The sequence below is a fragment of the Streptomyces sp. NPDC111516 genome (genome assembly GCF_055635345.1).
On record NZ_JBVKBV010000001.1, the window covers coordinates 1,023,708 to 1,079,389 of the forward strand.

The window sequence follows — 55,682 nt, forward strand, 5'->3', positions numbered from 1 at the left end:
TCGGGGCAGCGAGGAAGGGGCGGAAGCCGCCCGGTCGGAATCGCAGGCCCAGTACACGGCCGGTTCCGGAGATCTCTCGGGCGAAGGTGTCGCTGACGATGCCTGTGATCTGGGCCTCCCCGCCGGTGGTGAAGGTGAGGTGGATCACCGGGTGGGTGAGGACTTGCTGCCGGTGTGGTTCGGTCAGGTCCCAGTGGAGGATCCAGTAACCGTCGACGAATGGGGTCAGGTCCGGCGGGGCCGGTGCGTGGTCGAGCCGGAACCGCTCGGCCGCGGTGTGAGGGCTGAGGATGGCCCGCTGTCGCGTTTGTTCAATACTCGTCATTGTCGTCCTGTCTACCGTGTTCTGACGCGAGGCGGGGAAGAGACGACGACAAGGGATGACATGGAGCTGAGATCTCTGATGACCCGGGCCTCGGAGGCGGCCGTGGACATCGTGTGCGGAATCGGGCCGGACCAGCTCGATGGGCGGACACCGTGCCCGGAGCTGAAGGTCGGGGCGCTCGTGAATCACCTGATCTTCCTGACGGGTGTGCGGGGGCACGCCTCGGGACTCAAGCAGCCGCCGCAGGAGCGGCCGGATCAGGTGGCGGAAGGCCATGACTTCGTCGCGGAGCCGGGGTGGGCCGAGGCGTATGCCGCCCGGTCCGCGGCGACGGCCGCCGTCTGGAGCGATCCGCAGGCATGGGCCGGCGAGACGGCGATGACCGGGAGCAGCCGGATGCCAGCCCGCTTCATCGGTGGGATCGTGCTGGGGGAGTGGCTGCTGCACGGCTGGGACCTGGCGGTGGCCACCGGGCAGAAGCTGAACGTGGACGACGAACTCGCGGTGGCACTGTACGAGGACATCGCCGCCAAGGCCGATATGGCCAGGCAGTACGGGGTGTACGGCCCCGAAGTCACCGTGCCGCCGACCGCGCCGCTGTTTGATCGCGCTCTGGGACTGGCGGGCCGCGACCCGTCGTGGAAGCGCCGAGCCTGACCGCACGTGAACGGGTGTCGTGATCTTCGGCGGCAGCTGGCCAGGCACCATCGAACGAGCTCGGCATGTGATCAGCTCTTCCGGAAGTGATGCGCCGTGTCTCTCACGTGCGGCGGCCAACTGTTGCTCGCCCTGTGACCTGCGTGGATGGCGGAATCAGTTGTCAACGTCGGTTTGCATCGGACGGCCCAGAGGCGGCCCGACCAGGAGTACCCAGGGACGGATCAGGGCTCGTGGAGACACGGTGGGCAGGGCGTTGTCGGTTGTCTCGGCCAGAATGCGCGGCATGAGCATCGAGATGCAGCTGCGCGCCATGCCGGAGTCCGAGATCCGCGAGGACTGGGCTTGGCTGGAAGAGTTCATGGGGGACGCCGGGGACTTCGACCGCTTCCAGGCCGAACGCCAGGCCGGAATCGCCGAAGTCGTGGAGTACCACTTCCCCGCCCTCCATGAGGTCTACGAGGCGGCGTACACCCTGCAGGGCTCTCATGACCGGGAGCTCCCGGTCTTCGGGGGCAGCCCTGTGTACCACGCCACCTACGACCGGCCGCCGTTTCTGATCCTCCGCCCCGCCCAGGTTCGCGAGGTAGCGGACTTCCTGACCGCGGTCTCCTTCGACGATCTTTGGGAGGCGGCCCGGCCGAAGGTCCTGCCTCCCTTCTCTGCCTTCGACGAGACTGAGGTCAAGGGCTGGTTCCTCACCCACCACACCGACCTGCAGGCCTTCTACACCCGGACCGTCCCCACGAGGCACGCCGTCGTCAAGGCCTTCTGGTACTGAACCGCAGTCTTCTCCTCGGCTCGCGGTACCGAGCGGTCGGCGGAACGGCTTTGGGCCGGAGCTGCCTTGGCGCGAGTGATCGCTGCCCCTAAGAGGAGCTCACAAAATGGGCGTCCGGCTCGCGACGCCTGGCACGCACGCTCGCTGCGTTGCCGAAACGCCCTAGTAGCTCCGCTACAAGGACCTTCCAGCGCCTTGCGATCGCACGCACCAGACGCCGCGAGCTGATCGGACTCCCATTTTGTGAGCTCCTCTAAGTACGGGGAGGCGATGGTGCTGAGTGGTCGGCTCCGGAAGTTCTTCGGGGGTTGACACGACGGTTGGTTGCGCGGCCCGAGGCGCTCAGGTGTGCAGACCGCTGCAGGGATGCGATCACTACGGTCTCAGCGGGGTAGTCCCAGCTCACCCGCACGCAGCCCGGCCTGGTAGCGGGAGTTGGCCTCTAGCTTGACCATCAGTTCGGCCACGCGCCGGCGGTACGTACGTAGCGACAGGCCGAGCTGTTTGGCCGCCGATTCGTCGGTGAGTCCCGAACCGAGGGCTTTGAGGATCGCGCGGCTGTCAGCATCGAGGTGGGGGATGTTCTTCCGCAGATAGGTGTCGGGATCGACGGCGCTGTCCCAGATCGCCTGGAACAGCGAGTGGACACCGTCGACCAGGATCTGCGACGTCGTCACGGTGTATTCGCGGCCGTTTGGGGTCTCTGCGCCGGCGAGGATCACTACCCGCCGGTCGATGATGATGGTCTCGTGCGGCAGCCGCGAGCCGCTGATCCGGACGAGAGCCCCCTGGTTCTGCACCAGCCGCAGATGCGCGCGGGCCTCCTCGTCGGCGAGCGCGCCCGGGCTGAGCAGCTTGCGGGGAATGAAGTCCGGGGAGCGCGGAGCGCGCATCCGGTTGTGGATCGCGGCCCTGGCCCGTGGCTGCGAGAAGGTCTTGAGGTCTCGGGCGGCACACAGGAACTCGGTCTGCACGGACTCGAAGAGATGGCCGGCTCGCACGATCAACTCTGTGTCCCCTCGGACGGAGAACACCTGCTCGTTCCGCATACCTGAAGTCTGGCAGCAAGCTGCCACAAGCTCGCGGGGCGTCGTGGCGGGTGGACACCATGAGCCTTATGACGATCAAGACGTTCTCCCTCGGCGGAGACCTGACCATCAACCGGCTCGGCTTCGGCGCGATGCGCCTGGCGGCAGGCACCTTTGACGGCCCGCCGCGAGACCCTGAGAACGGCATCGCGGTGCTCCGGCGCTCCGTGGAAATGGGCGTGAACCACATCGACACGGCTGGCTTCTACCGCAGGGGTGCGGTGCGGGCCAACGAGCTGATCCGTAGGGCGCTGTCCCCGTACCGTGACGATCTGGTGATCGCGACGAAGGTCGGGCCGCTGCCCACGCCAGACGGTGTGCCGAGTGGGCAGGCGACGCCTGATCAGCTGCGTGGCCTGGTCGAGGCTGATCTACGTGCGCTTGGGCTAGACCAGCTCGACCTGGTCTATCTGCGCGTGGGCGGGATGACCGGGCCGGGTGGCGAGTCGATCGCCGAACGCTTCGCGGTGCTGGCCGAGCTCCGCGCGGAGGGGCTGATCCGGCACCTGGGCGTCAGTAACGTCGACGCCGTCCAGTTCACCGAGGCCCGGGAGATCGCGCCTGTCGCGGCGGTGCAGAACCGGTACACCGGTGACATGGGGCTGCTGGCGGAATGCGAGGCAGCGGGTATCGCGTACGTGCCGTACTTCCCGCTCGGCGGTGGCGTCAGTCCGCTGGACGACGAACGGCTCGGCAAGGTCGCAGCTCGCCTGGGCACGACCGTCACGCAGGTGCAGCTCGCCTCGCTACTGGCGACCTCGCCGTCGCTGCTGGCGATTCCGGGCACCGGTTCACTCGATCACCTGGAGGAGAACCTCGCGGCGAACGATCTCAGTCTCCGTGACGAGGACCTGTCCGACTTGCGAGGCTGACCGCGGTACGCCCCGTCCCGCCCGCGGCCACCGCAACCCACGTCCTCCGGCATGCGACGGCCCCGTTACGCGGATGCGTACCGGGGCCGTCATCAGGCAGGCGTGACCGTCTGCCTGTCGTTCGTCACTCCACGATCACCGGTGTGATCCTGGCGCTCTTCGCGACTACTGGGCGGAGGTCTGCGTCTTGCGCTTGCGGAGGAGGAAGACCGCGCCGCCGCCGACGACGACGAGAGCGATCGCGACGCCCGCGATGACCGGGGTGGCGCTGGAGCCACCGGTCTCGGCGAGGTCACCCGAGCTGCCGGTCGAGCCGCCCGCGGTGGCCGGGGCGGGCTGGCCCTTGGTCTGGGTGTCGAGGCCGCCGGTGGCGCTGCCGCTGGTCTTGCAGTCCAGGACGCCCTTGAACGTCTTCGTGAAGCCACCGGGGCCGGTGATGGTGAAGTCGTACGCCTGGTCCTCGGCGACCGGGACGGTCACCGTCTCGGACTTGCCCGCCTCGATGGTGTGCTTCGCACCGGCCAGCTCGAAGGTGAACGCCTCGTCGCCCTTGTTGCTCGCGGTGACGTCGACCCCTCCCTTGGCGCAGTTCTTCTTCGCCGAGACGGCCGGGATCGCGCCCTGCTTGGCCCAGGTGCCCGTGGCGGTCGCGGATACCGTGGACTCGCTGGAGCCGGCCAGGATCATGGTCTGGCTCTTGGTCACCCCGGCGAAGACCCGGCCGACCGGCACCGACGTGGTGGCCTGGACGGTCATCGAGGCGGAACCGTCGGCGGCGTCCGCCGGGACGTCGAAGTAGAGCTCGGCACCGTTGGCCGCGGTGGTCACGGGCTTGCCGCTCTTGTCGGTGACCTTGACGCCGCTGGCGGCGTCGGCGGGCGGGGTCACGGAGACCTGGCCCGCGTTGGTGCGGACGGTGACCGGGCCGAGCCGCTCACCGGACTTGCCGGAGACCGCAGCCGGGTCCAGAGCGAGGGACGCCTTGGGCTCGGCCTGGTCGACGGCGTTGTGCTCCAGCCAGTCGGCGAGCTTCTCCGCCTGGCCGTCGGTCGCGTCGACATCGGCGTTGTCCGAGTAGCGCCAGATGGCGACCTGGGTGCCGGCCGCCGCGGTCCTCTCGGTGAGCGGCCCCGTGCCGGCCTGCTTGGCGAGCGCCGCGAGGTCGTCGACCTGCGGGTAGGAGTGCTCCAGGATCCAGCGGATCTTGCCCGCGTTGTTGTTGCTGCCGAGCGAGGTCTGGTTCCAGGGGGTCTCCAGGTACTTCGCCTGGTTCTGGGTGGGGTTGTGGATGTCGATGCAGTACGTCTTCAGCTTGCCGCCGCCGTCGACGGTCATCTCGAAGAGTCCGGCGGGCAGCTCCTGATTCCTGCCGTCCGCGTGGAGCACGGCGCGGTCATAGGTCTTCAACCCGTCCAGGACCGCGGCCGCGCCACCCTGATGCTGCGGCGCCTCGTCGGCGACCGCACTGCCCGCGCCGACAAGGGCGCCTGCTATGACGAGACCGGATGCCACCACCGACGCGGCCAGCCGGGCCGCGCCCCGCCGCCGTGGAGAATCGGTCGCCCTCGTGGACGACGAAACGGTCGCTGAAGAAGCAGAAAACACAGAATTCCCCTCCGGGCGGGACCGTCCGCGCCTGCTGCGCGTGTGGGGATTGTCCCGCCAGTCGACTCAAGTGCCCCGTGAGTATTGGGGGATCCTAAGGATGAAGCGATGAAGAATCCCCCGTCATACCGTCGTACAAACCATTCCGACTCGGAATCGTTATCGCCGACACCGCATGTGCATGCCTCAAGGCGCCTCCGCGTACCTTCCTGACCGCTGTTCCGCTCCGGTCCGCCCGGTCCGCCCAGGCCCCGTCACGGCACCGACGCGAGCTCGTGGCCGCCCTTCTGACGCCCCGTCGGCCGCCTGCTCCGCTGCCGCCCGACCCGTTCACCCTGTTCGCCGTGATCGCCGTGATCGCCGCGTCCACCCTGTTCGCTCCGATCGCGCCGCTCGCCCTCTTCCCCGCGTTCACCCGGCTCGGCCGGTTCAGCCCGGTCGGTCCGTTCGTCTCGCCCGTCCGACAGCCCCGGCCCACTCAGCCGCGCCGGCCCGCCCGACCAGTCCGGCTCGCCGGGGAGTGTTGTCGTGCCGCCCACGTCAACCCCCCTGTCCACGCTCCCCGCACGTGCCGCCGGCCTCGGATCGCCCTTCGTCACGCGCCGGAACGCGGCCGTCCCCCGGGTCAGATCGTGTCCCACCGCGACCGCCTCGATGTCCACGAACGTCCTTCGCAGGCCTTCCCGTTCCTCCTCGCGCACCTTCAACCTGCCATGCACGACCAGCGGTTCTCCGATGGAGACGGAACCGGACAGATTCGACGCCAGAGTCCGCCAGGCCCACACGGTGTAGAAACTGGTGTGTCCGTCGGTCCAGAACTGTTTCCCGCGGTCCCATCGGCGCGGCGTCACCGCGAACCGGAATCGCGCCATTCCGCCGGTCGCCGTCTCCCTGAACTCCACGCCCGTCGCCGCGTTGCCCACCAGTGTCACCAAGGTGTCGTTCATGACTCCGCCTCCCCTTCGGCCTTCGGTTCCGGTGACCGCACCCGCGCAGTCACTGATCCCAGGTTGAAGGAGAGGCGGAAATCCCGCTGACGCCTGTGGACTACCGAACAGTTGTGGAAAACTCCGTCACCGCCACGTATCGCTCCCGGACTTCGCGGTACCGCACGAGCTCCGCCGCCACCGGATCGAGCACCCGCGCCCGGCCGCAGGCCGCTGCCGCCTCGCGCAACTGCCGCTCGGCCTCCTGCCCGTACCGTCGCGCCGGTCCCCGCGCCGCGGCCGCGCACGACCACTGAACCAGCGGCCCGCCGATGACCCCGGCCAGCATCACCAGGGCGGGCGTGAGGAATCCCGGTTCGAGTACGCCGACGATCTGGCCGAGCAGCCAGAGACCGCCGAAGATCTGTAGCAGCGTCATCGATGCCTGTGCCAGCACGGCGGCGGGCCACCACCTGGGCCGCGGTGGCTTCCCACCCACGCGACCGCCGTGCGCCACACCGGAGGCCCCGGCCACCCCCGTCGCCATGACCGTCGAACCCCCTGGACCGGCCCCGCCCCGCGCTGCATCGCCGCCCGTACCGCCCGCGCCGCCACCCGCGGAACAGCTCGCCGTCCGCCCTCGTCCGTCGTCCCTGCCGGGCTTCTCCACCAGTTCGTCGAGCGCCTCCGGCAGCCCTTCCGCACCGTTCACCGCAGCCTCCCGGACGGCCTGCGCCCAGGGGCCGGGCAGCCCGTCGGCGGCCTCGTCCGCCACGGTCCGTACCGCCTGTTCGACGCGTTGCCGGGCGGTGAGCTCCTCCTCGGCGGGCGCGGGCAGCGCGGGGCGCTCCAGGCTTCCCGGCCGCCGGGTGGACTCGTACCAGCGCCACAGCCGCAGCCATGGCGTACCGCACGCCCGTCCGGCGTTCCTGCGCCACTCGCGCTCGGCGGCCTGGCCCGACGCGGCCGCTCCGACGGCTTCTGCGAGCCGGTCGGCGAACTCCTCGCGAGCCCGTTCGCCGAGTCCGGGCCGCCCCTCGGCGACGTACACCGGACGGAGCCTGGCGGCTGCGGCGTCCACATCCGCGGAGAGCCGGCGCGCGGCTGCCGTGCGTTCCTGGACGAAGCGGCCGAGCACCTCGCGCAGTTCGCCCACGCCATCACCGGTGAGTGCGGACAGGGACATGACGGTGGCGCCCGGTTCGCCGTGCTCGCCGAGCGCCATGCCGTCCTCGTCGAGCAGCCGTCGCAGATCGTCGAGGACCTGGTCGGCGGCGTCGCCGGGGAGCCGGTCGACCTGGTTGAGGACGACGAAGGTGATCTCTGCATGCCCGGCGAGCGGCCGCAGGTAGCGCTCGTGCAGGGCCGCGTCCGCGTACTTCTCCGGGTCGACGACCCAGATCACCGCATCGACCAGCGCGAGCACCCGGTCGACCTGCTCATGGTGTCCGGACGCCGCCGAGTCGTGGTCGGGCAGGTCGACGAGGACGAGACCCTGGAGTGCCTCGTCGGCGTCCGTGCCGCCCTGCTGCGGCCTGCGCCTGAGCCGTCCGGGAATGGCGAGCCGGTCCAGGAGTCCGGCGGCCCCGTCGGTCCAGGAGCAGGCGATGGGGGCGGCGGTCGTCGGCCTGCGCAGCCCGGTGTCGGAGATCTGGACGCCCGCGAGGGAGTTGAAGAGGGTCGATTTGCCGCTGCCGGTCGCTCCGGCGATCGCGACGACGGTGTGCCGGGCGGAAAGCCGCCGACGGGCCGCCGCTTCGTCGAGCACACGTCCCGCTTCGGCGAGGGTGGCCCCGTCGAGCCTGGCCCTGGACAGCCCGACGAGTTCACGCAGCGCGTCGAGCCGCGGCCGGAGCGGGCCGCCGGACGGTACGTACGCCTCGACCTGGGGCGTACGTACGTCGTCGTCCGCGGTCCCGGGACCGCGGCCCATCTCCTTGGCGGCGGCGCGCCGGGCGATGAGCCCGTCGTTCCAATCCCTGCCCGCCTCCGGTACGCGTGCCGGCCTGTCGGGCGTCCGGCCCGGGTGGTCGCTGTCCTCGTGAGGTGCGGGACTCTCGCCCCGGCCGGTCCCTTCGTCAATGACGGCAGTCAACGCTGCCACCTCTCCTTCTGCAGTACGGACAGAGCGGCGATGAGATCGGCCTGCGGCTCCGGGGCGACGTCGAGTGCGTCGAGCGGTGCGAGCCGCCGGTCGCGCTCGCCGTCCAGCACCCGGTCGAGACAGTCGGTGAGCAGTTCGCCGCCCTTGTCGCGCAGCCGCAGCGCGCCCTGGGCGCCGATCCGTTCGGCGAGCTGTTCACCGGCGCCGCGGGTGCGGCGGCCGCCGAGCAGTGCGGCGGCCAGCAGCGCCGCCACGGTCTCGGTGTCGGGCGCGGCGTTGCGTTCGAGCCGGCGCACCTCTTCCTCGGCCAGTTCCTCCAGCACCCGCCACCACCGCCGTACGGCCATGGTGATCCGGCCCCGGATGTCCTCGGCGGGTCCCCATCCGCCGGCCTCCCGGCCGACGTCCTCGAAGCCGAACACCCCGGCCGCGGGCTCGCGCTGCCAGGTCGTGCGGATCTGTTCGTCGGCGGCGGCCACGGCGCATCGCAGGAGTGCGGCGAGACTCTCCACCAGCGCTTCGAGGAGTTCCTCGGAGGTGCTGTACAGCGGGTATCCGCGCCACCGGGTCCGGGCGTCCCCGGCGAGCACCCCGCCGTTCCGCAGCCGCCGCCGGACCCGGACGCCCTCCGCTCGGTACGCGTCCTCGACGACCCCGGTCAGCCGCACGGCCGCCGCGTACTGCGCCGCGACGGCCCCGGCCAGCGCGGGCATCCGTACGTTCAGCGAGTCGATGACCCCGGCCGCCGTACGCCCGACCGCCTGCTGGCGGGCCGCCGGGTCCTGGGCACGGTGGCTGAGCCAGGCCCGCAACGGGGCGACCGCGGTGGTGGGCAGCAGCCCGCTGCCGCCGCCGGCCGATTCGGGCAGCTCGGGAATGGTGAAGCGCGGCACCTCGCCGAGGCCCGACTTGGTGAGCAGCGCTCCGTACTGCTGCGACACCTCGGCGATCACCTGGTGCGGCACCCGGTCGAGGACGGTGACGAGCGAGGCGTCGTACTCCTTGGCGGTACGCAGCAGATGCCACGGCACCGCGTCGGCGTACCGGGACGCCGTGGTCACCATCACCCACACGTCCGCGGCGCAGATCAGCTCGGCGGCCAGCACGCGGTTCCGTACCACGAGCGAGTCGATGTCGGGCGCGTCGAGCAGCGCGAGCCCGCGCGGCAGACCGGTCGCGGTCTCGACGCGCAGCGCGGTCCCGTCCTCCTCCTCGCTCCCGTCGAGGTCGTCGCACTGGCCGGATTCCCCGGAGTCCTGGGGCGGCAGCCAGACCCTGGTGAGCTGCGGCAGGACGCGGCCCCCCGCGAACCAGTGGTGATCATCGGGGTGGCAGACGAGTACGGGCGTCCGCGTGGTCGGCCGCAGCACCCCGGCCTCGCTGACCGGCCGCCCCACCAGCGAATTGACGAGCGTCGACTTCCCGGCCCCGGTGGACCCGCCGATCACCACGAGCAGCGGTGCTTCAGGATCCCTGAGCCGGGGAAGCAGATAGTCGTCGAGCTGGGCGAGCAGTTCGCTCCGGGTCTGACGGGCCCGCGCGGCCCCCGGCAACGGAAGTGGAAGACGCACGGCAGCGACACGGTCGCGCAGGGCGGAAAGTGCGTCGATGAGCTGAGGCCGTACGTCCAAGGTCACCACATGCGAAGAATGCCCAATTTTGGCGCCATTTTGAAGCGTATAGCCACCTCTGCGCGCCGGTTCTCCCCTCGGAAGGGAGTCGGGACAGAGGGGACGAGTGGGGCGCAGGCATAACGAGTACACAACACCCGGGGCTCAAGGCGTCAAAAACGATGCATGATCCCCACCCACCTGCGATTATCGGTTCGCTTCACCGAACCTCCACATCGTGCCACGCAGGTGAAGCAACCAGGACAAGGCGATCGGAGCCCTATCCTTGTCCCGGCAGGTCACCGACCGGCCAGGCCCCAGGGCTCCAGGCCGCCGAGGCCACCACCCGGCCCCCGTAGCTCAGTGGATAGAGCAGGCGCCTTCTAAGCGCTTGGCCGCAGGTTCGAGTCCTGCCGGGGGCGCCTTTGAGAGCCCTCCCCGATGGGAGGGCTTTTTGCTGGTCAGAGCATGTTCCACCAGACACCGCGAAGCCCCGAGCACTCCCCCGACGATCAAGGGAAGGCTCCGGGGCTGTCCGGCTGTCACCGGGTTTTCGCGGGTGGCCGTGTCGAATACGTGTCGAAGTTTTCGGTCGGGACGTCAGCCGACGTCCGGCAGCTCGGGGAGGTCCCCCGCGGCTTCGAGCCGCCTCTTGAGATCAGGAAGCTGCCCCTCGACGCACCGGGCATAGGTGGCCAGCAGCACGGGGACGCTGCTACCGGTCCAGTCCGCCAACCGGGCGGGCGGAAACGCCACACTCACGTTTCACCGGGCTGCTCAGGCTGAAGAAGGCATTGCGGGGGGCGACGGCGGCTCAGTTGCGAATGAGCAGGACGAGGCCGGCGAGTGCCACAGCGGCGGCTCCGTATACCAGCCGGTGCGCGCGCAGCCCGGGCAGGAAACGGTCGGCGGCGATCCTGCCGGGCCCGGTGAGGGCGAGTCCGGCCGCACCGGCGGTCAGCAGAACCTCGTACTCGACGCCCTGCGGAGCGAAGAAGCCGCCGCCCCACTTGACGGCCAGGGCGTTGATCATCGTGCCGAGGACGGCGGCGCCGGCGAGCGGCGTCAGCAGGCCGGGTACCAGGCCGAGCCCGCCGAGGGTCTCGCTCAGTCCGGCGATCGCCGCCATCGTCTCGCCCGAGGGGTAGCCGCTCATCGTGAAGAACTGACCGGTGCCCTTAAAGCGGGTGTCGCAGGTTCGGATCCTGCCGGGGGCACAGAGAAAAGGGCCAGCTCAGGAGGGTATCCCTCCCAAGCCGGCCCTTCGCCGTTCCAGGCGCCGTGCCACACGCGTGCCACTACGCGCCCGCAGGGCCCTTCCTGGAGGAGTCGGAAGCCGCTCCCCCACCGCCCCGGTTCATGGCGCCAAGCCGGTCGGCGATGGCCCGGTCACGATGCGCTGGTCATGTGCTGATAGATCAACGCGGCTCGTGAGCTGCTGTGGCCCATCCGCGCCATCAGCTCCCGCGTGCTGGCCCCGCAGTCGAGGCCAGCGTGTTGCCCGTGTGCCGAAGATCGTGGAAGTGCAGCTCGGCCGTGACGCCCGCAGCCTTCCGGGCCTTGACCCAGTCGTCGCGGAAGTTGCTCCGCCGCAACTGCCCGCCCTGGGGCCCGACGAAGACGTGACCGTCACGACCGGGAGCGCCGAACTGCTCCAGGTGGCGCCTCACCTCGTCGAGCAGCTCGGCCGGGAAGGAGACGGCCCGTACCCCGACCGCTGACTTCGGCGCCTTGTCGAAGAGCCTGACCAACGCGGACGGTGAGGTGGTCGACCGTTTCGCAAAGCTTGAAACCCCTGGTCCGAGGCCTCGGGGCGCCTGGGCGTCCCGGGGACCTCGGACCGGAGTACCGCGGAGGTACTACTTGGTGACCTCGACGGTGGCCTGAGCGGTCGCGGCGGTGTGCCGGTCATCGCCCAAGTAGCGGACGGTGTAGGTGACCTGGCCGACCATGCGCGGCCGGTCGGTGAACTGGAAGCTCCCGTCCGCCGCGACGGCGGCGCTGCCGATGGACACGCCGCCCGGCGACTTGGCGTCGGTGCGCGTCACCTCGACGGTGGTACCGCTCGCGAACGGGTCGTTGGCACTGAGGGTGCCCGTGACGGTCAGCTCCTTGCCCTTGACGGCCGTCGACGGCGCCTGAAGGGTGAGGGAACTCTCCGCCTTGCCCGCGTCGACCAGCACATGCAGGGTCGGATGGGCGCCGAGGTAGTCGCCGGTCACAGAGAAGAGCCGGTTGTCGTCCGGTGCCCAGGCGAGGCCGGCGGGAAGCTGGCGGCCTGGGGAGTAGGTGCGCAGCGGGGTGCCAGCGCCGGAGCGGAAGACGTACAGCTGCGAACCGTCCCCACCTGCCGCAACCGTGCCGTCGGCGGCGATGGCCACCCCATTGGGGTAGGCGTCGGTGGGGTAGCTGCCCTTCACCGACAGGTCGGTGGCGCTGAGGACCTGGTGGCGGTAGGGGGAGCCGAACGCCGCGACGATGTCCTGGCCGTCGGGCGTCACGGCGAAATCATTCAGGTCGGACAGGACCGGGCTGTCGTAGAACGTGCGCTTCACCCGCTGCTGCAGACCGCTTGAACTCACCTCGTAGACCGCGAGGGTGGCCGGGCTGAGATTCTGCTGACCCGCCACCAGCACGTTCGGGTCGGCCGGCGAGGAAGCGAGCGTCGGCGCGTAGTACCAGCCGGTGGACTGGCCCAGCGTGACGACCGGGTCGGCTCCGGAGAGCTCGAGCGAGCCGATCCCCCCGCGGCCGTCAGCCGCATAGCCGAACCAGATCTTCCCGCCCGCCAGCGCCAGGTTCCGGGGCGATGTGCCCGCGCCCGTCTGGTAGCGGTCGGTCTCCGCCAGCGTGCTGGTGTCGATCTCGGATATGGCGTCGGCGGACGGGAGTGCGACGTACACCGTGCTGGAGTCCGCCGATACGGCGAGTCCTGCGGCTCCGTTCTCCGAGGTGATCTGCTTCACGACCTGGCCCGCGTAGTCGGTGACGACGACGCTGCTGCCGTCCGGGTCGCTGATGAAGACGTGGTCGTGAACGTCGTCGACCACGATGTCCCGGTACGAGGTACTGGGAAGTGCGATGCTGCTGTCCGCGGCGGCCGGGACGGCCGTACCGCCGATCAGCGCGGCGGAGCCGAACACGGCCGCCAGTGCTGTCTGCGCTATGAGGCTTCGAGTGCGCAAGTCTGCTGCCCTTTCGTGCAGATGGGAATGACCAGTGATAACCAGTCAACGCACGGACCGTACGACATGCCTCTGACAATGCCGTTTCAGAGGGCATCCACGGCTGGGGAGAACGCGACATCGCAGGAGGCCTCCTATGGCTCAGAGCAGATACATCAGGCCGTGGAGGCTGCCCCAGGGCGGGCCACGGACTGGGCCCCGCCTGTCCGGCTGTCCGGTTCAGGCGCTGACTTGCGAGAACTACCCGGACAGTCAAAACGGGAGCTGTCCGGGGTCTCCGGTTACAGACGGCTGCAACAGCCGAGGATGTTGCAGCCCGTCGGCGAAGCCGACCCTTGAAGGTCGCAGGCGCCGACGGCGACTGCCCTTGAGTTCTCTGCGCTCCGGCCGAGGGGCTGACTGCGCTACAGCGACGGCGTACTGACGCGAACAACCACGGACGTTCAGGGACCGTAAGGCCAGGTCAGCGGTGCCCCACCCAGGGCCCGGACGATCGCGTACGGGACGGCTCCTGCCGGGCCGGAATCACCTCGGCCGCACGGACTGCGTAGTCGTCGACGGACGGATCCGGCCAGGTGGTCGACGCGCCGCCCAGGTGGTTCGGAACGGAAGAAGCCCGGCTCCACGGTCGTCGTGGAGCCGGGCTTCTTCCGCCACCTGCCAGGGAGGACGGTCAGGCGCGCCGGGCCACCAGGGCGAGCACCTCGCGTTCTCCTGCACCACAGGTGGCGCCTGCCCTGCCCCGCTGCCCCCGGTATTCGGAACGGGTCAGCGGTTGAACGATGAACCCAGTTGTGCGTCCGTGCCCACCGTGCCCAGCGTTCCGTGGCCGAACGTGAACGAGCCCTTGGCCGTCGGACCGGAGGCCGTGGCCGGGAAGACCCACAGGGAGCCCGCGTCGGTGTTCTCGCCGGGGGCGCCGACGGCCAGTTCGGTGCGGCCGTCGCGGTTGGCGTCGAGCAGCCTGACGGCGGCGCCGAACCTGTCGTTCGCCTCGGCCACCCCGGGGACGTTCGCCGTGTCCTGGTTGAAGCCCACCGTGCCCGTCCCGGTCGGGCCGGACGCGGTGCCGGGGAGGACCAGGACCGATCCCGCGTTCTTCGTCGTGCCGAGGTCCTCGTAGGGCACGCCGACGGCGATGTCGCCGTAGCCGTCACCGTTCATGTCGCCGATCGACAGCGACGCGCCGAATCCGTCGTGCACTTCGGCGACACCGGGGACACCGGCGCTGTCCTGGTTGAAGACCTTGGCGCGGTCGCCCCGCGGGCCGGTGGCACTGCCCGGTACGTAGGTGATCATGCCGCCCAGGGCGAGCGGATAGTCCAGATCGCTGTCGTAGCCCTCGATCGTGCGGCCCACGACGAGGTCGGCGTACTTGTCACCGTTGATGTGGCCGGCCGTGATGGTCTCGCCGCCCTGGAGGCGGTAGCCGTCCGCCCGGTTGACAACGGTGTACTTCTCGCTGAGGCCGGTGGCACCGCCGTTACGGATGAGGATGCGCCGGGCGTCGAACTCGTCGCCGTCGTGGACGACGGCGGCCAGGTCGTCGCGGCCGTCGCCGTTGAAGTCGCCCGCAGCGAGGCCCAGGTATCGCAGATCGTCCATGTCGCGGATCACCCTGGCGGACGCCGCGCCGCCGTCGCGCTCGAACGGGCCGGACAGGATGTGCATGCCGTTCATTCCGAGGGTGACGACGTCCATGGCTCCGTCGCCGTCGAAGTCACCGACGGCGGCCTTGCCGCCGATCTCGTCGTACTGTTCGTTGCCCGTCAGGAGGGTCGCGCCACCGGACAGTCCGTGCGCGCCGCCCCAGATGACAGTGAGCGAACCGGCCGACTTGGAAGAGCCGATCTTCTCCTTTTCCGCGCCGACCACGAGGTCGCTGTACCCGTCCCGGTCCAGATCGGCGGAGACCATCGAGCTGCCGAAAGCGTCACCTGCCTCGGCGGTGTCCGGGATTCCGGGCGAGTCCTGGGTGAAGACCTGCTTGGTGGAAATCTGCAGACCGCTCTTGGAGCCGTACACCACACCCACGTACCCGGCCTTGGCCTTGCCCCCGACGGTGGCACCGGGCGCGGTGAACGCCACGTCCGGGTAGCCGTCCCCGTTGAAGTCGTCGCGTCGCGGGTTCGGAGCGGGCACGGCCCGCGTGGGGGTTGCGGAGGCTGTCGTGGGGGCGGACGCCGACGCCTGGGCGGCGGCGGGGAAGGTGATCGCGGCGGTGGCCACGGTGATGGCGAGTATCACGGTGATTCCTGGAGCGCGGATTGCCACGTGGGCTCCTTCGTTCGATCAGCGATGAGGGGGGTGGGTGCGGGGCCCGGTGGGTTTCCGGGGCGTACGGGAGTGCGCGCGGGGCCATGCGCCGCACCGGCAGTTCGCAGACTCAGACCAGTGGTCCCGCCCGAGGGTTGCGTTCCGCCCCGGACCGTCACAGCTCCTCCACCCCGATCCCGGCGGAGGCCTGATCCGGTCTGGAGGTGGGTCGTGATGACGTGACCTGGGCGCCCGGCCGGTTGCAAGTGGCAGGCCCTGGACGTGTCGGTCGAGCTGGGCGCGGCTGACGACACGCGGACGTGCCTGCGCCCGCCGGTACGGGACGGGGCCGGCCCGTTCGCCTACCCGGCTGCTACGGCCAGCAGGGCGAACGCGGCGAGGGACAGGGCCGTGCGGACCCGGTGGAGGGTGTTCCAGCGGGACTCGAACGCCTCGCGGGCCGCGCCGTCGTCACCGCCCTCGGCCGCCGCGAGCGCCTTGTTCAGCGGAATGTTCCCGGCGATCGTGACCAGGTGGCTGCCGACCGCGCAGACCAGCGCCGCCACGGCGAGCGCCCGGTCCGTGTCGTCGTCGGCTCCGGCGACCACGGCTGCCGGGAAGGCGATCACGCCGAGGAAGAGGACCAGGAAGACCGGTCCGGGCACCTTCTCGTTGAAGCGGCGCATCGCGGCCGTGAACCGCTCGTCCGGCAGTGCCGCGAGGCCGGGCATGACCGCGATCAGGAACGTCAGCAGGAAGCCCGCGTAGAGGCCGGTCGTGATCACTGCGAGGGCCAGGAACAGGGAGGGCATGGTGCCCATCATGACGTCGGCGGACGGTCCGCGCAGCCGACTTCGCAAGCCGGTGCGGCCCGTCGCCTCCCCCGGTCAGTTCATCTCGCCCTCCGGCGCGCCGCCGGACCCGGTGTTGTCCCCGCCGCCCCTGAGCCGGTCGGCCTGTCCGATCGCGGTCGCCAGCTTCCGTACGGAATCGTCCTCGGTCCCGGCCGCCAACATGTCCGCCCGTGAAGCCAGTTCAGCGAGACCGGGCGCGCCTGGTAGATCGCCGCCGCGCAACGCGTCGGCGAAGTAGGCGGCGACCGCGGCCACTTGGAGCCGCTTGCTGTCGCCGCCCCACAGCGGACCGTCGATCGCGTTCGTCCCGACCGACCCCGTCTGCTCGTGCGGCGCCCGGGTCTTCGGGTCCAGCCAGCGTACGGTCGCGGTCGCCACGTGCCCGGCGGCGCCGTCCTTGAGGTGTACGGCGTAGAGCGCCGTCACCGTGTGGCCGGGGCCGACCTCGCCGCCGTCGACGCGGTCGTTGCGGAAGTCCTCGTCGGCGACCTTGCGATCCTCGTAACCGATCAGCTTGAACTGCTTGACGGTCTCGGGGTCGAAGGCGACCTGGGCCTTGGCGTCGCGCGCGGTGAGTTCGAGGTGTGCGGGCAGCTGGTCGACGAAGACCTTTCGGGCCTGGGTCTCATCGGCGACGTACGTGGTGTGGCCGTCGCCCTTATTGGTGAGCTGTTCCATCAGCGCGTCGCCGTACTCGCTGCCGACGCCGACGCCGAAGAGGGTGATGCCGTACTCGCGGCGGGCGGAGCCGATGCGTTCGAGGATGGCTTCGGCGTCGGTCGCGCCGGTGTTGGCGAGGGCGTCGGAGAGCAGGACGACTCGGTTGTTGGCGCCCTTGACGCGGCCGTCGACCGCCTCGTCGTACCCGCGGCGGATGCCCGCCTCAAGGTTGGTGGAGTCGGTGGGTTCCATGGAGTCGACCCGGTCGCGGATCGTGCCGCGGTGGTCTCGCAGCCGGGTCATCGGCAGCAGCGTCTTCGCCTTGTCGCTGAAGGTGACCAGGGAGACCGAGTCGTCGTCGCGGAGTTCGTCGGTGAGGATGCCCAGGGACTTCTTCACCAGGTCGAGACGGCCCACCTCGGCCATCGAGCCGGAGATGTCGACGACGAAGGTGAGCGCGGCGGGCGGGCGCTCGTCGCGGGCGGGGGCGGCCCGGGTGGCCAGGCCGACCCGCACCAGCGACCAGCCGTCCGCCCCGGCGCGGGCCCCGTCGACGTTCACGGTGAAGCCGTTGCCGGCCGGGCGCCGGTAGCCCTGGCGGAAGCTGTTGACGAACTCCTCGGGCCGCACGGTGGCCGGATCGGGCAGGTTGCCGTCGGCGAGGGTACGGCGCGCATATCCGTACGAGGCGGTGTCGATGTCCAGCGCAAAGGTGGACAGATAGTCGGGCGGCGCGGACTCCCGGCGCCCGTCCTGCTTCTTCGCACCCTTCGCGCCGTCGCCGTCGGCGACACCGCCCGCCGCGGGGGCCGGGCCGGGTGCGCCCCTGCGGTCCATGGCGGAGTTCTCCTTGGTCGGCGTGGCCGAGCAACCGGTGAGCAGCACCCCGCCCGCCAGCAGCACCCCGAGTACCGCGTGCCATGTCCGTGCGTACTTCGCTCCGTGCCTTCCTGTCCGGCGATCCATTCCCAGCCCCCAACGTCGTCGTGTCAGCACTTGTGAATGTGACGTGCGAGACGGTGCCGAGGAGCAGACGAAGACGTTGCGGATGGATCTCGATGCGGCAACGGAGGCGGGGGAACCGGCGGAACGTCCAGGGATTTTCGTTTGGATCCGCCCGGCGTGATCCAAACGAAAGGCCCTGGGCTCAGGACACGATGTCCTTACGGCTGAACCCCCGGAAGGCGAAGGCGAACAGGATCAGGGCATACGTCACCGAGATCGCCGCGCCCTTCACCATGCCGCCCCATTCCAAGTCGGGCTGGAGCGCGTCCGCCCAGGCGAACTGCCAATGTGCGGGCAGGAATTCACGCCAGGAACCGAGCGCCGTGACGGCATCCAGCACATTGCCGACGATGGTCAGCCCGACCGCCCCGCCGACCGCGCCCAGCGGGGCGTCGGTCTTCGTCGACAGCCAGAACGCCAGCCCAGCGGTGACCAGTTGGGAGACGAAGACGAACGCGACGACGAGTGCCAGCCGGGGCACGGTGTCCGAGGTCTCGAGCGCCCCGCCGGTGGGCAGTTCGAGCGGCCCCCAGCCGTACGCGGCGGCTCCCGCGGCCAGCGCGACGAGCGGCAGCAGCACCATCGCGGCCAGGCTGAAGCCGAGCGCCACGACGAGTTTGCTCCACAGCAGCCTGGCCCGCGGCACCGGCGCCGCCAGCAGATAGCGCAGCGAGGACCAACTGGCCTCGGACGCAACGGTGTCCCCGCAGAACAGTGCCACCGGGACGACGAGGAGGAACCCGGCGGACACGAAGAGGCACGTCGCGGCGAAGTTCGCGGCGGACGCGGTCGCGGTGTCCATCAGGGTGAGCCGGTCGCCGCCGCCCCGCGAGGACGGTGTGCCGCCGATCGCGAACGCGGCGATCAGGATGAACGGCAGCGCGGCCAGCACCCCGCCCATGAGCAGCGTTCGGCGCCTGCGCAGCTGGCGCACCGCCTCGACGCGCAGCGGCAGGGTGTGCCGGGCGCGGTAGCCGGGGGCCCCGGCGGCTTCCCTGACATCGACTGCGGCACTCATACGGAGCCTCCGGAGATCAGAGTGAGGAATGCGTCCTCCAGGCGGCGGTGCGGCCCGACGCCGGTCAACGGCACGTCCATACGGACGAGTTCGGCGATCAACTCGGGCGAGGTGGCGCCGTCGAGCCGGACGAGCAGGCCGCGGCCGTCGTCCGTACGGGCCGCCGAGCCGATCCCCGGCAGTGCGGCGATCTTCTCCACGAGGGGTTCGGCCAGCACGCGCGCACTGGTGACGAGCAGCATGTCGCCGGAGCCGGCGATCTCGGCGACCGGGCCGGCCTGGACGAGCCGGCCGCGGTCCATGACCACGAGATGGGTGCAGGACTGTTCGACCTCGGAGAGGAGGTGGCTGGAGACGATGACGGTCCGGCCCCCGGCCGCGTACCGGATCATCACGTCGCGCATCGCGCGGATCTGGGGCGGGTCGAGCCCGTTGGTCGGTTCGTCGAGGATGAGCAGGTCCGGCATGCCGAGCATGGCCTGCGCGATGGCGAGCCGTTGCCGCATGCCCTGCGAGTACGTGCGGACGGCACGGGCGATGGGGTCTCCCCTGCTCGAACGGAGTTGAGAGCTTGGGGAAGCGTCACCGAGCCCGGCGATCTCCAGGGCCTCCTCGATGTGGGCGTCCTCGGCGGGCCGTCCGGTGGCCTGCCAGTACAGCTCCAGGTTGGCGAGCCCGGACAGGTGCGGCAGGAAGCCCGCCCCTTCGACGAACGAGCCGACGCGCGACAGCACGGGCGCGCCCGGCCGGACGGCCTGCCCGAAGACGCGGATCCCGCCGTCGTCGGGCGTGATGAGGCCCATCAGCATGCGCAGGGTCGTGGTCTTGCCCGCGCCGTTGGGTCCGAGGAGCCCGAGCACCTGCCCCTTCTCGACCCGGAAGGACAGTTCCTTCACGGCATACCTGTCGGCGGACTTGGCGTACTTCTTCGACAGTCCGGTGATCTGGAGGGGCACCTCGGCGAGCGCCGGATCGGGTGCGGGGGTCGCGGTGCGGCGGCGTGCGGTGAGCAGCAGCGCGGCGGCGATCACCACGGCGGCGGCCGGGAGCCCCCAGGTCCACCAGGGCAGCGCGGCCGGTGCGGTCTTCAGGGCGGGCGCGGTGGGAACGGTCAGCGGGCCGGTGGGGGTCACGGTGTACGTCGTCGGCTCGGCCGGTGAGGCGTAGCCGAGGTCGGTGGCGGAGAGGACCAGGCGGAGCCGGTGTCCGGTGTCGAATCGGTGGTCGACGGCGGGGAGGGTCAGCTGAACCTCCTTGCCCTGCCGGGCCTGTGGGATCCGGAAGGGCGCGACCAACTGGGCGGGCAGCACCTGCTGCTTGCCGTCCGGAGACACGTCGTACACCTTGCCGAACAGCACGGCGTCGCCCCGCTCCGCCGCCACCCTGACCCGCACGGTCGGCGAGCCGGTGACGCGCAGGGACGTGTCCAGCGGCGCCGAGTCGAAGCGGGCGTGCTGCCCGGGGAAGTCGAGCGAGAGGCCGACGCCGAGGGAGGACAGCTGGGAGAGCCCACCGCCGACGCCGGGAACGGCCGAGATGGCGGGCGGGTTGGCCCCGGCAGGGTTACGGAACGTCTGCGTCCGCCGCCTCAGGTCGATCGTCTCTGCTCCGCTGTTCAGCCCCGGGTACATGGCGCTGCTCGCCCCGCGGGTGAGGGCGGCGCCGTCGGTGGAGTCGATGCCTCCGGTCCGGGTGACGCGGAATGCGGGCCCGGTGTCGGTGCCCTTGTCGCCCTTGAGGTACCGGTCGAACCATGCGCCGATGCGCCGGCGTACCCGGTCGGTCTCCAGGTCGCCGCCGTCGTGCCCGCCGGCGATCCAGTCGACGGCCACCGGTGCGCCGTTGCCGCTGATCGCCTTGGCCATGGCGTCGGCCTGGCCGAGCGGGAAGAGGGAGTCGGACTGGCCCTGCACGATGAGCGCGGGCACCTTGATGCGGTCGGCGACGGCGCTCGGGGAACGCTCGGTCAGCAGCGCACGCGCGGCGGCGTCCGGCTTTCCGCTGACGGCGACCCGTTCGTACATGTCGCAGAGCCGCTTCTCGAACTTCTGGCAGCCGCCGCCGGTGGTGACGAAGATTCCGGCCCAGAGCTTCTTGAAGACGCCGTCGGGGAACAGGGCGTCGGCGAGGTTCCAGTAGGTGATCTGCGGTGCGATGGCGTCGACGCGCTTGTCGTACCCGGCGGCGAGGAGTGAGACGGCTCCGCCGTAGGAGGCCCCGGTGACTCCGACCCGGGGGTCGCCCTCGGCGTCCAGCTGCACCTCGGGCCGGTCGGCGAGCCAGTCGATCAGCCGGGACACGTCCTCGACCTCGCGGTCGGGCGCGTTGAGCGAGATCTCCCCGCCCGACTTCCCGAACCCGCGGGCGGACCAGGTCAGTACGGCGTATCCGGCGGCGGCCAACTGCTCGGCCTGCGCCCGCACATCGTTCTTGCTTCCGCCGAACCCGTGCCCGATCAGCACGGCCGGCCGACGCCGCGTACCGCCGGTGGTGAAGTACGAGGTGTCGAGGGACACGCCGTCGATCCGCATCATCCGGTCCTGGCGGTGCACGGCGGGTCCGCCGTCGTCGGCCACCACGGTCCAGGTACCCGCACCGGCCAGCACGGCGAGCGCCGCGAGGCCCGCGGCCCACCGGCCGCGTCTACGAGGCATACGGGGCAGCAGCAGCCGCCACCGGGACGTACGCGCATCAGGGGTCTCCATGGTTCCCGACCTTAAGCGGACCACCGCCGCGTGCGGGCAACCGCCGGGGGGAACTCTTCGGCCTTCTTTCGGCGTACGGCACTCAACCGCCGTACTCCGTACGCGGTATGCCGAGGAGCCCTGGCCGGGCTCACCGGGGTTCTGCGCGGTTCACATGGTGTTGATGATGAGACCGATGTGGGTGAAGTAGTTGAGCCCGCCGAAGAGCAGGAACACCAGTCCGGCCAGGCCCCAGACGACTCCGATGACCGGGCTCAGCCAACTCCTGGGCCGGCGCAGGGCGAACGGGAACAGGAGCGCGCCGATGCCCACGAGGACGTACAGCCCGGACATGAAGCTCGCCTCCAGAATCGGCCACTTCGCGAACTCGCCGGAGATGGGTTCCTCGGGCGGCGCCGCGAAGAGGGTGTACTTCCAGCCCGCGGCGGCGATCCCGAAGCAGGCGAGCCCGAGGCCGAAGACGAAGACGGAGATGGGTGCGGCGACTCGGGCCGTGTGAACGATGCGGTCGGCGCTGTTGAGTTCGGCACCGCGTTTCCAGAGGTAGCAGGATGCGGCAAGCAGGAGGACGCCGAAGGCCAGTGCCGGTTCGCCGAAGATGATGTTGTCGAACGGGAAGCCCTGTCCGGCGAGCGGCCAGGTCAGGGTCATGTGGAGGCCGGTGGTGACCAGCGTGAAGCCGACGGCACCGAACGCCAGCACCCAGCCTTCGGGGGTGATGGTGCGGTCGGACGCGAGGAGCCGGCGCCCCAGCGCCACCACGAGCAGCAGCCCGGCTCCGGCGGCCACCGCCATGATCGTGTTGTACGTCGGCATCTTGGCCCAGTCGATCTTCAGACCGGATGCCGCCAGAGGGATGGCGTGGTGAGTCATGCACGGAGCGTAATGCTCGATATGCTCATTGTCGGGGTATTAGCCCTTTTGCCCGAGTCGTGGGTGCCAGGCCGCCCACGGGGATACGGGGACGGCCGGTTCGGCACCGAAGGGGCCGGGGGTCACGTCCCCACGGGGTACGGCGCCTCCGGCGGCAGGAGTTCCGCCGCTTCGTCGAGCCGCCCGCCCGACACCAGTTCGTGGATCCGCCGGGCAAGCGGGGTGACGTCCTGGATCGAGACCGTCCACTCGTCCGCGTACCGCCGCGCCGCCTCGCCGGAGAGGCCGAGTTGCAGGGAACGGTAGGTGAGCCTGTTCAGGCGCAGGTCGCGCTCGGGGTCCCACTGGACGCGGGCCGGGCTCCGGCGCAGGCTGCGCTGCCAGGTGCTGCGGTCGGGGTGAACTCCCCGCACGTAGTTGGAGAGTTCGGAGTTGGCCAGCGCCCAGTCGAAGCCCTCGCGGGTGATCTCGACGGCCAGGACGGTCTCCTGCCCCTCCTTCGTGGCCCAGCCGCACCGGTACATCATCCACAGGAAGCTCGGCTTGATCCATGTCATGCGGTCGCGCTTCCAGGCGTCCGGGAAGCGCCCGTCGCGCGCGGCAGGCAGCCCGATGAACGGGGCGTACGCCTGGTAGACGGTGATGGTCGTGTCCGTGTACTGGGCGCGGATCTCGTGCTGTGGCCTGGTCGGGGTGGTCATGGCCCCATCACAGCAGCGATCGGGCGGGTGCGGCGAGCGAGATATCACGCCGTGCGCGAGGTACGGGAGATCTCCCTCCGGGGCCAACGGGGTCACGGGGGCCACCGGAGCCACCGGGGTTCTACGGCTCGGCGTTCCCGCGCAGGGACGGGGCAGGACCCCATGCGCCATCACCGGCGTCCGGCAGTCTGCGGTACCAGCGGTTACGCTCCTTGCATGGAAACGCAAGTTACGCCGTGGGACGCAGCCGGAGCCGAACGGGCGGTGGCGGTGCTGAAGGCGGTGGCCGATCCGACGCGCTACCGGCTGCTGTGGACGTTGAGCCAGCGGGAGCTGCCGGTGAGCACGCTCGCGAGCATGCTGGGCGCGCACGTCGCGGCGACCTCCCAGCATCTGGCGAGGCTGCGGGCGGCCGGTCTGGTCACTTCCCGGCGCGAGGGCACCCGTATCTTCTACCGGGCGGCCGGGGCGCACGTCCGGGGACTGTTGGAGGAGGCGTCGCTGGTGGTGGACGAAGCCGAGCGTGCAGCCGGCTCCGGGGGCTCGCAGGAGGCGCCGGACGCGACCGCGCAGGAGCAGCCGGCCCGGGCCCGTCCCATGTCTGCCCGGCTCCGGCCGGTGGCCGGGCGGTAGACGGGCGGTCCGGACACGGCCTACGCCGTCTGTCGCCAGGACGCGGAGACGACCGCCGGTTCCATGCTGATGCGGGCGACGGCGCTTTCCACGCAGGTGCTGTCCGCGGCCGGGACGGTGATCTCGGCGCGTATGCGCACCCGGTTCTCCTCGGGAAGTCCGGTGGACTGCACGGCGTGCAGTCGGCCGGTGGACCCGGAGAGGGACTGCACGAGCAGCGTCCGGACGTGGGCTTCGTCGCAGGCGGCGACCACGGCCTCGACACGGTAGGGGGTGGGGAGTTCGTCGCCGGAGCCCGGTTGGCGGTCCAGGCGCTGAGCGAGGCTGCGCACAGCGGTGTTGACGGCCACGACGGCCGCGGCCCCGGCCAGGGCGTAGCCGGGCATCCCGGCCCCGGCAAGGCAGCCCACGGCGGCCGAACACCACAGAGTGGCAGCGGTGTTGATGCCGGTGATGTTGAGGCCCTCGCGCAGGATGACCCCGGCGCCGAGGAAGCCGATGCCGGAGACGACCTGGGCGGCGATCCTGCTGGGCGAGGTGTCGTGGAAGGAGCCGGAGAGCAGGACGAACAGGGCGGCGCCGGAGGCGACGAGCGTGTTGGTGCGCAGCCCGGCCATACGCTGGCGCCACTGGCGCTCGATGCCGATGAGAGCTCCGGCGAGCATGCCGGCGCCGAGGCCGATGGCGAAGGTGATCGGGTCCATGGCTACTCCTTCCGGAGCGGGGGGACGCCGTCGGCGTGCGGGGTGTCCTGGTCGAGGTGGTATTCCTGCGGTTCGGCGTCGTAGGAGTACAGCTCGGCGTAGCGGCCCCAGTCGGTGGCCACCTCCAGCTGTTGGGTGACCTGTTCGCTGGTGAAGTGGTGGGCCAGTACGTCGCGGAAGAATCCGGCGCGCAGGGTGCCGTCGGGGTTCTGCCGCAGGCTGGTGGTGATCAGTTTCACCAGCGGGGCGCCGAGGGCGGCCTCGGCGAAGATGGTCTTGGACTGCTGGACATCGGCTCCTGCGTATGCGGTGCCGGTGTCGGTGAGGAGGAGGTCGTCGCCGCTGATCTTCGCGAAGCCGAGCAGTTCGAGGGCGTCGACCAGCGGCAGGACATCGTCGATCTCCAGGACGAGATGGTCGGCGAGATCGGCGAGGTCGCACCTGCCGCCCCGGTGCAGCACCATTTCGGCGAGGCCGGACAGGCCGTCGACGCCGGCTGTGGGCAGGGGGGTGTTGGCGGCGGTGCGCTTGTCCGGCCCGATGCCTTCGGGGCGGCCGGGCAGCCGGGTCTCCTTGGGCCGTCCGGTCATCGTGCGGTAGACGCGGTCGATGAGATCGTCGAAGGTGTCGGAGTTGCGGTCGCGCGGGCGGGCCAGGCCGACCTCGAAGGTCTCCCGGATGGTGCCGTAGGGGCGGGAGCCGAGTACGACGATCCGGTCGGCCATCAGGACCGCTTCTTCGATGTTGTGGGTGACCAACACGATGGCGCGGGTGGGGAACTGGCCCGACTCCCACAGTTCCATCAGTTCGCCGCGCAGATTCTCCGCGGTCAGCACGTCCAGGGCGGAGAACGGCTCGTCCATCATCAGCACATCCGGCTCGACGACCAGGGCGCGGGCGAAACCGACACGCTGGCGCATGCCGCCGGACAGTTCCTTCGGATAGGCGGACTCGAAGCCGTCCAGACCGATCAGGTCGATGGCCTGGACGGCAGCCTCGGCGCGCTGGTCGGCGGGTACGGCCCGGGCTTCCAGGCCGAGTTCGACGTTCTGCTGCACGGTGAGCCACGGCAGCAGGGCGAACGTCTGGAACACCATCGCGGAACCAGGGTTGGCGCCGGTCAACGGCTCGCCGCGGTAGGTGGCGGTGCCGGAGCTGGGCGGGATGAGGCCGGCCAGGCAGCGCAGCAGTGTCGACTTGCCGGAGCCCGACTTGCCGAGCAGGGCGACGATCTCGCCGGCGTGGACCTTGAGGTCGATGCCGCCGAGGACGGGCAGTTCGCCGTCGGCGCCGGCGTAGGTCTTGGTGAGGCCGACGGTCTCCAGCAGGATGTCGCCGTCGGCGGGCCGCTGGGCCTTGGCGGTGAGGGCGGCGGCGTAGGAGCGGTTGGCGCGCAGGTTGCGCAGCGTGTTGAGAACCATGAGGGGCTCCAGGAGGCATTCGCGAAAGGTAGGGGGAAGTCAGAGGGCGTAGCGGGTTTCGGCCAGCCGGTACAGGCGGCGCCACACCAGGCGGTTGAGCGCTACGACGTACAGGCTCATCACCGCGACCCCGGCCAGCAGATGCGGGAAGTCACCGCTTGCGGTGGCCTCGGCGATGTAGGCGCCCAGGCCGGTGGCGGTGAGCGTGGTGGCGCCGAAGGTGACGACCTCGGCGACGATGGAGGCGTTCCAGGCACCGCCGGAGGCGGTGATGCCGCCGGTCACGTACGACGGGAAGATTCCGGGGATGATCAGGCGCTTCCAGCGCTGCCAGCCGCGTACTCCCAGGTCGTCCATGGCTTCACGCAGGTCGGTGGGGATCGACATGGCGCCGGCGATCGAGTTGAACAGGATGTACCACTGTGCGCCGAGCGCCATCAGCAGGATGCCGCCGATGTTGATGGACAGCCCCGTCCTGAGGAAGAACCAGACCGCGAGCGGGAAGAGGAAGTTGGCGGGGAAACTGGCCAGGATCTGAACGACGGGCTGGGCGATACGCGTCAGCTTCGGTGAGAAGCCGATCCGCACCCCGATCGGCACCCAGATCACCGTCGCGACAACCACGAGCACGATGACCCGGGCGAGGGTCGCAAGGCCCAGCAGCAGCGGTTCACCGAAGACCCCCAGCCCCGTCCTGTCGTGGAGATAGCGGCCGAGATCGAACAGGCCCCATGCGATCAGTCCGCCCGCCAGCAGCGCGAAGACGAGGTCGCCGGTGCGCCGCCGTGCCGCGTCGAAGACCAGCGGCCGGTCGTCGGTACCGAAGATCCGGCCCATACGGTTGATGACCTGCCCGGCCGGGCGCAGCACACGCCCCAGCAATTGCGGCCAGGTGGAGCGGCGCAGGAAGTCCAGTACGACGGAGCGCTGCACCTCGGTGGCTTCGGACTGCTCGTTCTTGAACCGCTCGGCCCACGCGGTCAGCGGGCGCCAGAACAGGAAGTTCACACCGATGACCATGACTGCCATGGTGGCGATCGCCCAGCAGACCCGGGCCAGGTCACCGTCGGCGATCGCGGCACCTGCGTAGGACCCGACGCCGGGCAGTGCGTAGTCCTTGTTGTTGACGCTGATCGCCTCGGACGCCACCAGGAAGAACCAGCCGCCGCCGAAACTCATCATGCCGTTCCACACCAGGCCGATCGCTCCGGACGGCAGCTCCACCTTCCAGAACCGCATCCACCGGGTGAAGCGGAACGAGCGGGAGAGCTCGTCGAGTTCACGCGGCAGCGAGATCAGCGAGTGATAGAAGCCGAACGTCATGTTCCACGCCTGCGAGGTGAAGATCGCGAAGATCGACGCGCACTCCAGGCCCAGCATCGAGCCGGGAAACAGAGCGATGAACCCGGTCACCGCCACGGTCAGAAAGCCCAGCACCGGCACCGACTGCAAGATGTCCAGCGCCGGGATCAGGATCCGCTCCAGCCTGCGGCTCTTGGCCGCCGCATAGGCGTACGCGAAGGTGAAGACGGTCGCGGCGGCGAGCGCGATGAACATGCGCAGCAGGCTGCGCGCCGCGTCGTAGGGCAGCTGCGAGGGGTCGGTGTTCACCTTCACCGACTGATTGGGATGGAAGGAGACCGTTGTCCCCTGCCCGACCCGCAGCGTCACGTACAGCAGGACGAGCACAGCGGCCGCGACCACCAGATCCACCCACGACATGCGCGGCCTGCTCCCAGGAAGAGGGGTTGGCAGCGCCGTGCGCGAGAGGGCCTTGTCCGTACGGAACGACATCACAAATGACCTCCACCCACACTGTGCGCAGGCCACCGCTCCCCGCTCGCGAACGGCACACCGCCCGAACGAGGCAGGACGGGCCCGCCGGTGTGGATCAACAGAAGGGTAAGCACGCCCGGGGCGGCGGTCACCGCAGCGTCACGAAGGCGCGCGCCGGGGGCGTGGAGGGACGGAGAGCGTCAGTGGCTGCCCAGGAGGCAGCACGGACTGGGAGGGTCTGCGCCCATGACTGCCTCCATTCGTGATGCGGTTCCGCCTCGGGCGTGCAGCGCACACCGGAGGCCCGATGCGAGAAGTGTGCCGCTTATTGCGTCGATACGCAAATAAGAGCGATTGGGTGACACGACCTGGTCGACTCCCCCTGCGCAAGAGGAGAGTTCGCCAACCGCCGGACCACGGCCGCCGGTCGGTCCGAGCGCGGAGATCCGGTCGCGGGCGCGCGGGCGCCCCTGACCCCCTCACGGCTCGCGGGCGCCGGGCGCGGCGGAAGCCTGCACGTGAGCGACGAACTCGGCGCACGCCTCGGCCGGTTGAGCCTCAGGCAGCCCCGGCCGGAGTGTCATCGGCGGGGGCCGAGACGGGTGCGGCGCTGCTGGGCGGGTGCGTGGTGCGGGCCGTGGGGTCGTACGCCGTGTCGGAGAAGCCGAGAAAGCCGAAGAAGCCGATGAAGGGGAGCCGTGACGGCTCCCCTTCCTCGGCTTCTCTTCGGTCCCGGCCCACAACAGCCCTCGGCACGGTCATGCGACGTGGATACCCTGCCTCGCTCAGTAGGCGGAGTTGACGTTGTCGATGGAACCGTAGCGGTGCGCGGCGTAGTTGGAGGCGGCGGTGATGTTGGCGACGGGGTCGTAGATGTTCCGGGAGGTGCCGCTGACGTGATACGCGTTGAAGGTGGGGTCGATGACCTGGAGCAGCCCCTTGGACGGGATGCCCTTGGCGGCGTTGGAGTCCCAGTTGTTGATGGCGTTCGGGTTGCCCGCGGACTCACGCATCAGGTTGCGGTGGATACCTTCGTACGAGCCCGGGATGCCCTTCGCACGCATGACCTCCAGCGCCTGCCTGATCCAGGTGTCCACGTTGCCACCGCCGGCCCTGGCGGGAGTGGCGGCCGAGGCGCCCGGGGCGCCGGCGACGGTGCCGGCCACGATCGCCGCACCGGCAGCGAGCATGCCCAGCGAAGCCTTCTTGGTCCGGGTCATACGGGCGAACTTCTTGGGCATCACGGTGATCTGCATTCGGAAATTCCTCTTCTGTCGGGGGGGCGATGCCAAGAATTGTTATGCGAAGAGGAAATCCAGGTCAATGATGTCCTTTTACTAAAAAGAATCGTATATGGCGACGGAAATGATCCAGCAATGGGCCTGGATAGCCGGTAAGGCAGCCCGGATCTCTACTATTCCTCATCATAGTGACGCCCGTCACGTGGCCTACCACACACGGCATATACGCCAAATCGCCACAAGAGTGGCGCACGTCACGTGGTCTGCGCCACATAAAGGGCGGGTCATTTACTCACCGTAATGTGAAATAAGCATGCCGCATTGACTGCGAGCAGTGAATCGCCGGCCCCTGCAAAGGTCTTCGTCGGGCGCGCTCGTCGGTCCGCCCCGGGCGGCCATGACCTCGGAGGTAATTGAGCGGGTGCCTGCCCGTCCCTACCGTTCCCGTACAGGCATGTGCCTGAGCGACCGCATGACAACGACAGGAGGACCCAGTGATGTCGTCCCAGAACGCGAGTACGGTCCCGGCGATGGGCACCGCCCGCTCCGACGGCCTTCTCCGGGGAGCCCTCGTGGCAGATGTGATCCTCACCGGTGCGAACGGCATCGGCTATCTCGCGCTCGCCACCGTCCTGGACTCGTTCCTCGGTGTGCCGCTCCCCGTCCAGTACGCGGTGGGCGTCTTCCTCACGGTGTACGCGCTGTGGGTGCTGGCCGTCTCGCGGCAGGAGAACATCAGCCGCGGCGCGGTCACCATCGTCATCGCCCTGAATACGGCCTGGGCCGTGGCCGGTGTCGTGACCGTCGCCCTGGACGCACTGACCGCCACGGCGGTCGGCAACGGCTGGATCGTGTTCCAGGGCCTGGTCGTGGCGGCCATGGGCGCGGTCCAGTACGCGGGGCTGCGGCGCATGTGAGAGCGCACCTACCCCGGACAGCGACGGCCCGTACGGACGCGGCGACGGCCCGTACGGACGGGGATGCGTCCGTACGGGCCGTCGGCCTGATGAGGGATCAGTGGTTGCGGGGGAAGCCCAGGTCCACGCCCGCCGGGGCGTCGGCCGGGTCCGGCCAGCGGGTGGTGACGACCTTGCCGCGGGTGTAGAAGTGCACACCGTCGTTGCCGTAGATGTGGTGGTCGCCGAAGAGGGAGTCCTTCCAGCCACCGAAGGAGTGGTAGCCGACCGGCACCGGGATCGGCACGTTGACGCCGACCATGCCGGCCTCGATCTCCAGCTGGAAGCGACGGGCGGCGCCGCCGTCGCGGGTGAAGATCGCGGTGCCGTTGCCGAACGGCGAGGCGTTCATGAGGGCGACGCCCTCCTCGTACGTCTCGGTGCGCAGGACGCACAGGACCGGGCCGAAGATCTCGTCCTTGTACGCGTCCGAGTCGGTGGACACGTTGTCGAGCAGGGAGAGGCCGATCCAGTGGCCTTCCTCGAAGCCCTCGACCGTGAAGCCCGTGCCGTCGAGGACGACATCGGCGCCCTGGGCGGCCGCGCCCGTGACGTAGGAGGCGACCTTGTCGCGGTGGGCGGCGGTGATCAGCGGGCCCATCTCGGACGTGGGGTCGTTGCCGGGGCCGATCTTGATCTTCTCGGCGCGCTCCTTGATCTTGGCGACGAGCTCGTCGGCGATGGAGCCGACCGCGACGACCGCGGAGATCGCCATGCAGCGCTCACCGGCGGAGCCGTACGCGGCGGAGACGGCGGCGTCGGCCGCGGCGTCGAGGTCCGCGTCCGGCAGCACCAGCATGTGGTTCTTCGCGCCGCCGAGCGCCTGGACGCGCTTGCCGTTGGCGGTGGCGGTCGTGTGGATGTAACGGGCGATCGGGGTGGAGCCCACGAAGGAGACCGCGGCCACGTCGGGGTGGGCGAGGAGACCGTCGACGGCGACCTTGTCACCGTGCAGGACGTTCAGCACACCGTCCGGCAGACCGGCCTCGGAGGCCAGCTCGGCCAGCAGGTTGGCGGCCGACGGGTCCTTCTCGCTGGGCTTGAGCACAAAGGTGTTTCCGCAGGCGACGGCGAGCGGGAACATCCACATCGGCACCATGGCCGGGAAGTTGAACGGGGTGATGCCGGCGACGACACCGAGCGACTGGCGGATCGAGGAGACGTCGACCCGGCTGGAGACCTGGGTGGACAGCTCGCCCTTCAGCTGGGTGGTGATGCCGCAGGCCAGCTCGACGATCTCCAGACCGCGGGCGACCTCGCCCAGCGCGTCCGAGTGCACCTTGCCGTGCTCGGCGGTGATCAGCGCGGCGATCTCGTCGCGGTGGGCGTCCAGCAGCGCGCGGTAGCGGAAGAGGATCGCGGTGCGGGTGGCCAGCGAGGAAGTGCCCCAGGTGGCGTAGGCGTCCTTGGCGGCGGCCACCGCGGCGTCGACCTCTTCGAGGGAGGCGAGCGCGACCTGGGTGGTTACGGCACCGGTGGCCGGGTCGGTGACCGGGCCATAGTTGCCCGACGCGCCCTCGACGGTCTTGCCACCGATCCAGTGGTTGACGGTCTTCATGACAGAACTCCTTCAGTGGCGTCTTCAGAGGTGGCGGCGTCGGTCGGCGACGTGTCGGTCGTACTCTTCGCGGGCTTTCACGGCCGACGGCCGGGTGGCCGTTTCGGCTACGGGAACATCCCACCACGCCTGTGCCGGAGGCGGGCCCGACACTGTGTCTGCCGTTTCGGTCTCGACGTAGACACAAGTGGGACGGTCCGCGGCGCGCGCCTCGGCAAGGGCTTCGCGCAGGTCACGCACGGTCTCGGCGCGCAGTACCCGCATCCCGAGCGAACCGGCGTTGGCCGCGAGATCGACGGGGAGCGGGGGGCCGGTGAACCCGCCGTCCGCGGCGCGGTGACGGTAGGCGGTGCCGAAGCGTTCGCCGCCGACCGTCTCGGAGAGACCGCCGATGGACGCGTAGCCGTGGTTCTGGAGGACGACCAGCTTCACGGGGAGTTCCTGCTGCACCGCGGTGACGATCTCGGTGGGATTCATCAGATACGTGCCGTCGCCGACCAGTGCCCAGACGGGGTGGCCGGGGGCGGCCAGCTGGACCCCGATCGCGGCCGGGATCTCGTAGCCCATGCAGGAGTATCCGTACTCGACGTGGTACTGGTGCGGGGAACGGGTCCGCCAGAGCTTGTGCAGGTCGCCGGGGAGCGAGCCGGCCGCGTTGATCAGGATGTCGTCCTCGGTGACGAGCTCGTCGAGCAGGCCGAGGACCTGGACCTGGGTGGGGCGGGCGTGCGGGTCGTCGGCGGTGAACGCGGCGGTGACACGCTGCTCCCATTTCTCCTTGGCCTCGGTGTACTCGGTCTCGTAGGACGGGTCGACGCGGTGGTTGCGTGCGGCGAGCGCGGCGGTGAGGGCTTCGAGGGAGGTGCGGGCGTCGGCGACGAGCGGGAGCGCGCCGAGCTTGTGGGCGTCGAAGCCGGTGATGTTGACGTTGAGAAAGCGGACGGCCGGGTTCGAGAAGAGCGTGGCGGAGGCGGTGGTGAAGTCGGAGTAGCGGGTGCCGATGCCGATCACCAGGTCGGCGGTGCGGGCCAGTTCGTCGGCGGTCGCGGTGCCGGTGTGGCCGATGCCGCCCACGTCGGCGGGGTGGTCGTGGCGCAGGGAGCCCTTGCCGGCCTGGGTCGAGGCGACGGGGATACGGGTCGCGGCGGTGAACGCGGCAAGGGCCTCCTCGGCCGCGCTGTGACGGACGCCGCCGCCCGCCACGATCAGCGGCCTGCGGGCGCCGCGCACGGCCCGTACCGCTTGGTCGAGCTCGTGCGGATCGGGGGCGGGGCGGCGTACGTACCAGATGCGCTCGGCGAAGAACTCCTCCGGCCAGTCGTACGCCTGGGCCTGTACGTCCTGCGGCAACGCGAGGGTGACGGCGCCGGTCTCCGCCGGGTCGGCGAGGGTCCGCATCGCCTGGAGGGCCGCCGGGATCAGGGCCTCCGGGCGGGTGATCCGGTCGAAGTAGCGGGAGACGGGGCGCAGACAGTCGTTGACCGAGAGGTCGCCGGCGGCCGGGACTTCGAGCTGCTGGAGCACGGGGTCGGCGGGCCGGGTCGCGAAGGTGTCCCCGGGCAGCAGGAGGACGGGGAGGTGGTTGATGGTGGCGAGCGCGGCTCCGGTGACGAGATTGGTGGCGCCGGGGCCGATGGAGGTGGTGACCGCGTGCGCGGAGAGCCGCCCGGACCGGCGGGCGTAGCCGACGGCGGCGTGCACCATGGCCTGTTCGTTTCGGCCCTGGAGGTAGGGCATGGCGCGGCCGGACTCGACGAGCGCCTGGCCGACTCCGGCGACGTTGCCGTGGCCGAAGATGCCCCAGGTGGCGCCGATCAGCCGCTGCCGCCGGCCGTCGCGCTCGGTGTACTGGCGGGACAGGAAGGACACCAGGGCCTGGGCGGTGGTCAGGCGGCGGGTACTCATGCGGGTGCCTCCGTCCCGTACAGCGGGAGTCTGGGGTCCACCGGCTGGGCGGGCCAGGTGTCGCGGATCCAGCCGTGGTCGGGGTGGTCGGTGATCAGCCACTCCCGCTGCTCCCCCGGGCCCGCCATCACGTTGAGGTAGTACAGGGTGCGGCCGGGGGCGGCGATGGACGGGCCGTGCCAGCCGTCGGGGACCAGGACCGCGTCGCCGCTGCGGACCTCGGCGAGGACGTCCGTACCGCCGGCCCGGGACGGCGACACCCGGTGGTAGCCGAGGCCGTCGTCCGTCACCTCGAAGTAGTAGATCTCCTCCAGCACGGATTCGGCGCCCGGGCGGTGCTCGTCGTGTTTGTGCGGCGGGTAGGACGACCAGTTGCCGCCGGGGGTGAGGACCTCGACGGCGATCAGCCGGTCGCACGCGAAGGTGTCGGCGGCGGCGAAATTGTTGACCTGGCGGGAGCAGTTCCCGGAGCCGCGCAGCTCGACGGGTACCTCCGGCGCGGGGCCGTAGCGAGCGGGGAGTCGTCGCTCGCACTTCGCTCCTGCCAGGGCGAAGCGGCCTCCTGCGCCGGAGGCGATCTGTGCATGGGCGTCACGCGGTACATAGGCGAAGTCGGCTACCCCGCTGAACACGCTTTCCCGGCCCAGCAGTTCAAAGATCTCACCTGAGGTGTGCACCGTACAGCCACCGGTCAACGGCAGAACGATCCACTCGCTCTCCCCGGTGACAAGTGTGTGAACTCCGCCGGGCTCCAGCTCCAGCACGCGCAGGCTCGACCGGTCCCATCCGGCGCGCTCCGGGCCGATGTCGAGGGCGTAGGGGCCGTGCGCCGTGGATCCCGCGCGGACGTGGTGCCACGGTTCTTCGTACGTCGTCATACCCATCCCCTACCCGATACCCGGTCCCCGCCCGTTCCTCTCGGCTCCAGCAGCGATACGGCCGTGTCGACGGCCGCGGCCACCTCTCCGTCGGCCGGGTAGAGCAGCGAACGCCCCACCACCAGGCCCTGGACCGTGGGCAGTCGCAGCGCCGTGCGCCACTTCTCGAACGCGCCGTCCAGGTCGTCGCCCACCTCGCCGCCCAGCAGCACGGCGGGCAGCGTCGAGGCCTCCATCACCCGGGCCATGTCAACGGGGTTCTCGGTGACGGGCACCTTGAGCCAGGTGTACGCGGACGTCCCGGCCAGCCCCGAAGCGATGGCGATCGAGGTGGTGACCGCCTCCGCACCGAGATCGTTGCGGACGTGGCCGTCCATGCGGCGGCAGAGGAACGGCTCGACGAAGACCGGCAGCCGGTACGCGGCCATGGCGTCGATGGCCCGGGCGGTGGCGTGCATGGTGTCGAGCGAGCCGGGGTCGTCGTAGTCGATGCGCAGGAGCAGCTTGCCCGCGTCGAAACGGAGCCGGTCGAGGTCCTCCGGGCGGTGGCCGGTGAAGCGGTCGTCGAGTTCGAAGGCGGCGCCCGCGAGCCCGCCGCGGTTCATCGAGCCGATGACGACCTTGTTCTCCAACGCGCCGAGCAGCAGCAGGTCGTCGAGGATGTCGGCGGTGGCGAGGACGCCGTCGACGCCGGGGCGGGAGAGGGCGAGGCAGAGCCGTTCCAGGAGCTCGAAGCGGTTGGCCATGGCCAGTTCGCGGTCGCCGACGGCGAGGGAGCCGCGGGCCGGATGGTCCGCCGCGATGATCATCAGGCGTCCGCCGTCGCCGACGAGGGGACGTCTGCGGCGGTGCGCGGCGGCCTCGGCGACGGCCTCGGGGTGGCGCATGCGCAGCTGGACGAGTTCGGAGACCGAGGAGGCCGGGGGCGTCATGGGGTGGCTCCGGTGGGGCGGGCGGTGACGGCGCCCGCGGTCAGGGCCGCTTCGACTTCGTACGGGAACGGCATGGCGGACGAGCAGGCGAGCCGGGAGGCGACGATCGCACCGGCGGCGTTGGCGTACCGCATGACGCGTTCGGTCTCCCAGCCGGCGAGGAGACCGTGGCAGAGCGCTCCGCCGAAGGCGTCACCGGCGCCGAGGCCGTTGACCACCTCGACCGGCAGCGGCGGCACATCGGCCACCGTGCCGTCGCGGTGGACGGCGAGGACGCCCTTGGGGCCCTGTTTGACGACGGCCAGTTCGACGCCCGCGGCGATCAGGGCGCGGGCGGCCGCGTACGGTTCGCGCTCGCCGGTCGCGATCTCGCACTCGTCGAGGTTTCCGACGGCGACGGTCGCGTGGGCGAGGGCCTCGCGGTAGCGGGCAGTCGGGGTGGAGGGGGAGAGCGTGGAGTCGGAGGTGGTGGAGTCGGAGGTGATGGAGTCGGCGTCCCAGAACATCGGGCGCCAGTCGAGGTCGAAGACAGTGATGCCGCACCGGTCGCGGGCGCGGAGTGCGGCGAGGGTCGATGCGCGGCTCGGCTCGGCGCACAGCCCGGTGCCCGTCATCCAGAAGACCCGGGCGGAGCGGATTGCGTCGAGATCCAGCTCCGAAGCGTGGATCTCCAGGTCGGGGGCCTTGGGCCGGCGGTAGAAGTAGAGTGGGAAGTCGTCGGGCGGGAAGATCTCGCAGAAGGTGACCGGCGTCGGATACGCGTCGACGGGCGTCACCCAGCGGTCGTCCACCCCGAACTCCCGCAACTGCTGGTGGAGATACTCCCCGAACGCGTCCCGGCCGGTACGGGTCACCACCGCGGCCCGCCGGCCGAGCCGGGCCGCGGCGACGGCGACATTGGTGGGTGATCCGCCGAGGAACTTCCCGAAGGTGTCGACCCGGGCAAGTGGCCGACCGGTCTGCAGGGGGTAGAGATCCACACCGATCCGGCCCATGGTGATCACGTCGTACAGCTCAGCCATCTGCATCCCTTCGACCGGCGACCGGGCGGCTGCTCCCAGGTCTAGCCCTCCCACGCACCCCTGTCAACGCTTTGTCCGGACATACGGACGAATCATTGACACGGTTCCTCGGGGCCGGGAGGCTGGGCGGCATGACCTCCTCCGCAGCGGCTCCGGCCCGTATCCGCATCGGTTCGGCACCCGACTCGTGGGGGGTGTGGTTCCCCGACGATCCGAGGCAAGTGCCCTGGCACCGCTTCCTCGACGAGGTCTCCGCGGCGGGTTACGAGTGGATCGAGCTCGGTCCGTACGGCTACCTCCCGACCGACCCGGCCCGTCTCACCGACGAGACCCGCCGCCGCGGACTCACGGTCTCGGCCGGGACCGTCTTCACCGGATTGCACCACGGCCCCGGCGTCTGGGACCGGACCTGGGCGCATGTCGCCGATATCGCGGCACTCACCCGGGCGATGGGCGCCGGGCATCTGGTGGTCATCCCGTCGTTCTGGCGCGACGACAGGACGGGCGAGCTGCTGGAGGACCGGGAGCTGACCGCGGAGCAGTGGCGCGACCTCACCACCCTGACGGAACGACTGGGCCGCGAGGTGCGGGACCGGTTCGGGCTGCGCATCGTCGTCCATCCGCACGCCGACACCCATATCGACAGCGAGGAGAATGTCGCCCGCTTCCTCGACGCCACCGATCCCGACCTGGTGTCGCTCTGCCTCGACACCGGCCACTACGCCTACTGCGGCGGCGACAGCGTCAAGCTGATCGAGACGTACGGGGAACGGATCGGCTATCTGCACCTCAAGCAGGTCGACCCGGAGATCCTGGCCGAAGTCGTGGCGGACGAGGTGCCGTTCGGGCCCGCCGTGGCGCGCGGCGTGATGTGCGAACCGCCGGGCGGGGTGCCCGCACTGGAACCCGTGCTCGCCGCCGCCCGCGAGCTGGACGTCGATCTCTTCGCCATCGTCGAGCAGGACATGTATCCGTGCCCGCCCGACAAGCCCCTCCCCATCGCCCGCCGCACCCGGGACTTCCTCCGCACCTGCGGCGGCCCGCCAGGCTCTGACACGCCGAGGCGCGCCGGGAAGTGACGTAGCGGCGGTACGCGGTGTTGTCCTCGATGAGAAGCCGGTGCAAGGCCCGGCCGCGCACCCCACCACGCCGCACGAGGAGCAACTCACCATGATCCGGAAGATGCTGTCGTCCCGCAGGACGGCCGGGGCCCCGGCCCTGGCCGCGGTCGCTCTGGCCGCCGCGCTCGCCGCGGGCCCGGGCACCTCGGCCGCCGCAGCCGACGAGCACAACCCGCCGCCACCGCCCGGCTCCAGCCCCGTCTGCGTCTTCTACGACGGCAACGGGCCGACCTTCTACGGCGAGCAGGGCGAGCGGGTCTCCCAGGTGCAGTGCATGCTGGCCAACCGCCACTATCTGCCGTGGTCCGCGCTCGACGGAACGTTCGGACTGCAGACCTTCTTCGCCGTGCAGCGCTTCCAGGCGGACAACCCGCCGCTCAGGCCGGACGGCCTGGTCGACGCGGCAACCTGGTCGGCGCTCTGGCACGCGGGGCCGAGTCGCACGACGCCTCTCCCCTATCCGCCGGCGTGACCACGGCGCGCACCGCTTCTCCCTCCCATTTCCCGTAACCCCCTCGTCACACATGTCCGCGTTACGCGGCTTTTCCGTCACAGGCGTACGACAGCCCCTCCCCGGGACTCACATCCTCTCGTTGCACCGAGCGCAGGCTGAGTGATCGTCAGCGTCCGTGCCGCGGCTCCTCCGATGGCCCTCCCGGCTGCCGCCGCGGCGCAGAGAGGTGACAGTTATGACGGACAGAAGGCTCTGGTCCTACAAGGACATCGCGGCGCACATCCGGGTGCAGCCGGACACCGTCCGCTCGTACCGAAAACACGGTCTCCTCCCGTCACCCGACCACGTGGAGAACGGCAAGCCCTACTGGTACGCGGACACCGTCCGCGCCTGGGTCGCCTCAAGACCCGGCAACCGAGGACGCGGGGACTGAACCCCCGGCAAACGCAGCCCCGTACGGCGAGCGCACCCAGGAACCCGCCCGCCGTACGGGGCTTCCTCTTCCACCGGATGCGACCCTTCCGCTCCGCCGGGTGTGCACCCCTTCTCCGACACCCGCCTGAACCGCCTGCATCGCATTCATACCCCCTAGGGGTATAATCTGAAGAGTGTCGAGGGACACCGGGTCCTCCGGGGCCCCTGACGCCGCACCCTTCCGTGCTCATCGAAGAGGAGAACACCATGACCGCCGAGACCCAGCTCCCCCAGGCCACCGGCTCCTGCTGCTCGCCGAGTGGCTCCTGCCACGGCAGCACGGACAGCGGTGCCGGGGCGGGCGCAGTGACCACCGTCTACCAGGTGTCCGGCATGACCTGCGGCCACTGCGAAGGTGCCGTCTCCAAGGAGATCTCCGGCCTCGAGGGCGTCACCTCGGTGAAGGCCGTCGCCTCCACGGGCCAGGTGACCGTCGTCTCCCGGGCCCCGCTGGCGGAGGACGCCGTGCGCGCCGCGGTGGACGAGGCCGGTTACGAGCTCGTCGGCCGGGCCTGAGCACCATCGGGACCCCACCCGCCACATCCGGAAACACCGAATCACCCGCATCACCCCCTTTGCCGCCGGGCCGGACCGACCAGCAGATACTGGTGGGGTACGGCCCGGCAGGCATTTCAGGAGTTCGGACATGCACAGCGCGACAGACGCCGAGGCTCCGGCGGCGGAGAGTTCACGGACAGAGCTCACAATCGGCGGGATGACCTGCGCCTCCTGCGCGGCCCGCGTCGAGAAGAAGCTCAACCGGATGGACGGCGTCACCGCCAGCGTGAACTACGCGACCGAGAAGGCCCGCGTCTCCTTCGGTCCGGGGACCGATCTGGCGGACCTGATCGCCACGGTCGAGAAGACCGGTTACACGGCGCAGCCCGTACGCCGCCCCGACCCGGCGCCGCCCGCACCGCCCGCCGGGGCACGGGTCGCGGTCGCCGAGCCCGCGGACACCGTCGAAGGCGCCCCCGAGGGCGGCGCCGAAACCGGACCCGCCACCGAGACCGAGACCGGACCCGGGACCGGACCCGGGACCGGCGACGACGGCACCGAAGCCGAGGGCGACCACGCCGAGCGGCGTGCCGCCGCCGCGCTCGCCTCGCTGCGTCAGCGCCTGATCGTCTCGGCCGTCCTCGCTACGCCGGTCGTCGTCCTCGCGATGGTCCCGGCGCTCCAGTTCGACAACTGGCAGTGGCTCTCCCTCACCCTCGCCGCCCCCGTCGTCGTCTGGGGCGGGCTGCCCTTCCACCGCGCCACCTGGGCCAACCTCCGGCATGGCGCGGCCACCATGGACACCCTGGTCTCGGTCGGCACCCTCGCCGCCTTCGGCTGGTCCCTGTGGGCGCTGTTCTTCGGCGACGCGGGCATGACCGGGATGCGGCACGGCTTCGACTTCACCGTCTCGCGCGACGGGGCCTCCTCCACCATCTATCTGGAGGTCGCCGCCGGTGTCATCACCTTCATCCTGCTGGGCCGCTACCTGGAGGCGAAGTCCAAGCGGAAGGCCGGTTCCGCCCTGCGGGCACTGATGCACCTGGGCGCGAAGGACGTCGCCGTCCTCAAGGGCGGTACGGAGGTACGCGTCCCCGTCGGCCGGCTCACCGTCGGCGACCGCTTCGTCGTCCGCCCGGGCGAGAAGATCGCCACCGACGGCACCGTCGTCGAGGGCACATCTGCCGTGGACGCCTCCATGCTCACCGGCGAGTCCGTCCCCGTCGATGTGGGCGTCGGCGACTGGGTCACCGGGGCCACCGTGAACGCCTCCGGCCGGCTCGTCGTCGAGGCGACCCGGGTCGGCGCCGACACCCAGCTGGCCCGGATGGCGAAGCTCGTCGAGGAGGCGCAGAGCGGCAAGGCCGAGGTACAGCGCCTCGCCGACCGGATCGCCGCGGTCTTCGTCCCCGTGGTGCTGGTACTGGCGCTGGCCACCCTGGTCGGGTGGCTGTTGGTCACGGACGACGTGACGGCCGCGTTCACCGCCGCCGTCGCCGTACTGATCATCGCCTGCCCCTGCGCCCTGGGCCTGGCCACCCCCACCGCCCTCATGGTCGGTACGGGACGCGGCGCCCAGCTCGGCATCCTGATCAAGGGCCCGGAGGTCCTGGAGACCACCCGACGCGTCGACACGATCGTCCTCGACAAGACCGGCACGGTCACCACCGGCCGCATGACCCTGCTGGACGTGCACACGGCGGACGGTACGGACGAGCGCGAGGTGCTGCGGCTCGCGGGCGCTCTCGAGCACTCCTCCGAGCACCCCATCGCACAGGCCGTCGCCGCGGGAGCCGCCGAACGCACCGGTGCCGCTCTCCCCACCCCCGAGGACTTCACCAACGTCGCGGGCCTCGGCGTACGCGGCACGGTCGAGGGCCACCAGGTACTGGTCGGCCGCCCGCAACTGCTCGCCGACGCGGGCATCGCCGTCCCCGAGGGCCTGTCCGGCGCTGTGACGGACGAGGCGGCCCGGGGTCGTACGGCGATCGCGGTCGCCTGGGACGGCCGGGCACGCGGCGTCCTCGCCGTCGCCGACGCAGTCAAGGAGTCCAGCGCGGACGCCGTCGCCGAACTGCGCGCGCTCGGCCTCCATCCCGTCCTGCTGACCGGCGACAACCGAGCCGTGGCGGAAGCCGTGGCCCGCGCCGTCGGGATCGACGAGGTCCACGCCGAGGTCCTGCCCGAGGAGAAGGTCCATGTCATCGAGCGGCTCCGGGCCCGGGGGCGCTCCGTCGCCATGGTCGGTGACGGGGTCAATGACGCGGCCGCCCTGGCCACCGCCGATCTCGGCCTGGCGATGGGAACCGGTACGGATGCCGCGATCGAGGCCGGCGATCTCACCCTCGTTCGTGGAGATCTCAAGGTGGCTGCTGATGCGATCAGGCTCTCCCGTCGCACCCTGACCACCATCAAGGGCAACCTCTTCTGGGCATTCGGCTATAACGTAGCCGCCCTGCCCCTTGCGGCATTTGGCCTGCTCAACCCTATGATTGCCGGAGCGGCGATGGCCTTCTCATCGGTCTTCGTCGTGACGAACAGCCTACGGTTGCGCGCCTTCACGTAACATCCACAAAGAGATTTAGATCACACCGGTTTCAGGGTAACCATTCGGTGGGCTCGGAAGTCTAAGAGTGCGATGCCAGGGATGTCTTGGGGGACGTCCATCGAAGTGTCTTGGGGGATGCTTCGGGCAAGCGTTGGCCGGGGCACGTGCACCGGGGAGCTTTGAGCGGCCCTCCCGTACGTACGTACCCCGGCAGACCGCACCGGAAGTACAAGTGAAGAGCGCGCAGCGCGCCCAGGAGCTTCGGCTCCCACAGACGCCCGGCCGGATCCCGTGGGGGGAATCCGCTCCGGGATATGGGAAGCGCCTCGCTGTCGGCCCGTGGGGGGATCGATGGCGGGGCGCTTCTCGCTGCCGGTGCCCCCTCGGGAATGCAAATCGCCCCGGACACCGCGCTCTGTGCGAAAGCGCGGTACTCGGGGCGAAGACGACCGGCCCAGCGGCCGGGGTGGTGCGGGGGTCGGTACGGGACTCAGCGGCTCTCGACCGGGACGAAGTCGCGCAGGACCTCGCCGGTGTAGATCTGGCGCGGGCGGCCAATGCGGGAACCCGGCTCCTTGATCATCTCGTGCCACTGGGCGATCCAGCCCGGGAGCCGGCCGAGCGCGAAGAGCACGGTGAACATCTCGGTGGGGAAGCCCATGGCCCGGTAGATCAGACCCGTGTAGAAGTCCACGTTGGGGTAGAGGTTGCGGGAGACGAAGTACTCGTCGGAGAGCGCGTGCTCCTCCAGCTTCAGCGCGATGTCGAGCAGCTCGTCGGACTTGCCGAGCGCGGACAGCACGTCGTGCGCCGCGGCCTTGATGATCTTGGCGCGCGGGTCGAAGGACTTGTAGACGCGGTGGCCGAAGCCCATCAGCCGGACGCCGTCCTCCTTGTTCTTCACCTTGCGGATGAAGGAGTCGACATCGCCGCCGTTGGCCTGGATGCCTTCGAGCATCTCCAGCACCGACTGGTTGGCGCCACCGTGCAGCGGGCCCCACAGCGCCGAGATACCGGCGGAGATCGAGGCGAACATGTTCGCCTGCGAGGAGCCGACCAGACGCACGGTGGAGGTCGAACAGTTCTGCTCGTGGTCCGCGTGCAGGATGAGCAGCTTCTCCAGCGCCGAGACGACAACCGGGTCCGGCACGTACTCCTGGGCGGGGACCGAGAAGGTCATGCGCAGGAAGTTCTCGACGTACCCGAGGTCGTTGCTCGGGTAGACGAAGGGGTGGCCGATCGACTTCTTGTAGGCGTACGCCGCGATCGTCGGCAGCTTGGCCAGCAGCCGGATCGTCGAGAGGTGGCGCTGCTCCTCGTCGAACGGGTTGTGGCTGTCCTGGTAGAACGTGGACAGTGCGCTGACGACCGAGGACAGCATGGCCATCGGGTGGGCGTCGCGCGGGAAGCCGTCGAAGAACCGCTTGACGTCCTCGTGCAGCAGCGTGTGCTGGGTGATCTCGTTCTTGAAGGTCGACAGCTCGTCGACCTTGGGAAGCTCGCCGTTGATGAGCGTGTACGCGACCTCGAGGAACGTCGAGCGCTCGGCGAGCTGCTCGATGGGGTAGCCGCGGTAGCGCAGAATGCCCTGCTCACCGTCGAGGTAGGTGATGGCGGATTTATAGGCGGCGGTGTTGCCATATCCGCTGTCCAGCGTCACCAGACCGGTATTGGCCCGGAGCTTCCCGATGTCGAAGCCCTTGTCGCCGACGGTGCTGTCGATCACCGGGTAGGTGTACTCGCCGTCGCCGTACCGCAGTACTACAGCGTTGTTGGTGTGCTCGCTCACGTCATCCCTCACCGACGTAGTGCCTCTTCTTCGAGGTGCCCTGACTGTCTCCACCCTCCCCCATTTGGCTCAGGAGAGTGCACTCGGGGTCGTCCATTGGACCTACTCGCGGCACTGAGTGCCGCGAGCTTACTCATCCTGCCCCCTTGACTCCGGTTCCGGAAGGCCCGCGTGATGTTTCCCACCGATTTGATCGATCATTTTTTCCGGGGATCCTCCGCCCGCGCCCCCTGCCAACCGGTAATCCAGCGCCGTACAGCGTCTGCCTGCGGAAACCGTCCGGACCGCCTGGCCGATCGCCTGCCGCGAGCCGACCAGCACGACGAGCTTCTTGGCCCTGGTCACGGCGGTGTACAGGAGGTTCCGCTGGAGCATCATCCAGGCGCTCCTGGTGACGGGGATGACGACGGCCGGGTACTCGCTGCCCTGGGAGCGATGGATCGTCATGGCGTACGCGTGGGCCAGCTCGTCCAGCTCGTCGAAGTCGTAGGAGATCTCCTCGTCCTCGTCTGTGAGGACCGTCAACTTCTGTTCGTCCAGGTCGAGGGCGGTGACGACGCCGACCGTGCCGTTGAAGACGCCGTTCTCCCCCTTGTCGTAGTTGTTGCGGATCTGGGTGACCTTGTCGCCGACCCGGAAGACCCGGCCGCCGAACCGCTTCTCGGGAAGGTCCGGGCGACCCGGGGTGATGGCCTGCTGAAGCAGCCCGTTGAGCGTGCCCGCGCCGGCCGGGCCGCGGTGCATGGGGGCGAGGACCTGGACGTCACGCCTCGGATCGAGGCCGAATTTGGCCGGGATACGACGGGCGGCGACGTCCACCGCGAGAACGCCCGCCTGCTCCGTCTCGTCCTCGACGAAGAGGAAGAAGTCGTCCAGGCCCTGGGTGAGGGGCGGCGTCCCGGTGTTGATGCGGTGGGCGTTGGTGACGACGCCGGACTTCTGGGCCTGCCGGAAGATCGTCGTCAGCCGGACCGCCGGAACGGGTCCGCCCTCGGCCAGCAGATCGCGCAGCACCTCTCCCGCGCCGACCGACGGCAACTGGTCGACGTCCCCGACGAGCAGCAGATGGGCACCGGGTGCCACGGCCTTGAACAGCTTGTTGGCGAGCAGCAGATCCAGCATCGACGCCTCGTCGACGACGACCAGATCGGCGTCCAGCGGCCGGTCCCGGTCGTAGGCCGCGTCCCCGCCCGGCTTGAGTTCGAGCAGCCGGTGCACGGTGGATGCCTCGGCCCCGGTCAGCTCGGAGAGCCGCTTGGCCGCCCGCCCGGTGGGCGCGGCCAACACGACCTTGGCGCGTTTGGCGCGGGCGAGTTCGACCACGGAGCGGACGGTGAACGACTTCCCGCAGCCGGGCCCACCGGTCAGCACGGCGACCTTACGGCTGAGCGCGAGCCGGACCGCGGCCTCCTGCTCGGGGGCCAGCGTCGCCCCCGTACGGCCCGCGAGCCAGGTCAGCGCCTTGGCCCAGTCGACGTCCTGGAAGGCCGGCATCCGGTCCTCGGGCGTCCGCAGCAACCGCTGCACCTGCGCGGCGAGCGCGACCTCGGCACGGTGGAACGGCACGAGGTACACGGCGGTGACCGGCTCCCCGCCCTCGGGCGACGGCACCTTCTCCCGTACGACGCCCTCCGGGTCCTCGGCCAGTTCGGCGAGGCACTCGATGACCAGCCCCGTATCGACCTGGAGCAGCTTCACGCCGTCGGCGATCAGCCGCTCCTCGGGGAGGAAGCAGTGGCCCTGGTCGGTGGATTGCGACAGTGCGTACTGCAGTCCGGCCTTGACCCGCTCCGGACTGTCGTGCGGTATGCCGACTGCCTGGGCGATCTTGTCGGCGGTGAGGAACCCGATGCCCCAGACGTCGGCGGCCAGCCGGTAGGGCTGGTTCTTCACGACGGAGATCGACGCGTCCTCGTACTTCTTGTAGATACGGACGGCGATGGAGGTGGAGACCCCGACCCCCTGGAGGAAGACCATCACTTCCTTGATCGCCTTCTGCTCCTCCCAGGCGGCGGCGATCATCTTCGTCCGCTTCGGCCCGAGCCCCTGCACCTCGACCAGTCGCTTCGGCTGCTGCTCGATGATGTCGAGGGTGTCGACCCCGAAATGGGTGGTGATCCGGTCCGCCATGACCGGGCCGATGCCCTTGATCAGCCCGGAGCCGAGATAGCGGCGGATGCCCTGGATGGTGGCGGGCAGCACGGTCGTGTAGTTCTCGACCGTGAACTGCTTGCCGTACTGCGAATGCGAGCTCCAGCGCCCCTCCATCCGCAGCGACTCACCGACCTGGGCCCCGAGCAGCGAGCCGACCACCGTGAGCAGATCACCGCCGCCCCGCCCGGTGTCGACGCGGGCGACGGTGTACCCGTTCTCCTCGTTGGCGTACGTGATGCGCTCGAGCACACCTTCGAGGACGGCCATGTTGGACATACCTCGACCGTAGCGGGCGGGGCTGACAGCCCCGGTCCGGCCCCTTCGCTCGAACACTCGCCCACTCGACGGCTGTCAGACCCCCGTACGACCGTCGATGCGCTCACGGATGAGGTCGGCGTGCCCGCAGTGGCGTGCGTACTCGCCGATCATGTGGGTGTAGATCCAGCGCAGCGTGACCTGCCCTCCCATGAACGGGCTGGTGTCGTCGAGCGACCGGGCGGCGCAATGCGCCCTGGCCCGCTCAACCTCCGCCTGCCATAGCGACAGGGCCTTGTCGTAGCCCGCGCCTTCGACGAGATCGAACCCGCCGTCGTCGGCCGACGGGTCGGCGTCGGGGGTGAAGATCGGCGGCGCGTCCTCCTGGGCCAGGACCCGACGGAACCAGTTCCGCTCGACCTCCGCCATGTGCTGGACGAGACCGAGCAGACTGATCGGCGAAGGCTTCACGGATGCCTCACGCAACCGGTCGTCGTCCAGACCCTCGCACTTCTGGGCAAGGGTGCTGCGGTAGAAGTCCAGCCAGCCGGCCAGGGAGGTCCGCTCATCGGCGGCCAGGGGAGGCATGGCGCGATCGGGAGTGCTCATGGGCCGAAGCCTGCCATGAGGGTCTGACAGCGGCGGTGATTGCCGGGGGGCACCGCCTCGCAGACCGCCGCCGGTGCGGGTCCCGGCCGGGGGCCGGGCGCACCCTCGACCATCCACAGAAGCTACAACCGGATGGCATCCGGGGCACCTCGAAATAATTGGCTCCCATACTCCTGCGGGCAGCCCCGATGATGTGCGCATGGCACTGAAGGAGACGCTTGAGCGCGTAGATGCGGACCTCGCCGCAGGACGCATACCCATGGCGCGCCAACGGCTGCGGGGACTGGTCTCTTCCTACCCGCACCACCCCGGTCTGCGCCGACGCCTGGCCGCCGTCTACCGGCTGTACGACGACCCGGCCGAGGCAGGACGCTGGACCTACCTCGAAGAGGACAGGCTCCCGGACGAGGTTGCCGCGTTCGAGGAGAGGTACAGCAACCCCGTGCACCGGATGCGCGCGCTGGCCTGGCAAGGGCCGGAATCGGCGGCCGACTCCCCCTTTGTCGAGCAGCAGCTGGCAGCCGTGCGGACCGCTGCCTCCAAGGCCCTCGGCCACGCGGTCGACTGGGAAACCCTCACAGAGGTACGCGGTGACGCTCGGGAGGGCGAGTCGTTCCGCCAGTCTCTGGCGGCCGTGGGCTGCGCGCTCCTGGCGATCGTGTTCGTCGGGATCTGGGTGAACGGGTTCCTCGACCTCTTCCGCTGACCCGCCGCCCCGACCGCGCCTTGCCGACGTCCAATGCTGGGACGAACGCCCGAACCGCCGACCCTGACCACACGTTTATCCGCGCGGCCTCTAATATCGTCTGACGTTCTTCGGCGGACGCTGATGCCCGCTCGGCCGTGCCCGCCGCCCAACGCCCAACGCCCAACGCCCAACGCGATACGACGACGTCCACCGCATGGCGTTGGAGTCGAGCATCGAGGAGAGGACCGTTCATGCGCGCCCGGAGCATCGGCGCGGCCGCCGCAACAGCATTGGCGCTGGTGGCCGCCCGCGACCTCATCCAGAAGAAGCACGCACTGCTCCGGAACTTCCCGGTGATCGGGCACGCCCGGTACCTGCTGGAGACGATCGGGCCGGAGCTGCGGCAGTACGTCGTGACCTCCAACGAGGAGGAGCGCCCGTTCAGTCGTGACCAGCGCACCTGGATCTATGCGTCTGCGAAGGAGGAGAACAACTACTTCGGGTTCGGAACCGACGTCGACGTCGAGCACGTGCAGGGGCACGCATACCTGAAGCAGCGCACGTTCGCCGACACGCTGCCCGACGCGCATGACCCGCAGGCCCCGCTGCCCTCGGCCAAGGTGCTGGGCGGGCCGCGCGGGCGCGCCAAGGCGTTCCGGCCGGCGAGCGTGGTGAACATCTCGGCGATGAGCTTCGGATCGCTCTCCGGCGCGGCGATCACGGCGCTCAACCAAGGGGCGGCGCTGGCGGGCACGATGCAGAACACGGGCGAGGGCGGCCTCTCGCCGTACCACCGCAACGGCGGCGACCTCGTCCTTCAGATCGGTACGGCGTACTTCGGCTGCCGCGACGAGGACGGCAGCTTCAACCTCGACAAGCTCAAGGATGTGGTCGCCGGCGCCCCGGTCAAGGCGATAGAGATCAAGCTCTCCCAGGGCGCCAAGCCAGGGCTGGGCGGGATGCTGCCGGGCGCGAAGGTGACCCCGGAGATCGCCAAGATACGCGGCATCCCGCCCGGCAAGGACTGCGCCTCCCCGTCGCGGCACACCGCGTTCAGCGACGTCGACTCGATGCTCGACTTCGTCGAACTGCTCGCCACCGAGACCGGTCTGCCGGTCGGGATCAAGAGCGCTGTGGGGGAGATGAGCTTCTGGCAGGAGCTGGCCACGCTGATGGCGCGTGGTGACCGTGGTGTCGACTTCGTGACCATCGACGGCGGCGAGGGCGGCACCGGGGCGGCGCCGCTGATCTTCACCGACTCGGTGTCGCTGCCGTTCCGGATGGGCTTCTCCCGGGTCTACGGCACCTTCGCCGAGCTGGGGCTGACCGACGACCTGACCTTCATCGGCTCCGGCAAGCTCGGCCTGCCCGAGAACGCCGCGGTCGCCTTCGCCCTGGGTGCCGACATGATCAACGTGGCCCGTGAGGCGATGCTGTCGATCGGCTGCATCCAGTCGCAGAAGTGCCACACCGACACGTGCCCCACCGGCGTCGCCACCCAGAACCCGTGGCTGGCCCGCGGCCTCGACCCGACCTCGAAGGCCACCCGGGCCGCTGTCTACCTGCGCACCCTGCGCAAGGAGCTGATGAAGGTCTCGGGGGCCCTCGGCGTCGCCCACCCGGCACTCATCACAGCCACCGACATCGAGATCATGAACGGCGACTACGAAGCCCGCACCCTGGCCGGCGTCTACGGCTACAAGGACGGCTGGGGCGAACTCGGCCCGCACCTCGCCGATGAGATCACTGCACTGCTCGCCACCAAGCCGACCTCCTTCCAGGAGCCGGCCGTCTGACGCGCTGTTGCGCATGTCCTTGCACACGGCCTTGGCCTTTAGGTGAGTGGCTCCGTGGCATCCGGCCCACGGAGCCTCCGCAAAAAACCGTTTGGCGGACCACGGCGACCACTGCTACCTTTCCGGAGGCCGTGCGAGAGAACGAGGAGGTGGTACCCGTGAACGCAGTATCGACATGGGTGCTCCCCTCCGGGGTCACGGTCGGGCGATAGGTCGTCCGGGAGCGCCGTTCTGAGCCCTCCCGAAAGGCACGACCATGCACTTCACTTCTGAACAACGCCTCGACGACGGCGTCCTCGAGCGCGAATTCACCCTCGGCGAGATCCCCGGCATCCTGTGGACGCCCGGATCCGCCTCCGCATCCGCACCGGCCCCGCTCATCCTGCTCGGCCACCCCCCGCTCGGACTGCAGAAGATGTACCCCCGGCTGGCGGGACGGGCCCGGCGCGCCGCGGCGGATGGCTTCGCCGCGGCCACCATCGAGCTCCCCGGGAGCGGTGACCGTCCCCGGTGGGCTGCCGCCGAGCAGGCCCGCGCCGACCTGCGCCGGGCGATGGAGGCCGGCGAGCCGGTCGGCGACGAGATCATCGATGCCCTCATCCTCCCGCTCGTCGAAAGGTCGGTCCCGGAATGGCAGGCCGCCCTGGACGCCCTTCTCGCGCTGCCCGAGATCGGCGGCCCGGTCGGGTACTCGGGGGGAGTGATCTCCATCGGCGTTCGCCTTGCGGTGGTCGAGCCGCGCATCGTGGCCGCCGGCTTCTTCGCCGGGAGTTTCGTGCCTCGCGCCATGTTCGAGGAGGCCCGCCAGGTCACCATTCCGCTGCACGTCCTGCTGCAGTGGGACGACGAAGGGAACGACCGGCAGGCGGCGCTGGACCTGTTCGACGCCTTCGGCTCCAAGGAGAAGACGCTGCACTCCAATATGGGCGGGCACACGGGCGTCCCGCAGTTCGCAGGGGAGGACGCGGCCGGGTTCTTCGCCCGGCATCTGCGCTAGCCCGGGCCGGCCCCGCCGCCAGGCCAGTAGACGGTAGGCGGTACTGGCCGGCACGCCGCTCATCAAGGACAGGCCCGGGCCTGTCCTTGATTGCGGTGGCCAGCAGATGCACAACCGCCCCGATCGCGGCGGTGCGCGCCGGTCTGAGCAACGACACGACATCACGAGTGGGCGGCACCCGGGCCTGAGTGGCCCATGCCGCCCGGCGTGGCGGTCAAGGTCTCGTCTTCACTTGGTGAAGACGAGACTGACGTTGTGTCCGCCGAACCCGAACCAGGTGGCCGGCGCACCAGTCCACTGACCGGTGCGCCGCTCACCGCGCACCACGTCCAGTTCCACGCGCGGGTCGAGGTCGTCGAGGTTGCGCGTGGCCGGCACCGTGCCGTCCTTGAGCGCGAACAGAGCGGCCATGGCGCCAACCGTTCCGGACGCTCCCATCATGTGGCCTGTCATCGACTTCGTCGCCGTCACCGCAGCGTGGCTGCCGATCACCCGGCCGATCGCCTCGGCCTCCGCCAGGTCACCGGACTCCGTCGAGGTGGCGTGGGCGTGCACGACCACGATGTCCGCCGGGGCCAGGCCGGCGTCGCGCAGCGCCGGTTCCATGGCGAAGGCCTGACCTTCCGCGTCGGAGGCCGTGATGTGGTTCGCGCTCGAACTCACGGCACTGCCGGCCAGCGTGCCGTAGGCACGTGCTCCACGGGCCCGGGCGAACTCGGCGCGTTCGAGCACCATCATCCCCGCGCCCTCGCCCATGACGAACCCGGACCGCTTGACATCGAACGGGCGGGACACGGTCTCCGGGTCCACGGACTGCGTCGACAGGGCCTTCATCTGGGCGAATGCCGCGATGGTGAAGGGGTGCAGGCATGCCTCCGCCCCACCTGCGACGACCTCAACCCCGTCGAAGGGATCTGGTCCCTTCTGCGACGCGGATGGCAGGCCACCAGCTGGCCCCGCCTCAACCGAGATGGCGAGGCTAAGGGCGCTCTCTGCTCCTGTCGCCCAGTCGCGTCGCCCGGCTGTCGGCGATCCGTTTCACATCCCGCAGGGACTCGGTCAGCCGGCTGGCGAGGAAATGGAGTTCGGTGTTCCCGGCCGTGCGGTCCGCCAGGAGTGCGGCGGCGTGGCCGAGCAGGTCCTCCGCCATGCCGAGCTGCACGACCTCGATGGTGTCCGCGACCCGCGACACATGGCCTGACCCGTCCGTCAGGACGTAACAGGGCTTGCCCTGCTCCCCCGTCCACGGCAGAAGCCGGAAGTGCCCGGGCTCACGCTCCTCCACGCTCATGCCACTGCCCCCACTCCGCGCAGGAGCCGGGGGTCGATGTCCGCCCCGTGCACGGCGATCCGCAGCTCGCCCTGCCGTACGCGTCGCCGCCGCTCATCGGTCACCCATCGCTCGTGCGCCTCGATGTACGGGCGGACCAGCGGACTGTCCTCCCCACGCGGCGGGAGTTCCCCGGTACATCGGGCGGTGGGACCGGACACGTACACGCAGGAGTACGGATAAACGGTGGCTGGGTCGACGACCAGAACCTGACGCACCAGCCGCATCAGCGACTCGGTGAACCGGCGGACGAGATTCTTCATGGCGGCGTGCTCTCCCTCTGACGACTTGCCCACGAACGAATGCGTTCTGTGGCGAACTCATCACAGAGTGGGGTCGGGCGTGGCTACGCTCCAGAGGTTCGGGCTTGACAGCCCGCCGGTCAGACAAGGGAGTTGGGGCTGCATGGCGATGAACCGGAAGCCGCGTACGCCGAGGGAGAAGTACGGGGAGGAGCTGAGGCTACGGCGGACAGCGGCGGGGCTGACTCAGGAGGCCCTGGGCGATCAGGTGGTCTGCTCGCCGACGCTGATCAGTCATTACGAGGCGGGGCGGCGGCTACCGAAGCCGGATGACGCGCACCGCCTCGACATCGCGTTGCGGACTGACGGCTTCTTCGTCCGCTGGCTGGATGACCTGGACTCGAAGTTCGCCCAGTACTTCGCGGCAGTCGCCGAGTTGGAGCGTGAGGCTACGGAAATCCGCCAATACGCCGCGTCTCTCATCCCTGGCCTGCTTCAGACGGACGCATACGCCCGTGCCGTGTTCCAGGCATGTCGCCCCAACTACCGCACAGAGGAACTTGACGAGTTCGTCGTCAACCGCTTGGAGCGGGGTCGACTGCTCAGCGAGTCATCGGCTCCGGTTGCCTGGACGCTCCTCGACGAAGCGGCACTCAGGCGCCGCGTGGGCGGGCCGCGTGTCATGGCGGAACAGCTGCGCAAAGTCGCGGACATGGCCGAGTCGGGTCGGCTGCGTCTGCACGTGGTGTCCTTCGCATCGGGGGCACACGCACTCCAGGAGAGCATGCTCTACCTGCTGAACTTCGCGGATGCCGCGCCGCTCGCGTATGTCGAAGGACTTCGCACGGGGCATCTGATGGACGATCCGGCGCTGGTAGAGGAGTGCCGCACGTCCTACACTCTCGCCCTGGGCGACGCGGCCCCGCACCAGGAGTCAGTGGCCCTCATCAGAGCCATCGCTGAGGAGCACGAACATGCACAGCACTGAGCCCACCGTCGCTGAATCCGGAACGCTGGCCGGGTGGCGCAAGTCCAGCTACAGCGGAGGCTCCAACGGCGAGTGCCTTGAGGTAGCCGACGGCTACGCCGCCATCCCCGTTCGCGACAGCAAGACCCCGAACGGCCCCGCGCTCGTCTTCTCCGCCGACGGCTGGTCGTCGTTCGTCGCGGCGGTCAAGGGCGACCGCATCAACAGCTGAGTCCGGCCGTGCCTCGCAACTGTCTGGCAATGGCCGCCGAGTTGCGAGGCATTGTCACGCACGCGAGAGAAATCCCTCACGCAGGTCCGGGTCACGGAGCAGGTCGAGAGTCTCTTCCTCACCGTCGAAAAGCAAGGCCGCAGCGGGGTGTTCCGACTGGTGGAACATCGCGGCCAGCACGTCGGCAAGTGGACGATTCCAAGCCACTCGCACGACTTCGGCCGCCTTGTTGTGCTGGCCCCTGTCCGTGGCGATGCGCCACAGTTCGACCGATTGCTTGGCCGTCCCGTAGGCCGTCCTGCGTCCCTCGACGAGGACTCCCCGGTCGTTGAGGCCGAACACCTCTATGCAGGCCTCGCCTTGGGCAGTCAGACCCTTGTACTTGCAGAGTGGCAGCACCAATCGCAGATGGCTCAACGGGTCCTGGAGCGTGGGGTCCAGGAGCAGCGGACTGCCGTCCTCCTCGGAGCGCGGGAACTTGTTCCGCTTCTGATTGCTGTTGCAGTACGAGCAGGCGAGCAGGTGGTTGAGCCAGTCGAAGGTACGGAGAGGAGCAAGGCTCTTCGGCTCGAAGTGGTCAATGTCCGTGCCCTGGCCGTCACCGCAGTACATACAACGCTGGTGGCCAGGAGCCATGTCGGCGAGGGTAGTGAGGAGCCCGTCGCGTACGCGGCGTCGCACGGTGGTGTTGCCCCATAAATCAGCCGCCTTGGCCTTTCGGCCCGGTTCCGCCGCCTGCGCGATCTGCTGGGTGTATGCCTTCAAGTGTTCCGCCGTGTCCGGGGACAGCTCGGTACGTCTCAGCCGGATCACTCCGCATCGCCGCCTTCTCCGTCCTCGATCTCCCCGGCGATCCGCTGGAGCTGGGCGGACATCTCATGGACGCGTGCCGTCGGCGAGCTGGTGAGCCGCCCCTTCAGCTCCTTGTACCGCGAGACCGTCTCCGGTGAGGTGTCCCCGTCGTACACCTTGGATTCCAGTGCCACGAACTCGGCCCGGAGGTACTCCGCCCGCACGGAGTACGGGGTGTCGAGACCGAACAGGTCGGAGAGGACAGCGTCATCACCGCTGCCGTAGACCACACGCTCGTACAGGTCTTCCGGTACGACCTCGGGCGCGGCATCCTCGTCCACACCAGGCAGGCGGATCAGGCCGCCTGGATCGGCGGCCTGACAGATGTACGGGCTGTGCGTGGTGACGATGAACTGAACATTGGGAAAGTGCGAGGTCAGCCAGGGGCCGATGCGACGCTGCCAGGAGACGTGGAGGTGAGCGTCGATCTCGTCGATGATCACGACGCCAGGGACCTGGAGGGGACTCGGGTCGTCGCCGTCCCCGCCGAACGCCTCGTCGCCAAAGGCGTCGTGGATCTGCTTCAGCAGGTCGACCACCAGCGCCGCCACGGTACGGAAGCCGTCGCTCATCTCTCTCAACGGGAATCGGTGGCCGTCACGCGTGACCCACAGTCCCTCGGAGTCAACCTCCTCGACGCGGTATCCGTCCGGAAGGAGCCCATCTCCCAGGACGGAGAGCGCCGCCTCCTTGAGTGCTCCGGCGCCCTCCCGGCCTTCGAGCGCGCGCAAATGCTGCTCGATCAGCCAGGCGACCCCTTCGGCCAGTGAGGCGTCCTCGTGGAACAGGCTCGCCTGCCGGGCCACCGGCCCCGAGGCCAGCATCAGCCGCTGCACCTCACCCGAGCCCCCCGCCATCCGTCGGAATGGCCCGTACGCAGCGCAGAACCACCCCACCGGGTTGTCGGCCCATGGCCCACGTTGGGCAGGGCTGGCGCTCTTGGCCCTGGGGTTATACCTGATCCCCTCCAGTGACGGCTGGGCGCTCCTGCGTCCTCCCGCGCCTTCAGCCGGGGCTGTCCACTGCAGTCCCGCCCAGAACTGGTTCTGAGTACGCCCAGAAGCCGTGAACTTGTCGAAGGCCGGGTCCCTGACGACTTCGGCCTCCGCCCTGCCGTCGTCAGCCCCGCGAGTGATCCAGTTCTCGAAGCCCTGGACCAGGCCCCGGGCCGGCACGGGTCCGCTCAGCGCGTGAGCCAGCGCCCGCAACAAGGTTGTCTTACCCGCGCCGTTACGGCCCGCGAGAACCGTCCAGCCGGCATGCGAGCCGTCCGGGCGAGTCAGCGTCAGGTCGACAACACGCGGACCGTGGAACGACTTGATGTTCTCAACGAACACGCGGGAGACGTACATGGATGACGGTTCCGTCCGGTGTGGGAGAGGTGGGCTATTCCGGTTCCGCGTCGGCTGGGACCTCGCCGCCCAGTGCCTCGGCGATCGCCGCGAATTCGCTGAGCGCGGCCTGGAGGTCCTGAACGATCTCGGCGGCGATCACCTCGGGCGGCAGGAGGCTGTCGGCGTCCTCCAGGGCTGGGTCCTTCATCCAGGTGAGGTCGAGGTTGACCTTGTCGCGCTTGAGTAGCTCGTCGTACGTGTACGCCTTGAAGCGGCCACCGTCCTCATCGGAGGTGTCTACGCGGTCCGCAAGCTTCTCGCCGTACGCCTGGACGAACTTCTCCAGGTCGGCCCGGGTCAGCGGGCGCTGCTTGAGGGTGAAGTGCTTGGCCGTGCGGAGGTCGTAGACCCACACCTTGGTGGTGTGCGGCTTGCCGTCCGCACGAGGGGTCTTCTTGTCGAAGAAGAGGACGTTGGCCTTCACGCCGCCCGCGTAGAAGATGCCGGTGGGCAGGCGCAGGATCGTGTGCAGATCGAACTCGTCGAGCAGGCGCCGCCGGATCTTCTCACCCGCTCCGCCCTCGAAGAGGACATTGTCAGGGAGGACGACGGCCGCCCGGCCGTCGATGGCCGTCAGCGACATGATGTGCTGGAGAAAGTTGAGCTGCTTGTTGGTGGTGGAGGCGCGGAAGTCGTCGCGGTCGTAACTGATGTCCTCCTTCTCCGCCTTGCCGTCGCTGCCGATCACTGTGATCGCGGACTTCTTGCCGAAGGGCGGGTTGGCGAGGACGAGTGACGCGTGCTTGCCGCTGGGCTTCGTGGCGAGCGCGTCGCCGACGTCGATCAGGCTCTTGCCTTCGCTGCTGCCGATGCCGTGGAGCAGGAGGTTCATCGCAGCGAGGCGGGCGGTGCCGGGGACGAGTTCGTTGCCCCAGATCTTGCCCGCGCCGAGCGCGAGGCGCTGCTCGCGGGTGAGGTCCTTCATGTGGTGCTTGCGGATGTAGGAGTGCGCGGCGATGAGGAAGCCGCCGGTTCCGCAGGCGGGGTCGGTGATCGTGTCCTCGGGACCGGGACGCATCACCTCGACGATC

The 55,682-nt window shown here is 69.8% G+C and carries 49 protein-coding genes, 1 tRNA gene and 2 pseudogenes (2 of these 52 cut by a window edge); 16 read left to right on the top strand and 36 right to left on the bottom strand.

Annotated features, from left to right (window positions below):
• Positions 1–325: the start of a DUF6597 domain-containing transcriptional factor gene (locus tag ACZ7L9_RS04750; protein ID WP_471412478.1), read on the bottom strand. The gene continues 533 nt to the left of window position 1, outside the view; only the first 325 of its 858 coding nucleotides appear in the window; it begins with the start codon at positions 323–325; the stop codon falls past the left edge of the window.
• Between the two features lie 60 nt (positions 326–385).
• Between ACZ7L9_RS04750 and ACZ7L9_RS04755 the strand changes: the two genes are divergently transcribed.
• Together ACZ7L9_RS04755 and ACZ7L9_RS04760 are read left to right on the top strand one after the other, a co-directional pair.
• Entirely contained in the window at positions 386–982 is a 597-nt protein-coding gene (locus tag ACZ7L9_RS04755; protein ID WP_471412480.1) for a TIGR03086 family metal-binding protein, read from the top strand.
• 286 nt (positions 983–1,268) lie between these two features.
• On the top strand, positions 1,269–1,763 hold the full coding sequence (locus tag ACZ7L9_RS04760) for a DUF1877 family protein (RefSeq protein WP_471412483.1): 495 nt from the start codon (positions 1,269–1,271) through the stop codon (positions 1,761–1,763).
• 383 nt (positions 1,764–2,146) lie between these two features.
• Here the strand turns inward: ACZ7L9_RS04760 and ACZ7L9_RS04765 are convergent, their stop codons facing one another.
• On the bottom strand, positions 2,147–2,812 hold the full coding sequence (locus ACZ7L9_RS04765; protein ID WP_471412484.1) for a helix-turn-helix transcriptional regulator: 666 nt from the start codon (positions 2,810–2,812) through the stop codon (positions 2,147–2,149).
• Positions 2,813–2,880: 68 nt separating this feature from the next.
• On the opposite strand from ACZ7L9_RS04765, the gene ACZ7L9_RS04770 reads away from it, so the two are divergent.
• Entirely contained in the window at positions 2,881–3,723 is an 843-nt protein-coding gene (locus tag ACZ7L9_RS04770; RefSeq protein ID WP_471412788.1) for an oxidoreductase, read from the top strand.
• A 165-nt stretch (positions 3,724–3,888) separates the two neighbouring features.
• On the opposite strand, the gene ACZ7L9_RS04775 is transcribed toward ACZ7L9_RS04770, so the two are convergent.
• The 4 genes from ACZ7L9_RS04775 to ACZ7L9_RS04790 all read right to left on the bottom strand — a co-directional run bounded on the left by ACZ7L9_RS04775 (position 3,889) and on the right by ACZ7L9_RS04790 (position 9,989).
• Positions 3,889–5,328: a Cys-Gln thioester bond-forming surface protein gene (locus ACZ7L9_RS04775; RefSeq protein ID WP_471412486.1), complete on the bottom strand. Its 1,440-nt coding sequence runs from the start codon at positions 5,326–5,328 to the stop codon at positions 3,889–3,891.
• Between the two features lie 254 nt (positions 5,329–5,582).
• Positions 5,583–6,275 carry a single-stranded DNA-binding protein gene (locus ACZ7L9_RS04780; RefSeq protein ID WP_471412488.1) on the bottom strand — a complete coding sequence of 231 codons (693 nt, stop codon included), beginning with the start codon at positions 6,273–6,275 and terminating at the stop codon, positions 5,583–5,585.
• 100 nt (positions 6,276–6,375) lie between these two features.
• Entirely contained in the window at positions 6,376–8,349 is a 1,974-nt protein-coding gene (locus tag ACZ7L9_RS04785; RefSeq protein ID WP_471412490.1) for a GTPase, read from the bottom strand.
• Positions 8,346–9,989, bottom strand: a complete 1,644-nt coding sequence (locus ACZ7L9_RS04790; RefSeq protein WP_471412790.1) for a dynamin family protein — start codon at positions 9,987–9,989, stop codon at positions 8,346–8,348. Before ACZ7L9_RS04790 ends, ACZ7L9_RS04785 begins: the two co-directional genes overlap by 4 nt.
• A gap of 328 nt (positions 9,990–10,317) precedes the next feature.
• Here ACZ7L9_RS04790 and ACZ7L9_RS04795 point away from each other — a divergent pair.
• Positions 10,318–10,390 (top strand) — tRNA-Arg (locus ACZ7L9_RS04795).
• Between the two features lie 178 nt (positions 10,391–10,568).
• On the opposite strand, the gene ACZ7L9_RS04800 is transcribed toward ACZ7L9_RS04795, so the two are convergent.
• The 11 genes and pseudogenes from ACZ7L9_RS04800 to ACZ7L9_RS04850 all read right to left on the bottom strand — a co-directional run bounded on the left by ACZ7L9_RS04800 (position 10,569) and on the right by ACZ7L9_RS04850 (position 23,225).
• Complete coding sequence (locus ACZ7L9_RS04800; RefSeq protein ID WP_471412492.1) at positions 10,569–10,730, bottom strand: integrase; 162 nt, start codon at positions 10,728–10,730, stop codon at positions 10,569–10,571.
• Between the two features lie 52 nt (positions 10,731–10,782).
• A pseudogene (locus tag ACZ7L9_RS04805) lies at positions 10,783–11,145 on the bottom strand (DoxX family protein); the annotation flags it as partial.
• A gap of 121 nt (positions 11,146–11,266) precedes the next feature.
• Positions 11,267–11,713: pseudogene (locus ACZ7L9_RS04810) on the bottom strand (tyrosine-type recombinase/integrase); the annotation flags it as partial.
• 114 nt (positions 11,714–11,827) lie between these two features.
• Positions 11,828–13,153, bottom strand: a complete 1,326-nt coding sequence (locus tag ACZ7L9_RS04815) for a hypothetical protein (protein ID WP_471412494.1) — start codon at positions 13,151–13,153, stop codon at positions 11,828–11,830.
• 768 nt (positions 13,154–13,921) lie between these two features.
• A complete protein-coding gene (locus ACZ7L9_RS04820; RefSeq protein WP_471412496.1) occupies positions 13,922–15,427 on the bottom strand; it encodes an FG-GAP and VCBS repeat-containing protein in 1,506 nt (501 codons plus the stop codon).
• 344 nt (positions 15,428–15,771) lie between these two features.
• Complete coding sequence (locus ACZ7L9_RS04825; protein ID WP_471412498.1) at positions 15,772–16,221, bottom strand: anthrone oxygenase family protein; 450 nt, start codon at positions 16,219–16,221, stop codon at positions 15,772–15,774.
• 75 nt (positions 16,222–16,296) lie between these two features.
• A complete protein-coding gene (locus tag ACZ7L9_RS04830; protein ID WP_471412500.1) occupies positions 16,297–17,889 on the bottom strand; it encodes a vWA domain-containing protein in 1,593 nt (530 codons plus the stop codon).
• A gap of 181 nt (positions 17,890–18,070) precedes the next feature.
• Positions 18,071–18,946 carry an ABC transporter permease gene (locus ACZ7L9_RS04835; RefSeq protein WP_471412501.1) on the bottom strand — a complete coding sequence of 292 codons (876 nt, stop codon included), beginning with the start codon at positions 18,944–18,946 and terminating at the stop codon, positions 18,071–18,073.
• Positions 18,943–21,651, bottom strand: coding sequence for an alpha/beta fold hydrolase (locus tag ACZ7L9_RS04840; protein ID WP_471412503.1), 2,709 nt, complete (start codon positions 21,649–21,651; stop codon positions 18,943–18,945). Before ACZ7L9_RS04840 ends, ACZ7L9_RS04835 begins: the two co-directional genes overlap by 4 nt.
• A 150-nt stretch (positions 21,652–21,801) precedes the next feature.
• The gene (locus ACZ7L9_RS04845; RefSeq protein ID WP_471412505.1) at positions 21,802–22,524 is read right to left on the bottom strand and encodes a DUF981 domain-containing protein; all 723 of its coding nucleotides are present in this window, start codon (positions 22,522–22,524) and stop codon (positions 21,802–21,804) included.
• A gap of 122 nt (positions 22,525–22,646) precedes the next feature.
• Positions 22,647–23,225 carry a DUF4291 domain-containing protein gene (locus tag ACZ7L9_RS04850; RefSeq protein WP_471412506.1) on the bottom strand — a complete coding sequence of 193 codons (579 nt, stop codon included), beginning with the start codon at positions 23,223–23,225 and terminating at the stop codon, positions 22,647–22,649.
• A 216-nt stretch (positions 23,226–23,441) separates the two neighbouring features.
• On the opposite strand from ACZ7L9_RS04850, the gene ACZ7L9_RS04855 reads away from it, so the two are divergent.
• Positions 23,442–23,858, top strand: a complete 417-nt coding sequence (locus tag ACZ7L9_RS04855; RefSeq protein ID WP_471412507.1) for an ArsR/SmtB family transcription factor — start codon at positions 23,442–23,444, stop codon at positions 23,856–23,858.
• 20 nt (positions 23,859–23,878) lie between these two features.
• On the opposite strand, the gene ACZ7L9_RS04860 is transcribed toward ACZ7L9_RS04855, so the two are convergent.
• The 5 genes from ACZ7L9_RS04860 to ACZ7L9_RS04880 form a co-directional block, all read right to left on the bottom strand.
• Positions 23,879–24,562, bottom strand: coding sequence for an MgtC/SapB family protein (locus ACZ7L9_RS04860; protein WP_471412508.1), 684 nt, complete (start codon positions 24,560–24,562; stop codon positions 23,879–23,881).
• 2 nt (positions 24,563–24,564) lie between these two features.
• Positions 24,565–25,983, bottom strand: coding sequence for an ABC transporter ATP-binding protein (locus ACZ7L9_RS04865; RefSeq protein WP_471412509.1), 1,419 nt, complete (start codon positions 25,981–25,983; stop codon positions 24,565–24,567).
• Between the two features lie 39 nt (positions 25,984–26,022).
• Positions 26,023–27,705, bottom strand: coding sequence for an ABC transporter permease (locus tag ACZ7L9_RS04870; RefSeq protein WP_471412510.1), 1,683 nt, complete (start codon positions 27,703–27,705; stop codon positions 26,023–26,025).
• Between the two features lie 612 nt (positions 27,706–28,317).
• Positions 28,318–28,521 (bottom strand): hypothetical protein, encoded by a 204-nt coding sequence (locus ACZ7L9_RS04875; protein ID WP_471412512.1) that lies wholly within the window; start codon positions 28,519–28,521, stop codon positions 28,318–28,320.
• 23 nt (positions 28,522–28,544) lie between these two features.
• Positions 28,545–29,015, bottom strand: coding sequence for a transglycosylase SLT domain-containing protein (locus tag ACZ7L9_RS04880; RefSeq protein ID WP_471412513.1), 471 nt, complete (start codon positions 29,013–29,015; stop codon positions 28,545–28,547).
• A 482-nt stretch (positions 29,016–29,497) separates the two neighbouring features.
• On the opposite strand from ACZ7L9_RS04880, the gene ACZ7L9_RS04885 reads away from it, so the two are divergent.
• Positions 29,498–29,917 carry a hypothetical protein gene (locus ACZ7L9_RS04885; protein WP_471412515.1) on the top strand — a complete coding sequence of 140 codons (420 nt, stop codon included), beginning with the start codon at positions 29,498–29,500 and terminating at the stop codon, positions 29,915–29,917.
• Positions 29,918–30,014: 97 nt separating this feature from the next.
• Here ACZ7L9_RS04885 and ACZ7L9_RS04890 read toward each other — a convergent pair whose 3' ends face one another.
• From ACZ7L9_RS04890 to iolC, 5 genes are read right to left on the bottom strand one after another with little or no spacing between them, the layout of a single operon-like run.
• Positions 30,015–31,514, bottom strand: coding sequence for a CoA-acylating methylmalonate-semialdehyde dehydrogenase (locus ACZ7L9_RS04890; protein ID WP_471412516.1), 1,500 nt, complete (start codon positions 31,512–31,514; stop codon positions 30,015–30,017).
• Between the two features lie 24 nt (positions 31,515–31,538).
• Positions 31,539–33,419, bottom strand: coding sequence for a 3D-(3,5/4)-trihydroxycyclohexane-1,2-dione acylhydrolase (decyclizing) (gene iolD / locus ACZ7L9_RS04895; RefSeq protein WP_471412518.1), 1,881 nt, complete (start codon positions 33,417–33,419; stop codon positions 31,539–31,541).
• Positions 33,416–34,297, bottom strand: a complete 882-nt coding sequence (gene iolB, locus ACZ7L9_RS04900; protein WP_471412519.1) for a 5-deoxy-glucuronate isomerase — start codon at positions 34,295–34,297, stop codon at positions 33,416–33,418. The genes iolD and iolB overlap by 4 nt, the downstream gene beginning before the upstream one ends.
• A complete protein-coding gene (locus tag ACZ7L9_RS04905; protein ID WP_471412521.1) occupies positions 34,294–35,229 on the bottom strand; it encodes a Cgl0159 family (beta/alpha)8-fold protein in 936 nt (311 codons plus the stop codon). The genes iolB and ACZ7L9_RS04905 overlap by 4 nt, the downstream gene beginning before the upstream one ends.
• The gene (gene iolC / locus ACZ7L9_RS04910) at positions 35,226–36,251 is read right to left on the bottom strand and encodes a 5-dehydro-2-deoxygluconokinase (protein ID WP_471412522.1); all 1,026 of its coding nucleotides are present in this window, start codon (positions 36,249–36,251) and stop codon (positions 35,226–35,228) included. The genes ACZ7L9_RS04905 and iolC overlap by 4 nt, the downstream gene beginning before the upstream one ends.
• A 131-nt stretch (positions 36,252–36,382) precedes the next feature.
• Between iolC and ACZ7L9_RS04915 the strand changes: the two genes are divergently transcribed.
• The 5 genes from ACZ7L9_RS04915 (at position 36,383) to ACZ7L9_RS04935 (ending at position 41,364) form a co-directional block, all read left to right on the top strand.
• Positions 36,383–37,330 (top strand): sugar phosphate isomerase/epimerase family protein, encoded by a 948-nt coding sequence (locus ACZ7L9_RS04915; protein ID WP_471412524.1) that lies wholly within the window; start codon positions 36,383–36,385, stop codon positions 37,328–37,330.
• Positions 37,331–37,421: 91 nt separating this feature from the next.
• A complete protein-coding gene (locus ACZ7L9_RS04920; protein WP_471412525.1) occupies positions 37,422–37,844 on the top strand; it encodes a peptidoglycan-binding domain-containing protein in 423 nt (140 codons plus the stop codon).
• A 217-nt stretch (positions 37,845–38,061) separates the two neighbouring features.
• On the top strand, positions 38,062–38,259 hold the full coding sequence (locus ACZ7L9_RS04925) for a helix-turn-helix transcriptional regulator (protein WP_471412527.1): 198 nt from the start codon (positions 38,062–38,064) through the stop codon (positions 38,257–38,259).
• A 248-nt stretch (positions 38,260–38,507) separates the two neighbouring features.
• Positions 38,508–38,816 (top strand): heavy-metal-associated domain-containing protein, encoded by a 309-nt coding sequence (locus tag ACZ7L9_RS04930; RefSeq protein ID WP_471412528.1) that lies wholly within the window; start codon positions 38,508–38,510, stop codon positions 38,814–38,816.
• A 130-nt stretch (positions 38,817–38,946) separates the two neighbouring features.
• Positions 38,947–41,364 carry a heavy metal translocating P-type ATPase gene (locus ACZ7L9_RS04935; RefSeq protein ID WP_471412529.1) on the top strand — a complete coding sequence of 806 codons (2,418 nt, stop codon included), beginning with the start codon at positions 38,947–38,949 and terminating at the stop codon, positions 41,362–41,364.
• A gap of 472 nt (positions 41,365–41,836) precedes the next feature.
• On the opposite strand, the gene ACZ7L9_RS04940 is transcribed toward ACZ7L9_RS04935, so the two are convergent.
• From ACZ7L9_RS04940 to ACZ7L9_RS04950, 3 genes are all read right to left on the bottom strand, one after another.
• Positions 41,837–43,135 (bottom strand): citrate synthase, encoded by a 1,299-nt coding sequence (locus ACZ7L9_RS04940; RefSeq protein ID WP_471412531.1) that lies wholly within the window; start codon positions 43,133–43,135, stop codon positions 41,837–41,839.
• 129 nt (positions 43,136–43,264) lie between these two features.
• Positions 43,265–45,565, bottom strand: a complete 2,301-nt coding sequence (gene recD2 / locus ACZ7L9_RS04945) for an SF1B family DNA helicase RecD2 (RefSeq protein ID WP_471412532.1) — start codon at positions 45,563–45,565, stop codon at positions 43,265–43,267.
• Between the two features lie 75 nt (positions 45,566–45,640).
• Positions 45,641–46,153 (bottom strand): DinB family protein, encoded by a 513-nt coding sequence (locus tag ACZ7L9_RS04950; protein WP_471412533.1) that lies wholly within the window; start codon positions 46,151–46,153, stop codon positions 45,641–45,643.
• Positions 46,154–46,352: 199 nt separating this feature from the next.
• Here ACZ7L9_RS04950 and ACZ7L9_RS04955 point away from each other — a divergent pair, with 199 nt between their 5' ends.
• The 3 genes from ACZ7L9_RS04955 (at position 46,353) to ACZ7L9_RS04965 (ending at position 49,634) form a co-directional block, all read left to right on the top strand.
• The gene (locus ACZ7L9_RS04955) at positions 46,353–46,859 is read left to right on the top strand and encodes a DUF6584 family protein (RefSeq protein WP_471412535.1); all 507 of its coding nucleotides are present in this window, start codon (positions 46,353–46,355) and stop codon (positions 46,857–46,859) included.
• A gap of 233 nt (positions 46,860–47,092) precedes the next feature.
• Positions 47,093–48,637, top strand: coding sequence for an FMN-binding glutamate synthase family protein (locus ACZ7L9_RS04960; RefSeq protein WP_471412538.1), 1,545 nt, complete (start codon positions 47,093–47,095; stop codon positions 48,635–48,637).
• A gap of 256 nt (positions 48,638–48,893) precedes the next feature.
• Positions 48,894–49,634, top strand: coding sequence for an alpha/beta hydrolase (locus tag ACZ7L9_RS04965; RefSeq protein ID WP_471412540.1), 741 nt, complete (start codon positions 48,894–48,896; stop codon positions 49,632–49,634).
• A gap of 228 nt (positions 49,635–49,862) precedes the next feature.
• Here ACZ7L9_RS04965 and ACZ7L9_RS04970 read toward each other — a convergent pair whose 3' ends face one another.
• From ACZ7L9_RS04970 to ACZ7L9_RS04980, 3 genes are read right to left on the bottom strand one after another with little or no spacing between them, the layout of a single operon-like run.
• Entirely contained in the window at positions 49,863–50,606 is a 744-nt protein-coding gene (locus ACZ7L9_RS04970) for a beta-ketoacyl-[acyl-carrier-protein] synthase family protein (RefSeq protein WP_471412791.1), read from the bottom strand.
• 7 nt (positions 50,607–50,613) lie between these two features.
• Positions 50,614–50,925, bottom strand: coding sequence for a hypothetical protein (locus ACZ7L9_RS04975; protein WP_471412541.1), 312 nt, complete (start codon positions 50,923–50,925; stop codon positions 50,614–50,616).
• On the bottom strand, positions 50,922–51,227 hold the full coding sequence (locus ACZ7L9_RS04980; RefSeq protein WP_471412543.1) for a hypothetical protein: 306 nt from the start codon (positions 51,225–51,227) through the stop codon (positions 50,922–50,924). The genes ACZ7L9_RS04975 and ACZ7L9_RS04980 overlap by 4 nt, the downstream gene beginning before the upstream one ends.
• 142 nt (positions 51,228–51,369) lie before the next feature.
• Between ACZ7L9_RS04980 and ACZ7L9_RS04985 the strand changes: the two genes are divergently transcribed.
• Positions 51,370–52,194, top strand: a complete 825-nt coding sequence (locus ACZ7L9_RS04985) for a helix-turn-helix domain-containing protein (protein ID WP_471412545.1) — start codon at positions 51,370–51,372, stop codon at positions 52,192–52,194.
• Positions 52,181–52,405: a DUF397 domain-containing protein gene (locus tag ACZ7L9_RS04990; RefSeq protein WP_471412547.1), complete on the top strand. Its 225-nt coding sequence runs from the start codon at positions 52,181–52,183 to the stop codon at positions 52,403–52,405. The genes ACZ7L9_RS04985 and ACZ7L9_RS04990 overlap by 14 nt, the downstream gene beginning before the upstream one ends.
• A 54-nt stretch (positions 52,406–52,459) precedes the next feature.
• On the opposite strand, the gene ACZ7L9_RS04995 is transcribed toward ACZ7L9_RS04990, so the two are convergent.
• The 3 genes in view from ACZ7L9_RS04995 to ACZ7L9_RS05005 are tightly spaced (at most 34 nt apart) and all read right to left on the bottom strand, a layout consistent with a single transcriptional unit that may run on beyond the window.
• Positions 52,460–53,218 carry an HNH endonuclease gene (locus ACZ7L9_RS04995; protein ID WP_471412549.1) on the bottom strand — a complete coding sequence of 253 codons (759 nt, stop codon included), beginning with the start codon at positions 53,216–53,218 and terminating at the stop codon, positions 52,460–52,462.
• A complete protein-coding gene (locus tag ACZ7L9_RS05000; protein ID WP_471412552.1) occupies positions 53,215–54,609 on the bottom strand; it encodes an AAA family ATPase in 1,395 nt (464 codons plus the stop codon). Before ACZ7L9_RS05000 ends, ACZ7L9_RS04995 begins: the two co-directional genes overlap by 4 nt.
• Before the next feature lie 34 nt (positions 54,610–54,643).
• Positions 54,644–55,682 carry the 3' portion of a type I restriction-modification system subunit M gene (locus ACZ7L9_RS05005; RefSeq protein WP_471412553.1) on the bottom strand. It continues 551 nt past the right edge of the window, so only the last 1,039 of its 1,590 coding nucleotides appear in the window; its start codon lies off the right edge, out of view; the stop codon is at positions 54,644–54,646.

What these genes read in the sequence shown, in the direction of transcription:
- ACZ7L9_RS04985 (WP_471412545.1), top strand. Translation starts at nt 51,370, where the DNA reads ATGGCGATGAACCGGAAGCCGCGTACGCCGAGGGAGAAGTACGGGGAG.
- ACZ7L9_RS04905 (WP_471412521.1), bottom strand. Translation starts at nt 35,229, where the DNA reads ATGACGCCCCCGGCCTCCTCGGTCTCCGAACTCGTCCAGCTGCGCATG.
- ACZ7L9_RS04955 (WP_471412535.1), top strand. Translation starts at nt 46,353, where the DNA reads ATGGCACTGAAGGAGACGCTTGAGCGCGTAGATGCGGACCTCGCCGCA.
- ACZ7L9_RS04990 (WP_471412547.1), top strand. Translation starts at nt 52,181, where the DNA reads ATGCACAGCACTGAGCCCACCGTCGCTGAATCCGGAACGCTGGCCGGG.
- ACZ7L9_RS04760 (WP_471412483.1), top strand. Translation starts at nt 1,269, where the DNA reads ATGAGCATCGAGATGCAGCTGCGCGCCATGCCGGAGTCCGAGATCCGC.
- ACZ7L9_RS04935 (WP_471412529.1), top strand. Translation starts at nt 38,947, where the DNA reads ATGCACAGCGCGACAGACGCCGAGGCTCCGGCGGCGGAGAGTTCACGG.
- ACZ7L9_RS04965 (WP_471412540.1), top strand. Translation starts at nt 48,894, where the DNA reads ATGCACTTCACTTCTGAACAACGCCTCGACGACGGCGTCCTCGAGCGC.
- ACZ7L9_RS04975 (WP_471412541.1), bottom strand. Translation starts at nt 50,925, where the DNA reads ATGAGCGTGGAGGAGCGTGAGCCCGGGCACTTCCGGCTTCTGCCGTGG.
- ACZ7L9_RS04980 (WP_471412543.1), bottom strand. Translation starts at nt 51,227, where the DNA reads ATGAAGAATCTCGTCCGCCGGTTCACCGAGTCGCTGATGCGGCTGGTG.
- ACZ7L9_RS04890 (WP_471412516.1), bottom strand. Translation starts at nt 31,514, where the DNA reads ATGAAGACCGTCAACCACTGGATCGGTGGCAAGACCGTCGAGGGCGCG.
- ACZ7L9_RS04850 (WP_471412506.1), bottom strand. Translation starts at nt 23,225, where the DNA reads ATGACCACCCCGACCAGGCCACAGCACGAGATCCGCGCCCAGTACACG.
- ACZ7L9_RS04765 (WP_471412484.1), bottom strand. Translation starts at nt 2,812, where the DNA reads ATGCGGAACGAGCAGGTGTTCTCCGTCCGAGGGGACACAGAGTTGATC.
- ACZ7L9_RS04920 (WP_471412525.1), top strand. Translation starts at nt 37,422, where the DNA reads ATGATCCGGAAGATGCTGTCGTCCCGCAGGACGGCCGGGGCCCCGGCC.
- ACZ7L9_RS04930 (WP_471412528.1), top strand. Translation starts at nt 38,508, where the DNA reads ATGACCGCCGAGACCCAGCTCCCCCAGGCCACCGGCTCCTGCTGCTCG.
- ACZ7L9_RS04835 (WP_471412501.1), bottom strand. Translation starts at nt 18,946, where the DNA reads ATGAGTGCCGCAGTCGATGTCAGGGAAGCCGCCGGGGCCCCCGGCTAC.
- ACZ7L9_RS04925 (WP_471412527.1), top strand. Translation starts at nt 38,062, where the DNA reads ATGACGGACAGAAGGCTCTGGTCCTACAAGGACATCGCGGCGCACATC.
- ACZ7L9_RS04875 (WP_471412512.1), bottom strand. Translation starts at nt 28,521, where the DNA reads ATGACCGTGCCGAGGGCTGTTGTGGGCCGGGACCGAAGAGAAGCCGAG.
- iolC (WP_471412522.1), bottom strand. Translation starts at nt 36,251, where the DNA reads ATGGCTGAGCTGTACGACGTGATCACCATGGGCCGGATCGGTGTGGAT.
- ACZ7L9_RS04755 (WP_471412480.1), top strand. Translation starts at nt 386, where the DNA reads ATGGAGCTGAGATCTCTGATGACCCGGGCCTCGGAGGCGGCCGTGGAC.
- iolB (WP_471412519.1), bottom strand. Translation starts at nt 34,297, where the DNA reads ATGACGACGTACGAAGAACCGTGGCACCACGTCCGCGCGGGATCCACG.
- ACZ7L9_RS05000 (WP_471412552.1), bottom strand. Translation starts at nt 54,609, where the DNA reads ATGTACGTCTCCCGCGTGTTCGTTGAGAACATCAAGTCGTTCCACGGT.
- ACZ7L9_RS04885 (WP_471412515.1), top strand. Translation starts at nt 29,498, where the DNA reads ATGTCGTCCCAGAACGCGAGTACGGTCCCGGCGATGGGCACCGCCCGC.
- ACZ7L9_RS04915 (WP_471412524.1), top strand. Translation starts at nt 36,383, where the DNA reads ATGACCTCCTCCGCAGCGGCTCCGGCCCGTATCCGCATCGGTTCGGCA.
- ACZ7L9_RS04830 (WP_471412500.1), bottom strand. Translation starts at nt 17,889, where the DNA reads ATGGATCGCCGGACAGGAAGGCACGGAGCGAAGTACGCACGGACATGG.
- ACZ7L9_RS04840 (WP_471412503.1), bottom strand. Translation starts at nt 21,651, where the DNA reads ATGGAGACCCCTGATGCGCGTACGTCCCGGTGGCGGCTGCTGCTGCCC.
- ACZ7L9_RS04880 (WP_471412513.1), bottom strand. Translation starts at nt 29,015, where the DNA reads ATGCAGATCACCGTGATGCCCAAGAAGTTCGCCCGTATGACCCGGACC.
- ACZ7L9_RS04770 (WP_471412788.1), top strand. Translation starts at nt 2,881, where the DNA reads ATGACGATCAAGACGTTCTCCCTCGGCGGAGACCTGACCATCAACCGG.
- ACZ7L9_RS04950 (WP_471412533.1), bottom strand. Translation starts at nt 46,153, where the DNA reads ATGAGCACTCCCGATCGCGCCATGCCTCCCCTGGCCGCCGATGAGCGG.
- ACZ7L9_RS04780 (WP_471412488.1), bottom strand. Translation starts at nt 6,275, where the DNA reads ATGAACGACACCTTGGTGACACTGGTGGGCAACGCGGCGACGGGCGTG.
- ACZ7L9_RS04870 (WP_471412510.1), bottom strand. Translation starts at nt 27,705, where the DNA reads ATGTCGTGGGTGGATCTGGTGGTCGCGGCCGCTGTGCTCGTCCTGCTG.
- ACZ7L9_RS04960 (WP_471412538.1), top strand. Translation starts at nt 47,093, where the DNA reads ATGCGCGCCCGGAGCATCGGCGCGGCCGCCGCAACAGCATTGGCGCTG.
- ACZ7L9_RS04845 (WP_471412505.1), bottom strand. Translation starts at nt 22,524, where the DNA reads ATGACTCACCACGCCATCCCTCTGGCGGCATCCGGTCTGAAGATCGAC.
- recD2 (WP_471412532.1), bottom strand. Translation starts at nt 45,565, where the DNA reads ATGTCCAACATGGCCGTCCTCGAAGGTGTGCTCGAGCGCATCACGTAC.
- ACZ7L9_RS04825 (WP_471412498.1), bottom strand. Translation starts at nt 16,221, where the DNA reads ATGCCCTCCCTGTTCCTGGCCCTCGCAGTGATCACGACCGGCCTCTAC.
- ACZ7L9_RS04865 (WP_471412509.1), bottom strand. Translation starts at nt 25,983, where the DNA reads ATGGTTCTCAACACGCTGCGCAACCTGCGCGCCAACCGCTCCTACGCC.
- iolD (WP_471412518.1), bottom strand. Translation starts at nt 33,419, where the DNA reads ATGAGTACCCGCCGCCTGACCACCGCCCAGGCCCTGGTGTCCTTCCTG.
- ACZ7L9_RS04860 (WP_471412508.1), bottom strand. Translation starts at nt 24,562, where the DNA reads ATGGACCCGATCACCTTCGCCATCGGCCTCGGCGCCGGCATGCTCGCC.
- ACZ7L9_RS04855 (WP_471412507.1), top strand. Translation starts at nt 23,442, where the DNA reads ATGGAAACGCAAGTTACGCCGTGGGACGCAGCCGGAGCCGAACGGGCG.